Source organism: Streptomyces sp. NPDC008163 (assembly GCF_042956885.1).
GTDB classification, from domain to species: Bacteria; Actinomycetota; Actinomycetes; order Streptomycetales; family Streptomycetaceae; genus Streptomyces; species Streptomyces drozdowiczii_A.
Map to the genome: position 1 here is coordinate 458830 of NZ_JBIBHG010000004.1, position 57671 is coordinate 516500.

Genomic DNA, 57671 nt, shown 5'->3' on the forward strand with positions numbered 1-57671 from the left:
AACCGGGCCCATCTGGCGTGGAGCATCGGCCCGCACACCTGTCCGGCGCGCTCGCACGCGTACCTGATCGCGGAGACCGCGGTCACCTATCTGCTCGACGCCCTGCCCGAGATGGACCTCGCGGTCCCGGCCGTCGAACTGCGCTGGCGCCCGGGACCGTTCCACCGCGCGCTGGAATCCCTCCCCATCGTCTTCCACGCCTCCCACTGAAGGAGACCCCATGTCCGAGCAGCCGATCATCGTCCTCGACCCCGCGGGCACGGACCGCCACGCGGAGTACCGGGCGCTGCGCGAGCGCGGTCCAGCCACCCGCGTCGACGTCCTCGGGGTCACCGCCTGGTCCGTCAGCGACCCGGTCCTCCTGAAGGAGCTGCTGACCAGCCCCCAGGTCTCGAAGAACGCCCGGGCGCACTGGCCGGCCTTCGCCGAGACAGTGGCCACCTGGCCGCTCGCCCTGTGGGTGGCGGTGAACAACATGTTCACCGCGTACGGCGGTGACCACCGGCGGCTGCGCCGGATGATCGCCCCCGCGTTCAGCGCCCGCCGCATCCAGGACCTGCGCGTCTCGGTGGAGAAGGTCGTCTCCGAACTCCTCGACGGCATCGCCGCCCGGCCGGCCGGCGAACCGGTCGACCTCCGCACCGAGCTCGCCTACCCGCTCCCGATCGCGGTGATCGGCCGGCTCATGGGCGTCCCCGAGGACCAGATCGACGGCTTCCGCTCCAAGGTCGACGGCGTCTTCGACACCACGCTCACCGTCGAGGAGGCCACCGCCAACACGGCCGCCCTGTACGGTGCGCTCGACCAGCTCATCGCCGCCAAGCGGGCGCGGCCGGGCGACGACATGACCTCGCTGCTGCTCGCCACCCGCGACGAGGAGGGCGACGGCGGCCGGCTCAGCGACGAGGAACTGCGCGACACGCTGCTCCTGATGATCTCCGCCGGTTACGACACCACGGTCAACGTGATCGACCAGGCGATCACCGCCCTGCTGACCCAGCCGGAACAGCTCGCCCACCTCCGCGAGGGCCGCGCCGACTGGAACGACGTGGTCGAGGAGACCCTGCGCCACGAACCGGCGGTCAAGCACATCCCGATGCGCTTCGCCCTCTCCGACATCCCCCTGCCCGACGGGCAGAAGATCGCGCAGGGCGAGGCGATCCTCGTCTCGTTCGCCCCCGCCAACCGCCACCCCGACTGGCACGGCGAGACGGCCGACGCCTTCGACGTGACCCGCACCGCCAAGGACCACCTGGCCTTCGGCCACGGGGTGCACTTCTGCCTCGGCGCCCCGCTCGCCCGGCTGGAGATCGCCACGGCCCTGCGTCAGCTCTTCGACCGCTTCCCGGGCATCAGCCTCGCGGTCCCCGCCGAGGACCTGCTCCCGCTGCCGTCCCTGATCAGCAACGGCCACCAGGCCCTTCCGGTCCACCTTCACCCGACGGCGGGCTGACGGGCCGCCGGTGGCGGCGGTGGCTGGTGTCGCACCAGGGGTACATCCGGCTGCGGCGGCAGGTGCAGACCGCGACGACGAAGCGGTCGGAGGTGACGGTCGAGCCGTCCTCGCGGACGAGCTCGACCGGCCCCTCGATCAGCACCGGGCCGCCCGGCTCAATGCTCAGGCGGCGGGGTTCACGGGCGTTCGGCACGGATGACCACCAGTTCCTCGGTGTCGTCGCGGGGGCCGAGCAGCCCCCGCGCCCGGAGCCATGGCAGGCGCGTGGTCATGACCGGCCCGAAGGGTACGGACGCCCGGCCGGCCACCGCCGCGCGCAGGCCGCTCGCGGTCAGCCGGGCCAGGGTCTCCTCCGCCCCGCACAGCCCGGAGTGGACCAGGAGCAGCACGCCGTTCGGGTGCAGGGCGTCGTGGGCGTGGGCGCAGATGCGGTCCAGGGCCTGCCGGCCGCGGAGCCCGGCGTCCCAGGCGACCTGGGGGCCGTGAGCGCGGGGGGCCTGCGGGGCGGGGACGTACGGCGGGTTGCTCACGATCAGGTGGAAGCGCCGGCCGAGAACGGGGCCGGTGAGGTCGCCGCGCAGCACCCGGACGCGGTGGCCGGCGCGGGCGGCGTTCAGGCGGGTGGTCAGGACGGCCCGCCGCGAGATGTCGATCGCGGAGACCCGGGCCCCGCTGCGCGCCGCCAGGAGGGCCAGGGCGCCGCTGCCCGTGCAGACGTCGAGGACGTCCATGCCGGCGGCCGGGCCCTCTGCCTGGAGCGCCCGGGCCAGCAGGTGGGTGTCGGCCTGCGGGGCGTAGACGCCGGGCAGGGTCCAGAGCCGGCCCAGGTCGACGGGCGGTGCGGCGGTAGTCGTCATCCGAATCCTCCGTGAGGGGAAGGCGGTCCCCGTTCCCACCGGCGCGTCCTCATCCAGTCCAGGGTGGCCGGACCCGCCTCCCGCCGCGACCCGGGAGGCCGTCTCCCGGGACTCCCGACGCGCACATCCGGCACCCCCGGGTGACCATGGCCGGACAGGCCCTGGGCACCCCGGCCCTCCCGCCGCCGCGAAGGAGACCCGTGACTGACCGGAAGCACCTGCTGAGCGGGCGTACGGCCGTGGTGACGGGCGGGGCGCGCGGCCTCGGAAAGGCCGTGGCGCGGGAGCTGGCCGCGCGGGGCGCCCGGGTGGCCCTGCTCGGCCTGGAGGAGGAAGCGCTCGCCGGGGTGGCGGGCACGCTCCCCGCACCCTCCGGGCACTGGCACGTGGACGTCACCGACGACGCGGCGATGGCCCGCGTCGCCGAAGAGGTGCGGCGCCGGCTGGGCCCCGCCTCGGTGGTCGTCGCCAACGCGGGCGTGGCCGAGGGCGGGCCGTTCGCGGAGTCCGATCCGGTGAGCTGGCGGCGGGTGGTCGAGGTCAATCTGATCGGCAGCGCGGTCACCGCCCGGGTGTTCCTGCCGCAGCTCCTGGAGACCCGGGGGCACTACCTCCAGATCGCCTCGCTGGCGTCCATCGGGGCCGCGCCGATGATGAGCGCGTACTGCGCCTCCAAGGCGGGTGTGGAGGCGCTGTGCCACGCGCTGCGCGCGGAGCTGGCGCCGAACGGTGTCGGGGTCGGCATCGCGTATCTGAACTGGATCGACACCGACATGGTCCGGGACGCCGACCAGTACCCCGTGCTGCGTGAGCTGCGCGCCCACATGCCCCCGCCGGCCCGCAAGACTTACCCGGCTCCCCACGTGGCCCGGCGCCTGGTCGCCGCGATCGAGCGGCGCTCGCCGTCGGTGTACGTCCCCGGCTGGCTGCGGGGCGTCCAGGCGGTGCGGGCGGCGCTTCCGGGCGTGGTCGCCCTGGCGACCCGCAAGGAGCTGACCCGCTCGGAGTTCACGGCCACGGGCCTGCTCGGCGCCGGGGGCCGTGCGGCGGAGAACGCGTAGGGCGTACGTACGTCAGCGGCGCAGCCGCTTGCGGAGCGCCGCGCGTGCCGCGTTGGCGCCCGGTGCGCCGTGCACCCCGCCGCCCGGGTGCGCCGAGGCCGAGGCGAGGTAGAGGCCTCTGACCGGGGTCTCGGGGCGGCCGGTGCCGGGGGTCGGGCGGAACACCAGTTGCTGGTGGGCCGCCGTCGTACCGCCGTTGATCGCACCGCCGTGGAGGTTGGCGTCCACGGATTCGATGGTCGGGGGTGCCAGCAGGCGGCGGGCCGCGATGCGGGAGCGGAAGCCGGGGGCCCAGCGCTCCACCTCCCGCTCCATGCGGTCGGCCATGGCTTCCTGCTCGCCCCGGTCCCACCGCCCGGTCAGCCCGTCCTCGCCCGCGTCGCCCTTGATGCGGTGCGGGACGTGGGTGTAGGCCCAGGCGGACTCGGTGCCCGCCGGTGAGCGGGTGGCGTCGGCGGTGCTCATCTGGCCGAAGAGGAGGAACGGCCGGTCCGGCACCTGTCCCGTGGCGATCTGCGCCGCGAACCGGGTGAGGCCGTCGACGCCGTCCGCCAGGTGCACGGTGCCCGCCGTGGTCGCCGGGCGGGCGGTCCAGGGCACCGGGCCGTTGAGCGCCCAGTCCACCTTGAACGTCGCGAAGTCCCACTGGAAGCGGCGCAGGTCGTCCAGGAGCCGGCCGGGCAGATGGTGTGCGCCGACCAGCCCGCCGTAGAGCGCGGGCGCGGACACGTCGGCGAGCACGGCACGGGACGCGGGCACGGCCTCGCCGTTCGCGGTGCGTACGCCGACGGCGCGTCCGCCGCGTACGACGACCTCCGTGACCCGCTCACCGCAGCGGAGCACGCCGCCGTGCCGTTCGAGGCGCCGTACCAGGGCCGCCGTGAGCGCGCCCGCGCCGCCGAGCGGCACCGGGAAGCCGTAGGTCTGCCCGAGCATGGACATCAGCCAGCCGAAGCCGCCGCTCCCCGCCGCCTCCGGGCCGAGGTCCGCGTGCAGGGCGCTGCCGGCGAGCAGCAGCCGGGCCGCCTCGCCGCCGAACCGCTCCTCGCCCAGGCGGCGTACCGGCAGCAGCAGGGTCCGCGCCAGGCGGAGGCCGCCGGCGGCCCGGAGCCGGGCGGCGAGGCGGAGGCCCGGGCGCACCGGCGGGAAGGGCGTGAAGAGGGCGCCCAGCACATCGCGGCCGACCCGGTCCCAGGTGGCGCACAGCTCCAGCCACGCCGCCCCGTCGCCCTCGGCGAAGGCGTCGAGCCCCGCCGCGGTGTCCCGCGCGTCGCTCTCCAGCACCGCGCACCGCCCGTCGGGCAGCGGGTGCGCCAGGACCCGGGGCGCCCGCGACCAGCGCAGCCCCTCCGCCTGGAGGCCGAGCCCTTCGATGACCGGGGAGGCCGCCGCCAGCGGATAGAACGAGCTGAACAGGTCGGAGACGTAGTCGGGATGCACCCCGCGGTCGCTGCGCACGGCGCCGCCGGGGCCGGGCTGCGCCTCCAGGACCTCGACGCTCCACCCGGCGGCGGCGAGCAGGTTCGCCGCGACGAGTCCGTTGGGGCCCGCGCCGATGACCACGGCGTCCGGCATCGATGCCTCCAGGTGGGGTCGCGGGAAGGGCTTCAGACCGCTTCGCGGGCGCCCTTCGGGGCCGCCTCGACGGTCTGCGCCAGCCGGGCGAGGACGCTGCGGTGGCGGAGCTGGATCAGTGCGTCGACGGCGGTGTTGTGGAGCTTGCCCGCCGGTCCGCGCAGCGGGTGCTCGTCCAGCGTCACCAGGGCGTCGTCACCCCACCGCCGTACCTCCAGGGCGATCCGGGCGGTGCCGGTCCGCCCGCTGTCGGCCTCCAGCTCCAGGATGTGCGGGGCCTCGCACCGCCGGACGGTCGTCCGGCCCTGCACGGACCACGGGCCGATGCCCAGGGTGTACGTGAGGCTCGCGCCGACCTCCGGCCAGTTGCCCCGGCGGGGGCGCGAGTCGGAGGTCCCGACCACCCAGTCGCTGTAGCGCGAGGGGTCGGCGAGGACGCGCCAGACGTCCGCCACCGCGGCCTCGATCAGGCGATGCCGTACGGCCATCGGTCCTCCAGGTCTTCGTGGGTCGCGTCGGGCGTCAGGGGGTGACGATCGCGAAGTCGGATTCCGGGGCGTCGAGGTGGCCGAGCAGTTCGGCCAGCCGTCCGGCGTCACCGGTGACCTCGACGCCGGGGCGGGCCGCCAGGTCGCCGGGCCGCACCGCGCCCACCAGCACGTCCCGCAGGTCCGCCTCGGTCAGCGCGAAGGTGACGTCGGGCTCGCCCACGGCCGGTCCGGTGCCCATGACATGGGTGAGGACACCGTTGCGCAGCCGCATCGTGAGGGGACCGGTACCGGCGATCTCCCAGCGGACGGTGATGTCCGCGTCCCAGGCCCGGGGGCCGTTCACCCGGATGGCGACCGAGTCCGCCAGCTGGTCCAGGGTGAGGGCGGCCAGGACGTCGGGCGAGGCCGTGGTGGTGGGGGTGCCGAGGCTGCCGTGGCGCAGCTCCCGGGCGCCCATCAGGTAGACGCTGCGCCAGGTCCCGTTCTCGCTGCCGTAGCCGAGTTGTTCGAGCGCGTCCGCCTGGAGGGTGCGCGCCTCCGTGTTGTCCGGGTCCGCGAACACCACGTGGTTGACGACCTCCACCACCCAGCGGTAGTCGCCGTCCGCGAAGGACTGCCCCGCCCTGCGCAGGATCTCGTCCGCGCCGCCCATGAACTCGACGTAGCGCCGGGCCGCCGCCACCGGCGGGTGCTGCCAGAGGTGCGCGGGGTTCCCGTCGTACCAGCCCAGGTAGCGCTGGTAGACCGCCTTGGCGTTGTGGCTGACGGAGCCGTAATAGCCGTGGGTGTGCCAGACCCGCTCCAGGGCGGGCGGCATCACGATCTCCTCGGCGATCTCCGGTCCGGTGAGGCCCTGGTTGAGCATCCGCAGGACCTGGTCGTGGAGGTACGCGTAGAGGTCGCGCTGCTCCATGAGGAAGGCGATCACGCGCTCGCGGCCCCAGACCGGCCAGTGGTGCGAGGCGAAGGCGACATCCGACACGTCACCGAAGAGGCTGACCGACTCCGTGAGGTAGCGGGACCACACGTGCGGGTCGCGGACCTCGGCGCCGCGCAGCGTCAGCAGGTTGTGCAGGTTGTGCGTGGCGTTCTCCGCCATGCACAGAGCCGAGTGGTCCGGGAAGTGGATGTTCAGCTCGGCCGGGGCCTCGGTGCCCGGGGTGAGCTGGAAGACCATGCGGATGCCGTCGACGGTCTCCGTCTGGCCGGTGCGGGTGATGTCGAGGGTGGGCGGGATCAGCCCGGGGGCACCCGTCGAGACGGTCTGCCCGAGGCCCGCGCCGATCTGGCCCCGGGGCCCCTTCTCCAGGGCGGCGCCGTACATGTAGGCGGCGCGGCGGCTCATCGCCGCACCCGCGTAGACGTTCTCGCTGACGGCGTGCTCCAGGAAGCCCTGCGGGGCGAGGACCGGGACGCCCGCCGCGACGTCCTCGTCGGTCAGCACTCCGCGTACGCCGCCGAAGTGGTCGACGTGGCTGTGGGTGTAGAGCACGCCCGTCACGGGCCGCTCGCCCCGGTGGGCGCGGTACAGCGCGAGGCCGGCTGCGGCCGTGGCGGCGCACACCAGGGGGTCGATGACGAGGACGCCCCGGTCGCCCTCGACGATCGTCATGTTGGACAGGTCGAAGCCGCGTACCTGGTAGATGCCCTCGGTGACCTCGAAGAGCCCGTGTTCGGAGCAGAGCCGGCTCTGCCGCCACAGGCTCGGGTTGGCGGTGTCCGGGCACTCCTGGTCGAGGAACCCGTAGGCTTCCAGGTCCCATACGGCGCTGCCCGTGGCGTCGCGGATCAGAGGGTCCTCGGCGGTGCCCATGAATCCGCGCCGGGCGTCCTCCAGGTCCTGGGTGTCACCGAAGGGGTAGTCACGCCGTACGGCCTGGTTCGCCCGGGCCACCGTGGGCTCGGCGGGCTTGGCGTCGGTGTTCTGCGGCATGCGGGTCTCCCTCGCGGCGACGGCCGGGCCCGCGCGGACCCGGGCACCGCCACCCTCACCCGGCGTACGGGACCCCACAAGCGGGTGTACGCCGTACGGGGAGGCGAACAGGCAGGCGAACGGGGTAGGATATACCCCTAGGGGTATGACACCGTCACCGAGGCCCGTATCGGGGAGGAACAGTGGAGCTGGACATGGCGGCCGACGAGCTGAAGTCGGTGCTCAACCGGCTGAAGCGGGCCCAGGGCCAGATCGCCGGCATCGTCAGGATGATCGAGGAGGGCCGGGACTGCGAGGACGTGATCACGCAGCTGGCAGCCGTCTCCCGCGCCCTGGACCGGGCCGGTTTCGCCATCATCGCGACGGGCCTCCAGCAGTGCATGACCGACGGCGACCAGCCGGTGGTCGACCGGGACCAGATGCGGGCCCGCCTGGAGAAGCTGTTCCTCTCCCTGGCCTGAGGAGCGCCGGCCCGAGGGGCGCGCCGACGCCGCCCACGTCAGCGCGGCGGCCTCCCGGCCGCCCCGGCGACGGACACCCCCGCGCTACGCCTTGCGGGCGAGCAGGTGGACCTCCTGGAACTGGCGCCGGTCGTCCGGCCCGGGCTCGCGGATCATCCGGGCCGTCTCGGTCAGCCCGTGGGCGCGCAGCAGGCCGGCGAGATGGCCGGGCGACCACCGGTAGGCCGTCGCGACGGCGTGGTCGAAGGACTGCGTGGGGTGATCGGGTCCGTCGGTGGCGGAGAAGCCGATGAGGAGGTGGCCGCCGGGTGCGAGTACGCGGCCGAACTCGGCGAGTACGGGCGGGAGTTCCGCCGGCGGGGTGTGGATGACGGACCACCGCGAGAGGACACCGTCCAGCGTGCCGCCGGGGAGGTCGAGCGCGCCCATCTCCCCCACGTCGAACCGCAGTCCGGGGCAGGCCCGGCGGGCGATCTCGACCATCGCGGGTGAGGCGTCGACCCCGAACGCGTCGAGTCCCAGACCCGCGAGATGGCTGGTGACGTGTCCGGGCCCGCACCCGAGATCCGCCACCCGGCCGCCCGCGCCGACGGACTCCGCGAAGACGGCCAGCATCGCCCGGTCCAGCGGGCTGTCGCGCAGCGATTCGCCGAACAGCTGCGCGTACAGCTCGGCGGCGTCGTCGTAGGCGGCACGGGTGACGGAGAGGGTTTCGTTTTCGGCCATGGCGGCGAGGGTAGTGCCCGCTCCGGCCCGACGTCAGGACTCGCTGTCCAGCAGCTCCATCAAGGGTGCCGCATACCGCGTGCCCGCCACCGCGCCGGGCGGGACGGCCGCGTCGATCGCGGCCATGTCGCCCTCGGTCAGGGTGACTTCGGCCGCCTCCAGGGCCTCCGCGACGCGCTGCGGGCGGCGGGCGCCGAGGACGGCCACCACGGTGCCGGTGTCGCCGCCGCGGGCGACGACCCAGGCGGTGGCGAGCTGCGCGACGGTGATGCCGTGGGCGTCGGCGAGCGGGCGCAGGCGGTCGGCCAGGGCGAGGTTGGCGGGCAGGTTGTCGGGGTGGAAGCGGGGCAGCCACCCGGCGCGGCGGTCTCCCCCGGCGGGCTGCCGGTAGGCGCCGGTGAGCAGGCCGTGAGCGAGGACGCCGTAGGCGGTGACACCGATCCCCAGCTCGCGGCAGGTGTCCAGGATGCCGTTGGTCTCGGGGCCGCGGCTGAACAGCGAGTACTCGATCTGGACGTCGTGGACGGGGTGCACGGCGTGGGCGCGGCGGATGGTCTCCGCCCCCACCTCGGAGAGCCCGACATGGCGTACGTGACCGGCCTCGATCATCTCCGCGATGGCGCCGACGGTCTCCTCGACCGGGGTGGCGGGGTCGAGGCGGGAGGGGCGGTAGATGTCGATGTGATCGGTGCCGAGGCGGCGCAGCGAGTAGGCGAGCGCGTTCTTGACGTGGGCGGGCCGGCCCTCGATGCCGACGAAGGCCCCGTCCGGGGCGCGCAGTCCGCCGAACTTGACGCTGAGCACCGCCTCCTCCCGCCGCCCGCCGCGCAGCGCCCGGCCGATGAGGTCTTCGTTGTGGCCCATGCCGTAGAAGTCGGCGGTGTCGATGAGGGTGATGCCGGCGTCGAGCGCCGCGTGGACCGTGGCGACGGCGTCGGCCTCGTCGGCGGGTCCGGTGTGGTCGGACATGCCGGCGCAGCCCAGGGCGACCGGGGCGACCTGCGGGCCGCTGTTTCCGAGGGTGCGAGTGCGCATGGAGATCCTTGCGTGGGGAGTACCGGGGAGTGCCAGGGGGTGGCGGAGGCCGACCCCTGCTAGTGTTGATATCTCAACACTAGGAACAGGTGCGTTGATATGTCAACATCAGGCGGCACGGTCTCGGGCCCCGTGGACCTCTGGTCCGCCTTCAAGCGGGCCCACGAGGTGGTCAGGGCGCGCGTGATCGCCGACACCGCCGACGCGGCGGGCCTGTCCGAGCCGGACCTGACGATCCTGGTCAGCCTGAGCAAGGCGGACGGCTCACTGCGCCAGAGCGAGCTGGCCGCGTCCCTCGGCTGGGACCGCACCCGCATCTCGCACCAGCTCACCCGCATGAGCACGCGCGACCTCATCGCCCGCGAACGGTCCGGCGGCGCCACCGTCGTCGCCCTCACCGAAACGGGCCACCGCACCGTCGCCGCCGTACACCCCGGCCTGGAGGCCGCCGTGCGCCGCCACTTCACCGACAAGCTCACGGCCCAGGAGACCGAGACGCTGGCCGCGCTCCTCCGCCGGCTCTGAGAGCACAGGGCATGATCGTCGGAAGCAGCCGAACGCCTGGGGGCACCATGCCGTGGACCGAGCACACCGTCGTACGTGAAGGGACCCGGCTCGTCTGCCGGGACGGGGGCGGGTCCGGCCGGCCGGTCGTCCTGCTGCACGGCCTCGCCGGTCACGCGGGCGAGTGGGACGCGCTCGCGGAGCGGCTGGCGCCCCGGCACCGGGTCGTCGCGGTCGACCAGCGCGGGCACGGCGCGAGCGAGCGCCGCCCGGACGACGTCTCCCGCGCCGCGTACGTGGCGGACGCCGTCGCCGTCGTACGTCACCTGGGTCTTGAGCGGCCCGTCCTGGTGGGGCAGTCGCTGGGCGGCCACACCGCGATGCTGACGGCCGCCGCCCATCCGGACCTGCCGGGCGCGCTCGTCCTGGTGGAGGCGGGGTCCGGCGGGCCGAACCCGGGCCTGGACGAGCACATCGGCCAGTGGCTCGACTCGTGGCCGGTGCCGTTCACCGGCCCGGAGGCGGCTGCCGCGTTCTTCGGCGGTGGCGCGGCCGGTGCGGGCTGGGCGGCGGGACTTGAGGAACGCGACGACGGCTGGTGGCCGCGCTTCGACCGGGACGTGATGACCGGGTCCCTCGCGGAGAACACCCGGCGCTCCTTCCACGAGGAGTGGGACCGGGTCGCGTGTCCCACCCTGCTCGTCCTGGGCCACAAGAGCTTCATCCCGGCCGAGGAGGTGGCCGAGATGCTGCGCCGCCGCCCCGGCACGCACGCGGTGAGCGTCCCCGGCACGGGCCACGACCTGCATCTGGAGCGGCCGGACGCGCTGTACGGAGCGCTCTCGGCGTTCCTGGACGGGCTCGCCTGAGGGGCCGGGCGCCTCCGCCGGTGGGGAACGAACGGGCGGAGGCCCCGGGCGCGCTCTACGCCGAAGGCCGCCCACCCTTCGGCGGCGAGCCGGGGCACATCGAACAGCCGGGCGACCGCTGAGGCAGCCGCGCGGCCCGTTTCCGGCCATGGTTACGATCTCCCGGTGCCTCGGTTCCCCGACGAAGAAGGCAACGATGAGTGACCGCCCCGACGCCCCCAAGAGCTGCTGCACTCCCTCCCGGGACGGGGCCGTCGAAGCCGATCCGGTGCTGAGCATCGGTCCGGCCGCGCCGGGTGCGCCGGAGGCGGCGTACGCGGACCGGGTCGAGCTGCCCGGGGGCACGTTCCGGATGGGCAGCGAGGACGCCGACGTGAACGCGGGCGATGCGGAGGGCCCGGTGCGCGAGGTGAGCGTCGGACCGTTCGCGATCGACGCGTACGCCGTGACGAATGACCGGTTCGCCGCGTTCGTGGACGCCACGGGCCACCGCACCGAGGCGGAGGAGTTCGGCTGGAGCTACGTCTTCGCGAAGTTCCTCCCCGGCCACCTGCGCAAGGTGTCGCCGCGCCCGCGGCAGACGCCCTGGTGGTGCGGGGTGAGCGGCGCCCGCTGGGACGTCCCCGAGGGGCCGGGCAGCGACATACGCGACCGGGGCGACCACCCGGTCGTCCACGTCACCTGGCGCGACGCGCTCGCCTACTGCCAGTGGGCCGGTGCGCGGCTCCCCACGGAGGCCGAGTGGGAGTACGCCGCCCGGGGCGGCCTCGACCAGGCCCGCTATCCGTGGGGCGACGAGCTCACCCCGGGCGGCGAGCACCGCTGCAACATCTGGCAGGGCTCCTTCCCCACCCGCAACACGGAGGAGGACGGCTACGCGGGCACGGCGCCCGTCCACACGTACGCGCCCAACGGGTTCGGCCTGTACAACACGGCCGGGAACGTCTGGGAGTGGTCCGCCGACCCCTGGCAGCCCGGCGCCGACGACCGTCGCACGATGCGCGGCGGCTCGTACCTCTGCCACGACTCGTACTGCAACCGCTACCGCGTCGCGGCCCGCACCTCGAACACGGTGGACAGCTCGGCGGGGAACATCGGCTTCCGGGTGGTGTGGTGACGCATGCCGAGGGCCCCCGGGACGAGGATCGTCCCAGGGGCCCCGTGGCAGGCGTTCCGGGTCAGGACAGCTTGTACGTCGTGACCTGGTGGATGCCGTTGTCGGTGACGTAGTAGCCGCCGCCGAACTCGCCGGCGGCGCGGTCCCGGCCTTGGTCGTCGCCGTTCAGGGAGAGCACCTCGTCCACCCCGTCTCCATCGAGGTCACCCGCGAAGTAGTTGCGGGCCCCGAGGAGGGTGCCGATGCTGCCGACGGCGTCGGCCCAGGAGTCCTCGGAGTCGATGGCACTCGGGTCGAAGGCGTAGAGGCTGGACTCAGCGCCGGCGACCAGGAGTTCACGGCCGTCGGGGCCCGTCATGAAGCCGAGGCCGTACGTCTGCGGGAAGAAGAGCTGGGTGGTGTCGTCGCCGTCCGCCCGGAAGCGGCGGATCGACGCTGTGCCGGCCTGGTACAGCGCCCCGTCCTTGGCGAAGAAGCCGTTGTGCGTCCACAGACCGCCCGACATCAGGGAGTGCAGCACCTCGCCGGTGCGGCCGTCGCGGATCTCGAAGTAGTTCTGCGGGCTGATGGCTTGCGTGGCGTCGAAGTTGAGGGGCGCGTTGACGACCCACACGTAGGCCACGGCGTGGCCCCCCGCGTACGGGATCTCCTTGGAGGCGAAGACACCCTGGGTCGGGTCGAGTCCGCGGATACCGCCGATCGCGCCACTGGGCGCCTTGGGCGCGGCGGACCAGCGGGCCTTGCCGTTCTTGGCGTTGAGCGCGACGGCACCCGTGACCGGGGTGGTCTGCTGGAAGGCGTTCAGCGTGGCGTACGAGGTGTACACCCGGCCGTCGTTCACCGACGTGTCGCCGAAGCGCACGTCGCCCGCGTCCTTGGGCGCGTTGTACGTCCAGATGGCGTGGCCGTCGCCGTAGTAGGCACGTACGGCGTCCGTCGGGACGACGATGTCCTGCTCGCCGTCGCCGTTGAGGTCGGCCAGTTGCACCGAGCGGACGAACTGGCCCTCGCCGGCCTCGATGGTGGCGAGCGTCTTGCCGGTCTTCCCGTTGAGGACGACGGTCGCGGTGTCGGCCGCGACCACGATCTCGGGCTTGCCGTCGCCGTTGACGTCACCGGTCTCGATGTCGTGGACCGCGCCGGGGACCGTGGCCTGCCACAGCTTCTCCGGCTTCGAGCCGTTGACCAGCGACGGGCCGGAGTAGGCCCAGACGCCGTTGGACGAGCCGCCCATGACGACGTCCGTCCTGCCGTCCTTGTTCAGGTCGGCGCCCTTGGCGTACGCGATGTCGCCCTGGAGGGGCGTGACCTTCTCCGCCTTGCCGTTGCCCAGCTTGAACGTGCGGATGTTCTGGCCCTGGTCGATCACCCGGACGTGGGAGCCCGCGGCGTCGGTGTAGAGGTCCTGGAACATCGGGGAGGCCGCGACGCCCTTGGACTGCCAGGCGACCGTGCCCTTGCCGGAGAAGACCGTCAGCGACGCGTAACGCAGAGCGCCCCGGTTCTCCGGATCGTTCATCTTCCGGTCGTCCTGGGCGGAGGCGACCAGCTTGCCGTCGATCACGCCGAGCCCCCAGGTGCTGGGCGCGTCGTGGCCGTTCTCGGGATCGCGCTTGGTGGTGCTCGACCAGAGGACCTTGTCCGCGTTGTCACCGTTGACGACGCGGATGGTGCTGGCGTTGATGACGAGGTTCTCGTCGAACGAGGACTCCGAGACGGCGTACTCGTCGCCGGTCTTCGCCCCGAGGTCACCGACCGCCAGCGCGGTGGGCACCACGTTGTCGCGGGCGCTCAGGGTGGCGCGGTGACCGGTCTTCAGGTCGTACGCGGCGACCTCGTAGTGCACCGCGTCGTTGACGTCCGCCTGCTCGACGGCCACGAGACGCTTGCGGCCCGCGTCGAGGCGCATGATGCGGCTGTACAGCACGCTGTCGGTGCGCCAGGCGACCGAGCCGTCGGTGGTGTCGAGCACGGCGGTGTGGCCGCGTGCTTCGACACCGTCGGCCTTGGCGAGGTTCCAGGAGACGGCGGCCTTGCCCTTGCCGAGGTCCTGGATGTCGCCCCAGTTGGTGTACCGGGCTTCCTTTGTATCGAACGTCCAGGTCTTGGCCGGGGTCAGCTTCCCGTCCGTGGCCGCCGAGAAGCGGATGCCGGTCAGGGTGGCGGTCGCGCCGGCCGGGACCTTGGCGTCGCCGCTCATCCGGGGCGCGTCGGCGATCAGCAGGGTGCCGTCGACGATCTTGACCATGGAGGCGTAGTTGTACAGCTTCGACCAGACCGTGGCACCGGTCTTCCCGTCGAGGACCGTCACGAAGGTGCCGGTGCTCAGGTCGGAGCCCGGCGACGTGAACGGCCGCGGGTATGGGGTGCTGCCGACCCGCGCCGAGAACACGAGGTCCGGAACGCCGTCACCGGTCAGGTCACCGGCCGAGTACCCGGAGTCCGAGTTCGGCGAAAAGGGCGAGACCGCGTTGTACCCCATGAGAATCTGAGGCGGGTACGGCTCGACGCGCCACACCTGGAGCGGCTTCACCTGCCAGTCCGTGTAGAACGAGCTGCTGGTGCGGGCCCAGGTCTCGCTGCCGTCGGCGGCGTGGAGCTGGACGTTGCCCATGCTGTTGACGGAGTAGTAGTCGCCCTTCTTGCCTGCCGGCACCGTGGCACCCAGACCGCGCACGCCTTCCAGCGTGGACTTCGCGGTCATGGTGACCTTGGTGTTGGGGTCGGTGGCGGTGGCCGCGGCGTCCGTGTTCGCGGCGGGAGCGGTCGCGTCGTCCTTCTGCGTGCCGGTGGTGTCCTCGGCCTTGACGTACGGGTCGAGCGTGACGTTGGCGGCCAGCTTCTTCGCTTCGGTGCTGGTCAGCTTCATGGGCGAACCGCTGCCGCTGTCGGCGGCCAGGGCCTGCGGGGCGGCGGTCAGGCACAGGCCCGCCGCGACGAGGCCGGCGGCGATCTGAAGCGCCCGCCGGGAGTGCTGGGCTCTCATTACTTCGCTCCCTGGGTGAAGCTGACAGCGGTGCCGTCGGTGATCACGGACTGGTTGAAGGAGTACTGGAAGGCGTCGGTGCCGGACTGGTCGGCGATGCCCACCGTGGCACCGGCGCCGAGGTCCGCGACGGACTGGTACTGGAGGGTGACGGCGCCGGTGGCCTCGTCGAAGACCGCCTCGAAGGTGGCGCGGCCCGAGGTGCCGTTGGCGTAGGCGGCGTTGTTCCACACGATGGCGAACTTCCGGCTGCCCTTGGTGCCGGTGGTGGCCGTCTGCACGGACGACTTCCTGTCGAGCGTCAGGTCGTCCCAGAGCGGGGCGACGACGCCCTTCACACCGTTCACGCCGGCGGTCGGCAGGGCGGTGTTGTTGTAGTCGCCGACGCGCGAGGACAGGAAGTTGACCAGACCGTCGGTGGTGACCGAGGCGGTGGAGTACGAGACGCCGTAGTGCTTCACCGAGAACGGCAGCGACACCGTGGCGGAGTCCTCGTCACCGGTCAGGGCGACCTTCTTGGCGCCCGCGATCCAGGAGTAGGCGGCCGGGGTGCAGACGTTGCCGGAGTTGTCCGTGCGGTTGGGTACCTGCACGTTCTTCGTCAGGTCGGCGGTGACGGCGGTGGAACCGGAGTAGACGCCGTTGCACAGGACCGGCGCGGCGGGCTTCACGGCGAGGCTGTAGGAGCCCTCGGCGACCTTCTTGAAGGTGTACTTGCCCTTGGCGTCGGTGGTGGCGGCGGGCAGCGGCGTGCCGTTCAGCTCGACCGTGGCGCCGGGCAGCGGCTTGCCGGTGACATCGCGGACAGTGCCGGAGACCATGTGCGAGGGGACCGCGGTGAGCGCGATGTCCTGGGTGTACTCCTGGCTCTCGGCGAGGGTCACGTCCTTGGCCGAGCCGTTCGCGTAGCCGTAACCGCTGAACGCGAAGGAGTACGTGCCGGCGGCCAGCGGGAGGCGGTACGTGCCGTCCGCTCCGGTGGTGACCGTACGGACCGCGCCGGCCGCGTCGGTGGCCTTCACGGTGATGTTCGGGAGGGCCTTGCCGGTCGCCTTGTCGGTGGCCTTGCCGGTGGCGACGGCCGCGGTGTGCGGGGCCTTCTCGACGGAGGCGAGGATGTCGAGCTTGCCGTTGCCCCACACGTAGTTCATGCCGGCGGTGCCGCCGCAGTGGGTGTCGTCGACGTCCCGCGCGCCCTCGTTGAGGAGCTTGCGGGTCCCCTCGATGTCGCCGATCAGTGAGGGGGCCGCCGACCACAGGAGCGCGACCGCGCCCGCGACGTGCGGGGTCGCCATCGACGTGCCGTTGATGGTGTTGTAGTCGTTGCCCGGCCAGGTGGACGGGATCTGGACACCCGGGGCCGAGATGTTCGGCTTCTCGCTGCCGTCGGTCAGCGAGGGGCCGAAGCCGGAGAAGCTGGCGATCTTGCCGTTCGCGTCGTAGGCGCCGACGCCGTAGGAGTCGGCCTGCGAGCCCGGCGGGTGGGTCGTGGAACAGGTCACGCCGTCACCGTCGTTGCCGGCCGCGAACGCCTCGAAGATGCCCGCCGCGTCCCAGGCCGCCAGGATGTCCTGGTAGAACGCGTGGCTGACGTCCTCGTTGCCCCAGGAGTTGTTGACGATGTTCGGTGCCAGGTCCGGACGCGGGTTCTGCCCGTTGTGGTCGGTCGGCGCGAGAATCCACTGGCCGGCGGCGAGCAGCTCGTCGTCGTAACAGACGTCGGACGCGCAGCCCTTGGCGGCGATCCACTTGGCGTTCGGTGCGACACCGAGGCCGTTCTTGGCGACCATGGTGCCCATCGTGTGGGTGCCGTGGCCGTTGTTGTCGCACGGCGCGGTCGTGGGGCACTGCCCGCTCGCGTCGTAGAAGTTGTAGTCGTGCGAGAAGGTGCCGTCGCCGTTGTTGCCGCGGTAGTTCGCGACGAGGTCGGGGTGGTCGAACTGGACGCCCGAGTCGACGTTGGCGACGACGATGCCCTCGCCGCGGTCCTGGTACTGGTCCCAGACCTGGTCGGCCTTGATATCGGCGACGCCCCACGCCGGGGCGTCGGTGCCGTCGGCGGCCGAGTCGGTGTGCAGCGCGGCGGCGCGCGACGCGGTGACCTGCTTGTCGGAGGTCTCGATGTCGTCCAGCTTGAACGACTGCCGCTTGACGACCGAGGCCACGTCCGAGCGCTTGGCCAGCTCGTCGACGAGGTCCTGGTCACCGGTGACCTTGATCGCGTTGGCGATCCAGAAGTCCTGGTGGCCGACCTTCTTCTTGTCGAGGAAGGCGTTGAGCGACTTCTGGCTGGACTTGGCGTGCGCGCGCAGTTCGCTGTACGCGGCCGTGGCCTTCTTCGCGTGCGTCTTCTGCTTCTTGGCGCCGGACAGGTCGGCCCGGTCCTTCAGGACCACGAAGAAGGTGGCGTCCTTGCCGTCACGCACCGCGCTCGTGAGCGAGGAGTCGATCTTGGCCGAGGCGGCGGAGGAGGGGGACGGGGAGTCCGCCGCGAGGGCGGGCAGCGGGGTGGTGAGCAGGGCAGCCGCGGCGAGCGAGGCCACCGTCCACACGGCGTGTCTGCGCCTGGACGGTTGGAGCAGGGGCATCGAGCACTCCTCCGAGTGACGGTACATACGGGGTTCGCGCACCGTAGGAATCCGCCGTTACTCAGGCATTACAAGCCTGGTCACCGCCGGGCCGTCCCCGGCCCCCACGACGGCGTTGCAGAAACTGCACGGCCTTGTTGCGTTGATCGCACGACCTCGGGAGAGTGGCCGCCGGAAACCCGGACCGACCCGAGGAATGACCGTGATTCAGAAGGACACCGCGTTCTACAGCGAGGGCAGCCGCCTCGAAGCGACCCTCTACTACCCGGAGGACGCGGCGCGGGACGGCGCCCCGCGCCCGGCGCTCGTCGTCAACTCCGGCTACCAGGGCTTCAACGAGTTCTATCCGAAGATGTTCGCGGAGCGGATGACCGAGCGCGGCTTCGTCTGCCTGGGCTTCGACTACCGGGGCATGGCGGACAGCGAGGGCGAGAAGGGCCGCGTCCTCATCGAGGAGCAGGCCCAGGACGTGCGCAACGCGGTCACGTTCCTGCGCGCGCAGGAGGGCATCGACCCTCGCCGCATCGGTCTCGTCGGCTGGGGCATGGGCGCCGCCAACGTCATCCTCGCCGCCGAGAAGGGCGGCGACGTCGCCGGCGTCGCCTCGCTGAACGGGTTCTACGACGGGGAGCGGTGGCTCAAGTCCATCCACACCTACGACGAGTTCCAGAAGATCGTCGCCGAGGTCGCCGAGGACCGGACGAACCGGGTGCTGAACGGCGAGTCCCGGCTCGCGGACACCTTCGAGCACTACCCGCTCGACCCGGCGACCGGCGACTACGTCGAGAAGGAGCTGTCGCAGGTCTACGGCTTCGGGCACCCGACCCGGCTGCAGTTCACCGAGTCGATCCTCGACCTGAAGGTGCAGAACGTGGTGGCGAACCTCGCGCCGACCCCGCTGTTCCTGGCGCACGGCGAGCGCAACTCGCTGCACCCGTACGACGAGGCCGCGGCCCTGTACGAGGCGGCGGCGTCGCCCAAGACGCTGTACACGATCGACGGACGGCACAACGACTTCATGTTCGTGGACCACCCGGAGTTCGTGGCGCTCTGCGACCGCCTGCGGGACTTCTTCGACGTGGCGTTCACCGAGTCCGCCGCGCCCGCCCGGACCGTCTCGGCCTGACTCCTCGCGCCGCGCCGCCCCCGCACCGGGGGCGGCCGGGGCCGGGCGATGCAGAAAATGCAATCGCGCGTTGCATGTATCGTCGCGATCCGTCTATCTATTCATACCGCTACCAAGGATTCGGTATGGCCTCTGAGCAGAAGAACACTCCCGCCGCACGCAGTGGTGCCTCACGTGTGATGGCGGTGCTGGACGCGCTCGCGTCGGCGGACCCGGCCGCCTACCCGGACGGGATGAGCGTGGCCGACGTGGCCAGGGTGCTCGGGCGCGAGAAGTCCGTCGTGTCCCGGCAGCTCAAGAGCCTGCTGGAGACGGGCATGGTCGCCCGGCGCCCCTCGATGGGCTACGAGCTGAGCTGGCGGCTGTTCGCCCTCGCGGTGCGGGCCGGCGACCAGCGGCTGACCACGCTCGCGGCGCCCCTGCTGCTCAGGCTGACCGAGACCGTACGCGAGCGCACCTATCTGAGCGTCCTCAGCGACGGCGAGGTCCTCACCGTGCTCTCGGAGGGCTCCCGGCGGTCGATCGAGGCCGTGAACTGGGTGGGCCGGACGATCCCGGCGCACCGCAGCTCCAGCGGCATGGCCCTGCTGATGGATTACGAGGACGAGCACATCCTCGACCTGGTCCGGCGCGGCGAAGGGGGCTCGGAGCGCGAGGCCAAGGCGTTCCTGGCCCAGGTCGAGGAGGCCCGGGTGCGCGGCTACACGGTCGCGAACCGGATCTTCGACCCGGAGCTGGTGGGCATCGGGGCGCCCGTCCGGGACTTCACCGGCCGGATCAAGGCCGCGGTGAACATCTCGGGCCCCGCCTCCCGGATCGAGCCGCACATCCAGTCCCTCGCCGGGCATCTGCTCGCCACGACGCGGACCCTGCACTCCTCCCTCGGCTCGGACGTGCGCCCCGGCGCCGGCCCGAGCGCCCTCTGACGGCCGCCGCACCCGGCCGCCCCTTCCACGCCCGCGCCCCGGAGAACCGCAGAACCGGAGAACACCATGCGACACCCTGATCGCCCCCTGCCCAAGTCCGGTCCCGCCGGACCGCGGCCCCACGCGGCCGTGAGCCGTGCCGGCACGAGGGCGGCGGCGCCGTGAACCTCTTCTCCTATATGTCGGACAACACGGAGTACCTGCTGTTCCTGGCCCAGCAGCACATCGAGCTCGTGCTGATCAGCGTCGGGATCGCCTCGGTCATCGGTGTCGGGCTCGCCGTGCTCACCCATGCCGCGCCCGGTCCGCGCCAGGTCCTGCTGTCCTTCACGGGCTCCCTGCTGACGATCCCGTCCTTCGCGCTGTTCGCGCTGATGATCCCCGTCATGGGCCTCGGTGTCGCCCCGACGATCGTCGCCCTCACCGTGTACGGGGTCTTCCCGATCCTGCGCAACGCGGTCACCGCCATCGAGGAGGTCGACCCGGCCGTCGTGGAGGCGGCGCGCGGCCTCGGCATGGGGCCGGCCCGGCGGATGCGCACGGTGGTCCTGCCCATGGCCTGGCCGGTCATCCTCAACGGCATCCGCACGGCGACGATCATGCTCGTCGCGACGGCGGCGATCGGTGCCGTGGTCCGGGGCCCCGGCCTGGGCCAGCTGATCTTCCGGGGGCTCGACCGTATCGGCGGGGCCAACGCGCTGGAGGAAGCCCTGTCCGGAGTGATCGGAGTGGTGCTCGTCGCTCTGGTCCTCGACCTGCTGTTCATCGCGATAGCCAAGATCACTGCCCTGCGAGGATCCCATGTCTGACCGGCCCGCCCCGCACCCCGACGTCATGATCCGGCTGGACCGGGTCTCCGCCGGCTATCCGGGCCAGGACAAGGCCGTCGTCTCCGAGCTGTCGATGGAGATCCGGCGCGGCGAGTTCGTCGTCCTGGTCGGCCCGTCCGGCTGCGGCAAGACGACCACGCTGCGGATGATCAACCGCCTGGTGGAGCCGACGGACGGCCGGATCCTCATCGACGGCGCGGACGTCACGCACACCGACGTGGACGAACTGCGGCGCTCCATCGGCTACGTCATCCAGCAGATCGGCCTGCTCCCCCACCTGTCGATCGCCGACAACATCGCCCTGGTGCCCAAGATGCTCGGGGTGAAGAAGGCGGAGCGGCGCGAACGGGCGCGGGAACTCCTCGACATGGTGGGCCTCGATCCCGCCACCTACGCCGACCGCTATCCGAAGCAGCTGTCCGGCGGGCAGCAGCAGCGGGTGGGGGTTGCCCGCGCGCTGGCCGCCGATCCGCCGGTGATGCTGATGGACGAGCCGTTCGGCGCCGTGGACCCGATCGCGCGGGAGAAGCTCCAGGCCGAGTTCCTGCGGCTGCAGGAACGTATCCGCAAGACCATCGTGATGGTCACGCACGACATCGACGAGGCGCTGCGCCTGGGCGACCGGATCGCCGTCTTCGGGCCGGGCTGCCGGCTGGCGCAGTACGACACCCCGCTGGAGATCCTGTCCCACCCGGCCGACGACTTCGTACGCGATTTCATCGGCTCGGGCGCCCCGGTCCGCCGCCTCACCCTGCTCACGGTCGCCGACGTCCTGGCGTCCGCCCCGGCGCGGGCCGCCGGTGCGGCGAGGACCGTGGCGGTCGGCGCCGGGGACTCCGTGCACAAGGCGCTCGAACTCGTCCTGGCGGCGGGAGCGGAGGGCATCGAGGTCACCGGTGACGAGGGCCGCTTCCTGGACCTCCAGTCCCTGCTCACCGCGGCCGCCCGGCCCGCGAAGGTGCTCTCGTGAGCGCCGGGGCCGTGCAGGCGGCGGGGGCGGCCGGGACCGGGGCACGCCGGTCGAGGAGCTGGGTTCCGCCCCTGGTCGTCCTCGTCCTGCTCGGCGCGCTGTGGGCGTACATCGGGACGCGCGACCTGGACTCGGTGGAGAGCCGGAGCCTGACCTCGGAGGTCGTGCTGACCGCGCTGTGGCAGCACATCCAGCTCGTCGTCGCCTCGACGCTGCTGACCATCGTCATCGGGGTCCCGCTCGGCGTGCTGCTGACCAGGCCCGGGGTCAGCGGGGCCGGTGCGGTGGTGCTCGCGGCGGCCAACGCCAGCCAGGCGGTGCCGTCGATCGGGGTGCTGGTGATCCTGGCCATGGCCGTGGGCGTCGGCTTCTGGATGGCCGTGGTGGCGCTCGTCCTCTACGCCCTGCTGCCCGTGCTCCGCAACACCATGGTGGGCATCCGGCAGGTCAGCCCCGCGCTGATCGACGCGGGGCGGGGCATGGGGATGAGCCGCCGGCAGATCCTCCTCACCATCGAACTGCCCCTGGCGGTCCCGGTGATGGTGGCCGGAATCCGGGTGGCCCTGATCCTCAACGTGGGCGTCGCCACCCTCGCCGCGTTCACCAACGCCGGGGGGCTCGGCTCCGTCATCTCCTCCGGCATCTCCCTGGACCGGACTCCGGTGCTCGTGGTGGGCAGCGCGCTCACGATGGCCCTGGCCCTGACCGTCGACTGGCTGGCCGGTCTCGCCGAACGGGCCCTGCGCCCGCGCGGCATGTAGCGCACCGGCGATCCCCGTACACCTCTCAGGCACCACGAAAGGGCTTCAGCATGCGTACGTACAGGGCGGCGGTGGCGAGTGCGCTCGGCCTCGTGCTCACCAGCGGCTGCGCTCTCACCGCGAACCCGCCCGGGCAGGGCGACGGACCGGCGGCGGAGGGACCCCTCAAGGGGGCCACCGTGAATGTCGCGTCGAAGAGCTTCACCGAGCAGCTGCTGCTGTGCGAGATCACCGCCCAGCGGCTGGAGGCCCAGGCGGCGCACGTGAAGCGGACCTGCGGCATGAGCGGAAGCAATGCCGTGCGCTCGGCACTGACCGGCGGTTCCGTCGACATGTACTGGGAGTACACCGGCACCGGCTGGCTGGCCCTGAAGCAGCAGGGCAGCACCACCGATCCGAAGGCGGTGTACGAGAAGGTGCGCACCCTGGACGAGTCCCGCAACGGCGTGGTGTGGCTGCCTCCGGCGGCGGCGAACAACACGTACGCGCTCGCGATGCGGACCCGGACCGCGAAGAAGCTGGGCGTCTCGACCCTCTCCGACTACGCCGGACTGGCGACGAAGGACCCGGCGAAGGCGCGGTTCTGCGGCGCGTCGGAGTTCTTCGGCCGCGACGACGGCTGGGCCGGACTGCAGAAGGCGTACGGTTTCGGGCTGGCGAAGAACAAGGTGGCGGAGCTGGCCGAGGGGCCGATCTACAACGCGGTCGCCAAGGGGAACCCGTGCAGCGCGGGCGAGGTCTTCGCGACCGACGGCCGGATCGCCGCCCTCGGGCTGACCGTGCTGAAGGACGACAAGAAGTACTTCACGCCCTACAACCTGTCGCTGAACGTCCGGGGCGCGACCCTGAAGAAGCACCCGGAGATCCAGACCGCGATGGCCCCCGTCGCGAAACTCCTGACCACCTCCGAGATGCAGCGGCTCAACGCGCGGATCGACGTGGACGGCAAGCGCCCCGAGGAGGTGGCACACCAGTGGCTCAGCGCCAACAAGCTGGCCTGACGACGCTGCGCGTCGGACTGCTGCAGAACGCCCCCGAGTTCGGCGCGGTGGACGACAACCTCGCCGGAATCAGGGAGCTTCACGAGGACCTGAACGGCCCGGTCGACCTCGCACTCACGCCCGAACTCTCCGCCCACGGTTACGGTTTCACCCCGCACCGGGACGCGGACCTGCTGTCGGCCGAGGACCCGCGTCTGGAGGCCCTGGTCTCGGCGGGCGTGGGTGTGGGCTTCGCCCAGCGGAACCCGTCCGGGCTGCCCTGGAACAGCTACCTGCTGGCGGACCCGCTGACGGGGACCCGGCACCTCCAGCACAAGCTGCACCCCGTCTCGTACGCGCCGTGGAACGAGCACCTGTCGTTCCGGGCGGGCGACGGACTGCGTACCGCCGATTTCGGCGCCGCCACGGTCGCCACCGCCATCTGCAACGACATGTGGCACCCCGTCGTGCCGTGGCTGGCGGCGCAGGGCGGTGCCGAGGTCCTGTTCGTGCCCGTCGCCAGCATGGCCGGTGCGGACGGGGTCCGGATCCACCGGACCTGGGAAGTGATCCTGGAGCACGCCGCCGTGCTGCTCCAGTGTTACGTCGTCTTCGTCAACCGGTGCGGTACGGAGGGCGGTTCCCGGTTCTGGGGCGGCTCGCGCGTGCTCGGCCCGGACGGCGAGGTCCTCGCCGAGCTGGGCGACGAGCCGGGGTCGGCGGTCGCCGAACTCGACCTGGCGGCCCTGCGCCGGCTGCGCGCGGAGGTCCCGATGCGCGCGGAGGCGAGGACCGACCTCTTCCCCGCACCCGCCGGGCCGGTCCCGGCGCCGAAGCCCTTCGAGAGTGAGCCGCTCCATGTTTGACGTGCACGTCCACGCCGCCCCCGATGTCCTCGCCCGGATCGGGCACGACGACCAGATCGCGGCCGGCTACGCGGCCGCCGGCTACAGCGGCTTCGTCCTGAAGGCGCACCACGAGTCGACGGTGGGCCGGGCCAGCGCCCTCGCCCGCTCGACCGGCCTGGACGTCGTCGGCGGCATCACCCTGAACCGGGCCGTCGGCGGGATCAACCCGGCGGCGGTCCTGTCGGCCCTGTCCACGGGCGGACGCGTCGTCTGGTTCCCCACGGCGGACGCCCACACCCAGGAAAGCGCGGGACTCCCCCGGCTGGGCGACCTGGACGAGCGGCTGGGCCGCACCGCGCTGGCCGTCCCGCCCGTCCTGGCCGACGGCCACCCGGCCGCCCGGGACGCCGCGCTCGTCCTGGACCTGATCGCGGAGCACGACGCGGTGCTGTGCACGGGCCATGTCAGCGGTCCGGAGTGCCGGTGGCTGCTGGACCGGGCGGAGGCCCGGGGCATCGGCCGGTTCCTGCTCACGCACCCCTCGTACACGGTGCCCGGGATGGAGCCGCCGGAGATCGCGGAGCTGGCGGCGCGCGGGGCGTACGTCGAGATCACGGCGTACCAGCTCTTCCACCAGCCCGGGATGACCCCGGCCCGCCTCGCCGAGGTCGCGAGGGCGGCGGGGCCGCGCCTGGTGCTGGCCTCCGACGCCGGGCAGCCGGACAGCCCGGAGCCGGCCGCCGCCCTCGAACAGCTCATCGCCGCACTGGCCGGGGAGGGGCTGGACGCGGGATGGCTGCGGGACGCGGCGAGTGAGGTCCCCCGGAAGCTCGTGCTGCGATGAGGATGACGTAACCGCGCTTACGCCTGTGGCACGGCGGGACCGTGCCCGCACCACCAGAACCGACGCCCCCAGGAGCAGCACCCGATGGACGCGACCATGGCAGACGCCCCGACCCCCCTCACCGAGGCGTTTCTCGACGCCCTGCGCGGGAAGCTGGGCGATCTCGTCGACGCCTCGGCGACGACCCGGGCGGTCTACTCCACCGACGCGTCGAACTACCGGATCGTCCCGGGGGCCGTGCTCATGCCACGGACGAAGGAGGACGTGATCGCCGCGGCCGGGATCGCGCGCGCCCACGGGGTGCCGGTCACCGTCCGGGGTGGTGGGACCTCGTGCGCCGGGAACGCGGTGGGGCCGGGCCTGGTGATCGACTTCTCCCGCTCGATGAACCGCGTGCTGTCCGTCGACCCCGACACCTCGACGGCCGTGGTCGAGCCGGGCGCGGTCCTGAGCGGCCTTCAGAAGAAGGCCCTGCCGCACGGGTTGCGGTTCGGCCCGGACCCCTCGACGGCCACCCGCTGCACGATCGGCGGGATGATCGGCAACAACGCGTGCGGGCCGCACGGCCTTTCGTACGGGCGTACGGCCGACAACGTGGTGTCGATGACCTGGCTGACGGGCGGCGGCGAGGTGATCACGGCGGGCTCGGGCCCGGAGGCACTTGCGGCGGTGCCGGGGCTCGACGCGTTCGTCACGGAGCATCTGGCGGTGCTGCGCACCGAGTTCGGGCGCTTCGGGCGACAGATCTCCGGCTACTCGCTGGAGCACCTGCTGCCGGAGAACGGGCGCAACCTCGCGGCCGCGCTGACCGGCACGGAGGGCAGCTGCGGCATCCTCCTCGAAGCCACGGTCCGGCTCGTCCCGCAGGCCCCCGCCCCCGCGCTCGCCGTCCTCGGTTACGCGGACATGGCGACGGCCGCCGACGACGTGCCGCACCTGCTGCCGTTCCGCCCGCTCGCGCTGGAGGGCCTGGACGCGCAGCTCGTGGACGTGGTGCGCCGGGCGCACGGCGACGCTGCCGTCCCCACGCTGCCCGGGGGCGGTGGCTGGCTGATCGCCGAGGTCGGCGGGGCGACCTCCGCCGAGGCGGTCGGATCGGCGCGGGCGCTCGTCGCGGCCTCGCACGCCGCCGACAGCGTCGTCCTGCCGGCGGGCCCCGAGGCGACCCGGCTGTGGCAGATCCGCGCCGACGGGGCCGGGCTGGCGGGGCGCACCGCCGACGGCAAGCAGGCGTGGCCCGGCTGGGAGGACTCCGCCGTGCCGCCGGAACGGCTCGGCGGCTATCTGCGCGGGCTCCAGGCGCTGATGGCCGAGAAGGGGCTCTCCGGGCTGGCCTACGGTCACTTCGGCGACGGGTGCGTCCACGCCCGCATCGACTTCCCGCTCGACGCCGGGGGCGCGCCGATGCGCGACTTCCTCGAACGCGCCGCCGCCCTGGCCGCCGAGCACGGCGGGTCGCTCTCGGGCGAACACGGCGACGGCCGGGCCCGCTCGGAGCTGCTGCCGACGATGTACGGCCCCGAGGCGCTGCGCGCGATGGAGGCGTTCAAGGCGCTCCTGGACCCGGACGACGTCATGAACCCCGGTGTCGTCGTGCGCCCGGCGCCGCTGGACGCGGACCTCCGGCGGCCGGGGGCGCGCCGGCTGCGGGCGGGCGACGGCTTCGCCTTCGCGCACGACGGCGGGGACGTCACGGCCGCCGTGCACCGGTGTGTCGGCGTGGGCAAGTGCCGGGCGGACCTGCGCGGCCAGGGGGGCTTCATGTGCCCCTCGTACACGGCCACCCGCGACGAGAAGGACTCCACGCGGGGCCGGGCGAGGGCGCTCCAGGAGATGCTGAACGGCGGCTTCGTCACGGAGGGCTGGAGCTCCCCGGAGGTCCATGAGGCGCTGGACCTGTGTCTGAGCTGCAAGGCGTGCGCCAACGACTGCCCGACGGGGATCGACATGGCCACGTTCAAGTCGGAGGCCCTGCACCAGACGTACAAGGGCCGCCGCCGCCCGTTGAGCCACTACACCCTGGGCCGGCTCCCGCAGTGGCTGCACCTGCTCGCTCCGGTGGCCCCGCTGGTCAATCTGGCGGGCCGGGTGCCGGTGCTGCGGCGGACGATGATGGCCCTGATGGGCGCGGACCCCCGCCGCTCACTGCCGCCGCTGCCGGCGAGGCCGTTCCGGTGGGGCGGTGCGCGGAAGGGCGCTGCGGCGCGGGCGGACGGCCCGAAGGTGCTGCTCTGGGTCGATTCCTTCTCGGACGCGCTCGCGCCGGACATCGCCCGGGACGCCGTGGAGGTCCTGACGGCGGCCGGCTGCGACGTGGAGATCGCCGCCCCGGGTGCCTGCTGCGGGCTGACGCTGATCTCCACGGGCCAGCTGACCGCGGCCAGGGCGAGGCTCCGGTCCACGGTGGAGCTGCTGCTCCCGCACGTCCGGGCCGGCCGCACGGTGATCGGCATCGAGCCGAGCTGCACGGCGACGCTCCGCTCGGACCTGGTGGAGCTCCTGCCGGACGACCCCCGGGCAGCGGAACTCGCGGGCGCGGTCCGGACGGTGGCGGAATTCCTCACCTCGGTCGACTGGACACCCCCGCGGGCCGCGGAACACCTCCTGGTCCAGCCGCACTGCCACCACTACGCGGTGATGGGCTTCGAGGCGGACCGCTCGCTGCTCCGGTCGATGGGCTGCGACATCGAGGTCTCCTCGGGCTGCTGCGGCCTGGCGGGCAACTTCGGCATGGAGAAGGGCCACTACGAGGTCTCCGAGAAGATCGCCCGGGACGGCGTTCTCGCCAGGGCATCCGCCGCCCCGGACCGCCGCATCCTCGCCGACGGCTACTCCTGCCGTACGCAGGTCCGGGACCTGGCGGGCCTGGAGAGCCGGCATCTGGTGCAGGTGATCGCGGAGGCGTTGCGAGGGTGATCCGGGGCCGGGGCGGTCCGGTGCGACGGTGCCGGACCTCGCGGCGAAGGGACGGGCATCACGCCGCGCCGAGGCCGCCGGCCACCCCCTCACCGGGGATCTCGTCGCCGGCGTCCGCCGCGGGGGCGGTGGCGTCGGCACGGGTGAGCCACCAGGTGGCGACGCCGCCGGCCAGGACCACGACCGAGGCGGCGAGCCAGCCCCAGGAGCGGAACGTCATGACCAGCGCCGGCAGGACCGCCGGTCCGACGACCCGCTCCGCGGTGTTGCTGAGGTTGAACGTCGAGAGGTACTGCGACCGGTCCCGCTCGGGGGCGAGGTCCATCGAGATCTGCCAGGAGGAAGCCGCCTGCCACATCTCGGCCATCGTCAGCGCCAGCACCCCGATGACCAGGACGGGCACCGCGCCGGCCGAGTCGTTCCACCAGGCGGAGAACGCGAAGAAGGCACAGGCGGCGGTCAGCAGCACCGCGGACGCCAGCGCGGCCCGTCCCGCTCCCCGCAGGTCGGTGATGTGCCGGGTGGCCGGCAACTGGAACACCGAGACGAGCACGGTGTTGACGATCAGCGGCAGCGCCACGAGGGACTCCGGTATCCCGGGCGAAGCCAGGATCCACAGGGGCAGCAGCACGTTGAGCGTGGTGACGTGCAGCGTCAGGAGCGTGTTCAGTCCGGTGAAGACCAGGTATCGGCGGTCGCGGAACGCCCACCTGCGCTTCGTGCCGCGGGGCACGCGCACGGCGTCCGCGGTCTTCAGCCGCGCGAGCAGCGCCGCGCAGATCACGAAGAAGAGCGCGATGCCGAACAGCGTCCCCCTGAAGACCCAGGAGCTGCCGACCGCGATGGCGATGCCCGCGGCCAGCCCGCCGACCGCGTACCCGACGTTCCGTACGGAACGGACGACGGCCATGAGGCTGACGCGCCGGTCGTCCCCTGCCACGTCGGCGACGATGGCCTGGCTGACCCCGCCCGCGGTCCGGTCGGCGACGGCCGTCAGCAGGACGACGACCAGGTAGGCGGGGAAGGAGGTGACGAAGACGTAGCAGGCGAAGCCGACGGCCCGCCACAGATTGAGGACGATCAGCGTACGCCGGGCCCCGAAGCGGTCGCCGACCACGCCCATCGGGATCGTGAGCAGGAAGCCGACGGCCCCGGCGAGCGAGAGGCCCAGGGCGAACTGGGTGGCCGTCAGACCGCTGACCCGGGTGAAGAAGACCGCCGCCAGCGCGGCGAAGAGTCCCGTGCCCATGGAGTCGGACAGGGAACTGACGACCAGGGTGCGTTCCCCGGCCGAGCTGCTCCTGACGGCTGTGGCGAACCTGCTCAGCACCGAACCGCGGGCACCGGCCGTCATCCGAGGCCGCCCGGTATGCCGACGACGAACCGGAGGTCCGCCACGGCGCCGCGTACGGTCTCCAGGGCCGCCTCGGGGCTGTCCGCGACCGCCCACACGTGGGCGGGCCGGTCGGCGGAGCGGGCGACGGGCCCGAGACGGTCGCCGGGCGCGCTGCGGATCACGACGTCGCACACGCCCGAGCGGGTCCTGATCTCCTCGGCGCCCCGCACTTCCAGGAGTTCACCGGTGGCCTGCGGCACCGCGTACCAGATGGCGGCGGAACGCGGTTCGCCGGCGGCCTTCTCCAGGGCGCCGCGCACCTCGCCGAGGGAGGGCACGCCGATGCTCTGCCGGGCGAGGGCGGCCACGATGTCGGCACCACGGGCCTCCCGCAGCAGGTAGGGGATCCGGTCGCCGCCCTGCCGCAGATGGGTCTCGACGATCCTGACCGTGCTCTCCCCGACGATGACCTCCGTGTGGGTGGCCCCTTCCCTGATGCCCAGGGCGTCCAGCGCGGCCGTCACCGCCGCCACGATCCGCTCCTCCTCGGAGGCGGGAAGCGGAGCCGGGAGCACATGGCCCAGCTCCACGAACCGGCCCGGGACGAGGAACTTCTTGGTGACGCACAACGCGATGTGCTCACCGTTCTCGCTCAGGCATTCGACGCTGAACTCCTCGCCCTCGTGGAAGGGCTCCACCAGCACGGCGGAACGGGGCAGACCCGCGGCGGCCGTGAACGTGACCTCCAGCTTCTCGGCGACGTCCGCGGGGCCCTCGCAGCGCACCACGCCCTGGCTGCCGACGCCCCGGCCCGGCTTGCAGATGAGGGGATAGCCCACACGCTCGCCGAAGGCGGTGATCTCCTCCGCCGTCGTCGCCTCCAGGCAGGGTGTGTCGTCCACGCCCGCGGCCGCCAGGCGCTCGCGCATCAGGCGCTTGTCGTCCACGGCCCTCACCGTCTCCGGGGAGTGCCACGGCAGCCCCAGCTCCAGCGCGATGTGCGCGGCGGGCTCCTGGCCCTCTTCGCCGTAGCACACCACCCGGTCCACCGGCTCGGCCGCGTGGACGAACCGTGCGGCGGCGATCCACTCGTCGAGCGGGGCGCCGGCCTCCACGACGACCACCCTGCGGTGGCTGTCCGTGATCCCCGTCTTGCGGGCCTCCTGGTGCGTACACAGGACACTGGTCCTGAGCCCGGGACGGAGCTCCCTGGCACGGGCGACGATGTCCCGCTCGTCACCCACCACCAGCAGGTGACGGACGGGCTCGTGGGCCTGGTGGTTCACATGCATCTGCGCTGGACTCCAAAGTGAGGTAGGGCGCGGGACGTCAGGCCGAACGTCGGTACCGCATGGCGTTCACCCGGCGCCCGGCGGCGAAGAGTGGCAGCCCGGCCGCCAGCGACACCTGGAGGGCGCAGCCGGTCACCAGGAGCGCCTCGGCTCCCGCGAGGTTGGTGGCCCAGGCGGCCAGGCATCCGATGTTGACCGCCGCCCACGCGATGGTGGCGACCGCCAGCTTGCCCGTCGGCTTCGGGTACTGGACCCGGCTCACCATGAGCCAGGCGACACCCACGACGGCGAGCAGCGTGAGCGGGGCCGGCAGCTGGAGCAGCACGACCGAGACGACGGTCAGCGCCGCGAAGGGGATCGGCATGCCCTGGAACATGCCGTCCTGCATGGTGGTGCAGGAGAACCGGGCCAGCCGCAGCAGCCCGGCGAGCACGACCGCCACGGCCGCGCCGGCGACCAGAGCCTGGTCGTATTCGTTCACCAGCCCCCACACCACGACGAAGTAGGCGGGCGCCAGACCGAAGCTGATCAGGTCCGAGAGGTTGTCGAGCTCGGCCCCCATCCCGGAGCTGCGGAACCTGCGCGCGACAAGGCCGTCACAGACGTCGAACAGCGCGGCCATCAGCATGAGCAGCACCGCGGTGGCCGCCCCCTGCCGCACGGAGCCGGCGCTCTCGCCCTCCGTGAGGTACGGCACGAGAACGGCCACGGTGATGAAGTAGACGGAGGCGAAGCCGCATGCCGCGTTGCCGAGGGTCAGAACGTCCGCGACCGACAGCCGCGAAGGGGAAGGCTCCCGCCTGGTGCCCTCGACGGCGCCTGCGGTGTCTCCCGTCCATGGGGCGGTGGCTTCGGATTCGGTGACGGTCAACGGGCTCTCCTACGGGTCTGTCCGGCTGCCTGCCGGTCGGCACGAGCATCATCGCAGCAGGACCGGCGGCCTGCGGCCCAGGGGCCGCAGGGTCTTCGGCCGGTCAAGTCGAAGTCCAGACCGTACCGTTGACCCGCGTCCCGGCCCAACGCGGCCGTCAGAATGGGATTTCGGTGACCCAGTCCTTGTGCAGGTCCGACGTGCCGCGAACCACGGCGGCGTAGGCCGCGTCGAGTGCGCGCGTGACCTCCCCGGCGGTCCCGTCCCCGACCTGGAGTCCGTCCACCGAGGTCACCGGCAGGATCTCCCAGCCGGTGCCCATGAAGAAGACCTCATCGGCCAGGTACAGCTCGGTGCGGTCGACATCGCGTTCGACCACCGTACGGCCCATCTCGCGCAGCAGGGTCAGCGAGGTCGCCCGGGTGAGGCTTTCCAGGATCCCGCTGGTGGTCGACGGGGTGATGACCTCGCCGTCGCGGACGATCGCGATGCAGGCCCCGGGGCCCTCGCTCACCTTGCCGCGCTCGTTGAGGAGGATGGGCCAGTCATGGCCGTTCTCCCGTGCCTCGATCATCGCCAGACGGCCGTTGTGGTAGTTGGAGAACGCCTTGACCCGCGGGGGCATGGACGCCTCGTTGATGCGGGTCCAGGAGCTGACCGCCGCCCGGCAGCCGCGCTCGGTGCCCAGACCGCTCGTGAAGGTCCAGCTGTCGACGACCACTTCGCAGGTGACACCGGCCGGAACCATCTGTTCCTGGATGACGCCCGCCGGGAACGCCCAGGGCCGCAGGTACACGTCCTCGCGGTACCGGTTGGCGCGCAGGACGTCCAGGACGGCCTCGCGCAGCGTCGGGAGGTCGTAGGGGATGTGGATGCGGACGATGCGCGCCGAGTCGTACAGGCGCCTGAGGTGCTCGTCCAGCCGGAGGACCAGCAGGCTGTCGCCGTCGTGCGAGACGTACGCCTTGATGCCCTCGAAGACCGCCGCGACCGAGGCGTGGCCCACCGCGTTGACGTGCACGCTCGCCTCGGACCAGGGCACCAGGGAGCCGCTGCGCCAGAGCCATTCGGGGCGGTCGACGTCCGTGCGCACCAGCGAGTCCATGATGGACATGGGGGTGCCCGGCGATTCTGCTTCTGTCGTCATACGGATCTCACCTTTTTGGGCTTGGTGGTTGAGAGGTGCTCCAGGCTGTCGAGCACGAGATCGGCCGCGTCCAGCCCGGAACGGCTGCCACGGGCGCCGGGTACCGCGACGCAGCGCAGGCCCGCGGCCTTCGCCGCGGCGACGCCGGTGGCGGAGTCCTCCAGCGCCAGACAGCCGTCCGGGCCGGCGTCCAGCAGCTGCATCGCCCGCAGGTACAGATCGGGCGCGGGTTTGCGGGCCCGGACCTGTTCGCCCGTGACCACGTGGTCGAACCGCTCCCGGACCTGCAGGCGTTCGAGATGGCCGTGGACCCAGGTCCGCTCGGAGCTGGAGACGACCGCGCAGGCGATGCCCTGGCTGCCGGCGCTCTCCAGCAGGCGGGCCACGCCCGGCCTCAGCGGTTCCGCCGAGGCCAGGCGCTGCTTGTCCCGGCGCCGCTCCTGGAGTTCACTCGCGGTCAGGTCCCGGTCGAGCCGCCGGGAGAGGTCCTGGGCGGCGTACGACTCGCCGGTCGCCCGGCCCATCATGACGCTCCAGACCTCGTCCGGAAACGCGAGCCCGTACCGGCCGTAGAGGTTCTGCCAGGACTGGTGGGCGGCCCGTTCGGTGTCGCACAGGAGTCCGTCGAAGTCCATCAGGACGGCGACGGCCGTGACGGCACCGGCAGGAGTCACGTCCGGGGGCGTGTGCTTCCGAGCACACGCCTGAGGTAGTCGCTGGTGAACAACGCCTGCGGGTCGAGTTCGGCCCGGATGTCCTGGAAGGCTTTCCAGCCCGGGTAACGGTCGGCGATGACCTCGGCGGTGGCCGTGTGCGCCTTGCCCCAGTGCGGCCGGCCGTCGTGCTCCAGGAGCACCGCCTCGAAGGTGCGCAGCAGTTCGGTGTAGCCGACGGTGCGCGGGACGGTGATGTTGACGTAGGTCGTCGTACGTCCCTGGGCGGGGCTGAGCAGCAGCTCGTCGCCGGCGCTGAAGCGCACGGTGATGGAGTACGGGGTCCGCAGCCCGAAGCGCTTGACCTCCTCGTGCACCTGGCGCACCGTGTCGGCCGACGAGGTGAGCGGCAGGGCGTATTCCAGGGAGAGGAACTTCACCGGCTGCGGGAAGGTGAACGCGTTGTAGCTGACGTCCACGTAGTCCGCGGGGCCGGACCCCCCGCCGAGCTGGGCGGTCATGATGCGCCGCACGCTGCGCTGGTCGATGCGGCCCGCCAGCCCCGCCGTGGCGCAGCGCACCTCGCCGAGGGTGTTGGCGCGGCGGCGGCGGTCTGCTTCGGCGGACACCGGCGCGTCGGTCGGCTCCAGCTTGAGCGTGGAGGCGTTGTCGCTCCAGCCCTTCAGGGAGAACGTGGCGTGCTCGGCGCTGCCGGCGTACGCCTCGATGTCCTCCAGGACGCTCTCCAGCGGCAGGCTGCCTTCGGTGACCCGGAGGTTGTACTTCGGTACGCAGCGCAGGGTGACGGTGGAGATGACGCCGAGCGCGCCCAGCGAGGTGGCGGCGGCGGCGAAGAGTTCCGGGTCCTCCTCGGGGGAGCAGCTGCGGACGCTGCCGTCGGCGGTGACGAGGGTGAGGGCGAGGACCTGTCCGGAGAAGGGGCGGTGGGCGAGACCGCTGCCGTGGTTGCCGGTGGAGATGGCCCCGGCGATGGTCTGCTCTTCGAGGGTCCCCATGTTGGACAGCGCCAGACCGGCCTTGTCGAGCGCCCAGTTAAGCTCCCGCAGGAGGGTGCCGCCGCGCACGGTGACGGACGGGGCGGCGGGGTCGAGGGCGACGATGCCGGTGTAGCCGGTCATGTCCAGCACGACACCGCTGGTGGTGACCAGGGGGTTGAACGAGTGGCCCGTACCGGCGGCGCGCAGGGGCAGGCCCCGGTCGGCTGCGTAGCGCACGGCGTCGACGAGGTCGCTCTGGTGCGTGGCGCGAATGATGCGGTCGGGCGTGCAGCGGGCCGACCTGGCCCAGTTGCGCCAGGTGGTGGGGGCGGTGGTGGCCCGGTTCAACAGTTTCATGCGGTCACTTTCCGGGATTCGGCTTCGTCGCGGAGGTCGGCGCAGTGCCTGGCCACGGCGTCCTGCCAGGTCGGCATGGTCATACCGAGCCGCGCGAGCCGGTCGGTGTTGAGGACGGATACCTTGGGCCTGCCGCCGACGAAGGTGCAGTCGTCGAAGGAGACCGCGGTCGGCGGGTGCTCGGCGTGCAGCTCGGAGTCGTACTCGTGCAGGGCGTGGGCGCCCAGTTCGTAGCGGGTCGCCCGGTTCCGGTTGGCGACGTGCAGGATGCCGGTGGGGAATTCGTCCAGCGTGATCAGGTGGATGAGCGCCCGCGCCAGGTCGACGGTGTAGGTGGGGCGGCTGTACTGGTCGTCGATCAGCTCCTGGCCCTCGCCTCGCTCGGCGGAGCGGATGGTGGCGAGGACGTCGTCGTTGTTCTCCGCCGCACCGCCGAACAGCCAGGAGGTACGGACCACGAGGTGCTCGGGCACCCGCTCGGCGATCTGCTCGCCGGCGAGCTTGGTGAGCGCGTACAGGCTCAGCGGGTTGGGGACGTCCGTCTCCCGGTAGTCGTCCTCGGGGGCCGAGACGCCGTCGAAGACGTAGTCACTGGAGATGTACACCATGCGGCTGCCGGTTCTGCGGCACGCCTCGGCGACCTGGTGCACACCGGCGACGTTGACGCGCAGGGCGAGTTCGGTGTCCGTCTCGCAGGCGGCCACGATGGAGATGGCTGCCAGGTGGAGCACGACGTCCGGACGGAAGGACTCGATGGAGGCCGTCACGGCGTGCTCGTCGCCGATGTCGAAGTCCGTCACGGACACCCCGAGGACGGGCCAGTCGGCGGTACGCGGATCGTTGCTCAGCTCCCGGGTCAGGGCCTTGCCGAGGCTGCCGTCCGCTCCGGTGATGTAGAGGCGCATCGTTTCTCCTCAGAGGTTGCCGAACTCGGCCCGCAGGTCAGCCGCCGTAGCACCGGAGCTGATGCGGTCGCGGATCTCGTTCTCGCGCGCCGCCACTCCGCGGGCGCTCTCCAGCACGGTCTTGGCGCTGCCCGAAGGCACGGTGGCGACACCGTTCTCGTCGGCCACGATGATGTCGCCGGGGAAGATCACCTGGCCGCCGACCGAGACCGGCACATTGACCTGGACCGGCTCGATGCGGTCGTGGACGGCGCCGGGCGACTGCCGCGGCGAGGTGGTGCGGTACCAGACGGGGAAGCCGATGTCGCGGATCTCGTCGATGTCCCGGGCAGCGCCGTCGATGATGGACCCGGCTATGCCGAACTTGTGGGAGACCGTGGCGGTCAGGCCGCCCCACATCGCCGTGGTGGCCAGGCCGTGGCAGGCCATGACGATGACGTCACCGGGCTGCGCGCGGGAGAGGATGGGCAGCGTGTTGACCCAGTCGTCGATCGACAGGTCGATGGTGAACGCGGGCCCGGCGATCTTCTGGTCGTGACGGACGACCTGGAATCCCCCGATCGCTCCGGCTCGTCGCTGGGCGTCGGTGACCACGCAGCTCGGGCTGTACTCGGCCAGCAGTTCACGGAAGCCGTCGACGATGTCCTGCGACGGCCGGGAGAGGTCGTTGTAGACCGTGTCCATAAGGTGCTCCTCTTCGGATGGTGTGGATGGCTCGGGCCGGTGCGTCAGCTGTCCCGGGACGGCCGCAGCCCGGCGCGGATCCGGTGGGCGAGGGTGTGGGCGCTCAGGCCGTGGGCGTCGAGGACCTCGGCCTCGGTGCCGCACAGCGGCACCTCGGTCAGGCCGATGCCGGCGAACGACGGGACGTGGTCGGCGCCGAGCTCCAGCAGGGACCGGGCGATCAGGTCCGCCTGACCGCCGTGGGTGTAGTGGTTCTCGACCACGAACAACTCGTCGGCCTCTGCGGCCGTTTCGGACAGCCAGGCGGTGTCGACCCGGTTCAGCCAGGGCAACGCCACCACGGTGAGATCGACGCCCTCGGCCGCCAGCAGGTCCGCGGCGCGCAGCAGTTGGGTGAGCACGATGGGGCCGGAGCCGATGGCGACGGTGCGACCGCCCTGCCTGACGACGCGGCCTCGTCCGGTCGCCAGCGGCTGTGCGCCCAGCGACTCGGCCTCCTCGGACACCGGGGTGCTGACGAGCCGGAGGTAGACGCTGGTGTCGGTCTCGGCGCAGAACGCGACGGCGGCCTCGGTCTCGGCGGAGTTCGCCGGCTCCAGCAGGACCAGGCCCGGGATGGCGCCGAGTGCGCTGATGTCGCGCACCGCCTGGTGGGAGTGGCCCGGAGCGGCCGGGATGAGACCGGCGAGTGAGCCGACGTACACGACCTTCCGGCGCTCGGAGGCGTTGTTGTACATCTGCTCGTTGGGCCGGGCGTGCAGGAAGCAGGAGAAGGAGTGCGCGAAGGGCAGCAGGCCGCGCGAGGCGAGTCCTCCCGCCATCGACACCATGTCCTGTTCGGCGATGCCGCACTCGAAGAAGCGGTCCGGAAGGGCCTCGGAGAACGGGATGAGGCCGGTGTCGAGAACGAGGTCGGCGTCGAGCGCCACGATCCTCTCGTCCGTCCGGGCGCGTTCGACCAGAGCCCGGCCGTAGACCTCGGGGAGTTTCGGGCCGGTCGCCTTGGCGGGCAGTACCGCTTCCGCGGTCGTCGGGGCGAGCGGCGCCAGGCCATGGCGGCCGAGCAGTCCGTCGACGGACGCCACCAGTTCCCGGTGTGCGGCGAGGTAGTCCTCGACGGCGGGTGCCCCGCTGTGGAAGCGGTAGCGCCACTCCCCCTCGGGCATGGAGGTCGCCGCGAAGGTGGTGCAGCCGGCGCCCTTGACGGTGTCGGCGATGACGACCGCGGGCCGGCCGGCGCACTCCTTCTCGCGGAGGCGGAGGGTGGCGTCGAGGTCCTTGGCGGAGTTGCCGTCGCAGCGCAGCACGGCCCAGCCGAATGCGGCGAACTTGGCCTGGAGGTCACCGAGGTCGCTCACATCGGCGACCCAGGTGTCCGACTGGATCTTGTTGTGGTCCACGATGACGGTCAGTTCGCCCATGTCGCGGTGGACCGCCCCCGCCAGCGCCTCCCAGTTCTGGCCCTCCTGGAGCTCGCCGTCCCCGGTGAGGACGTAGACGCGGCGGTCGGCGCCGATGAGCCGGTCGGCCAGGATCATGCCCTTCGCCTTGGAGATGCCCATCCCGAGAGAGCCCGTGTTGGCGTGCATGTGCGGGAGGCTGACGTCGGGGTGGCCGGGCAGGCCGCCGAGCCTGCGCAGCTGGTGGAGCTTGTCCTCGGGCAGCGCGCCGAGGGCGATCAGTGCCGCGTAGAGTCCGGGCGCGTCGTGGCCCTTGGACGAGAAGTAGACGTCTCCGTCGGGCTCGAAGGGGGACCGCATCTCCTCCAGCAGCAGCCAGGCGACGGTGTCGGCCGCGCTGAAGCTGGACCCTAGGTGGCCGGATCCCGCCCGCATGATGCTGTAGAGGGTGTTGATCCGGGCGGCGTCCGCGAACGCCTTGCTCCGGTCGTGGCGATCGGGGATGCCGTTCAGGATGCGCGTGAACTCGTCGGCGGGCAGCCAGGCGAGAGTGGTGTTCATGGCTTCTCCAGGAGTAACGGGTGACGGCCTCCGCCTCACCAGCTGACGTAACCGCCGTCGACGAGCAGTTCGGTGCCGGTGACGTAGCTGCTCATGCCGGAAGCGAGGAACAGAAGCGGTCCGGTCAGGTCCGAGGTTTCGGCCATCCGCCGCAGCGGTACGCGTGCGCTGAACTTGGCCCGGAATTCGGGGTCCTGACCGCCGAGCACGCCACCCGGCGAGAGCGTGTTGACCCGCACACCGGCCGGTCCCCACAGGGCGGCGAGGTAACGGGTCAGGGCGGCGGCGGCAGCCTTGGACATGCCGTACGCCGGCGGCTTGAGGAACGGCGGGTCCTGCGGCAGGTGCTCGTACAGGCGCGGGTCGGGTGCCATCGAGCCGTACAGGGAGCCGATGTTGATGACGGACCCCGTGCCCGCCTCGGCCATCGCCGTGCCGAAGACCTGGCAGACCCGCAGCACCCCCAGCGCGTTGACGTCGAGGACGGCCGCGGACACCTCGGCCGGGATGTCGCCGAAGAGCCAGCTTTCGCCGGTGGCGGACGGCGGCTGGTCGATCCCCGCGTTGTTGACGAGGATCGTCGGCGTGCCGGCCTCGGCCCGGCACCGGGCCAGCGCGGCACGCAGGCTCCCCGTGTCCGTGACATCGGCCTCCAGCAGGTGGAAGCGGTCGGCGTCATGGCGTTCGAGCACGGCGGCGAAGGCGTCCGGCACGGACGGCACCCGGTCCAGACCCACGACCCGGGCGCCCGCGCCGAGCAGCGCGTCGGTCCAGATGGCACCCAGCTTGCCGAGAACACCCGTGACGACCGCGACCTGTCCCGTCAGGTCGGTGTGTGCACTCACGGCGCGGTCAGCCGAGGTCGCTGAGCTGAATGTCTTCGTCGGCGGCCAGCGGCGCCAGCAGCGGCCGGCCGACCAGCTCCTCCAGCAGGTACGGACGCAGACCGTCGCCGGGCGACTTGATGGCGATGTCATCGGCGGCGAGGATTTCGCCGGCGGCCAGGTCGCGGGCGGCGACGAGCTTCTTGGCCATCTTGTGCAGGGCGGGTGCCTCGACCGGCAGCAGCTCCTTGACCGGGCTGCCGAGGGACCGGCGGGTGCGTTCCAGGCTGTCGACGAGGTCTCGCAGATGGCCGGCTTCGAGCGAGAAGTGGTGGTCGCTGCCGGGCATGGAGCGGTCGAGCGTGACGTGCTTCTCGATGATGCGTGCGCCGAGGGTGTAGGCGATGACGCTCGACTCGGTCTCGACGTCGTGGCCGGACAGGCCGACGACGACGTCGGGGAACTCCTCGCGGTAGGTGTTGATGACCGAGAGGTTCAGCACGTCGGGTGTGGCGGGGTAGGCGGCGGTGCACTGGAGGACGGCGAGCTGGTCGTTGAGCGGCAGGATGGTCTCGACCGCGCGGCGAACGTCCGCCATGTCCGCTCCGCCGGTGCTGATGACCAGCGGGATGCCGGTCTTCGCCGCGTAGGCGAGCAGGGGCGTGTTGGTGAGGTCGCCCGAGGCGATCTTGATGGCGGGGACGCCCAGCTCCGCCAGGAAGTCGACGCTGTTGAAGTCGAAGGCGGTCGAGAAGAAGGCGATGCCGGCGTCGGCCGCGACCTGGGCGAGGTGGCGGTACTCCTGCTCTCCGAATTCCACGGCTTCGCGGTGCAATCCGTAGGTGGCGCCGTAGCTGTTACGCCCCGTGTACGGCTGGTCGTACATCGCCTTGGTGTACAGCGACTTGTTGTCACGCTTCTGAAGCTTGGCTGCGTCCGCTCCGGATTCCGCGGCCATGCGCACCAGTTCGGCGGCCAGCCCTATGTCCCCGCCGTGGTTGTGACCGATCTCGGCTATCACAAAGGCTTCAGTACTGTCGGTGATGCTCCTGTTGCCTATCGTGACACTGCGCGACATTTAACTACGCCCCCCGCATGCTGCTGATTCCCCTGGAATCCTCGACGGAACGGGTCGCGAAACGGCGCACAGCTCCCCCGAGGTGTTTGACCCGGCGAACGCTAGCATGGTCTGATCGCGCCGAAGCAACGGGTTTTCGGCCTCAATCTCCGCACTGTCGACTGTAGTTGACACTACGCGACGTGAGCTTGATCTCAACTGGCAACCTCCGGTGCGGACTAGAGGCTTCCGTTTCCCAACAGCCCATCCACACGCGGCATTTAAACGATTTGAGAGACACACAACTGTGAGCATCCTCCTACTGCACACGCGGAACCTCAGTCGGCGAAAGCACCTGGCCCGGGTGCGGGACTATGCGCGGGAGCACGGCGAGCGGCTCCTGATGGTGATGAAGGACGCGACGTGGGAGGCGGACTACGTCGACCGCGTGGTGGTGGCGGACACCGCCAGCATCGAGGACACGGTCGCGGCGGCCAGGCTGCTCGCCGCCGAGGAGACCGAGCCCATTCGCGGCGTCCTGACGTTCGTCGAGCAGAGCGTGCCGGCCGCCGCGGCCGTGGCGGCCGAGTTGGGCCTGCCGTCGGTGGGCGAGCGGGCCGCCCTCCTGGCGCGCGACAAGTACGCGATGCGCTCCGCGTTCGGTGCCGCCGGCCTGATCCAGCCGCGCTTCGCCCTCGCCCGTGACCTGGGGGAAGCACAGGAGGCGGCTGCCTCCGTCGGGTACCCGCTGGTGCTCAAGCCGCTCATCGGGGGTGGCAGCAAGTACGTGCGCCGGGTCGACGACGACGCCGAGCTGGCCGAGCACTTCGACACGATCAGGCACGGCGCCTGGACGGGTTTCACGCACGACCCGTTGCACGTACGCACCAAGGAGGAGTACGGCGAGGCCGTGCTGCTGGAGGCTTACGTCCCCGGCTCCGAGATCAGCGTCGAGTCGCTGGTCGTCGACGGGAACACGCACGTGGTGGCCGTGCACGACAAGCCGCTGCCCATGGAGGGGCCCTTCTTCGAAGAGGTCTACTACACCACTCCGACCCGGCTGCCGGGCGAGCTCGTCGAGCGCATCACGGCGGTGACCGCCGAGGCGCACCGGGCGCTCGGTATCGGCACCGGAGCCACGCACACGGAATTCCGGCTGACCGAGGAAGGCGAGCCGTACATTCTCGAGACGGCCGGACGGCTGGGCGGCGGCCCGGTTTATCAGTCGGTTCTCCTCAGCACGGGCATCGACATGGTGGAAGCTTTGCTCGATCTTTCCACTGGGCGCGAGGCGAAGCTGGTCCCGCCTCGGTCCCCGAAGCCCACGGGCTTCTACCTGTTCTTTGCCGAGCGGGCCGGTGAACTCGTCGGTGTACACGGCATGGAGAAGATCGAAAACGACGAGCGCGTCAGTGAGATCGTGCTGTACGGGCAGATCGGCGACCGGGTCCTTGTTCCGCCGCACGCGTCGGCGGCCCACGGGCACGTGCTGTTCTCGGACGATACCGCCGCGGCCGTGGATTCCGGATTCCTGGAGTTCCGTGACGCGATATCAGTGGAGGTCCGGTGAGGTTTCTGGTTCTGAACCGCACTCCGCTTTCGGGACGGCGGTTCCCGGAGTGGATCGGCGGTTCCCATGAAGCGGTGCTCCTCACCGATGAGGCGGCGGTTTCGGACGATCCGGAGACCAGGGCGGAACAACTCGCAGGATATGCGCATGTGGAAATCCTGCCCGATTTCCACTTCAATCCCCTGGTCGAGCTGCACGCACTGGAACTCCACCGGAAGATGGGCTTCGACCGGGTGGTCGCCCTGTCGGAGTTCGACATCCTGCGCGCCGCGCGCCTGCGGCAGCTGATGGATCTGCCCGGCCAGGACGTCGGCAGCGCCGTCGCCTTCCGGGACAAGCTGCGGATGAAGCGGCTGCTCGACGGGGCCGGCGTCCGCGTGGCGCCGTACGCCCCGGTGAGCCATCTGGACGACCTGCTGGGCTTCGTCGAGCAGCACGGATATCCGGTCGTGGTCAAGCCGCGAAGAGGCGGCGGCTCCATGGGAGTGCACGTCCTGCGGGACCGGGACGGTCTCACGGCACTGCTGGCCGCCCACCGTGACCTCGGCACGGACGACGGGGCCCAGCTGCTGGTCGAGAAGTACATCGAGCACGAGCTGTTCCACGTCGACGGCATCATCACCGACGGACAACCGCTGCTGATGTGGCCCTCGACCCAGGGCGACACCTCCTGCCTGGACATCATGCGCGGACGCGCGCTCCACAGTTGCCTGCTGGACGCGGACGATCCGCTGCTGGAACCGCTGCGGGAGATCACCCGCAGCGCCCTGGCGGCCCTTCCGGTACCCGGCACCTTCATGTTCCACGCCGAGGTCTTCCGCGACGCGGAGGGGCTTCTGGTGTTCAACGAGGTGGCGAGCCGCATGGGCGGCGGGATGATCGAGCACGTGCTGCAGCTCGGCTTCGGGATCACGCTGCCCGAGGTGTACGTGCGGTCGCTGGCCGCGAACGACGTCCCGTTGATCCCGGCCGCGCCCGAGCGAATCGCGGGGCTCTCGCTCTTCCCGCCGCGCCCGGGCACGCTGCTGGAGATCCCCGACACCTGTCCGGTGCCCGGCATCAGCGCCTATCACCGGCACGCCGAAGCGGGTACGGTCCTGAAGCCCGCCCTGATGAGCGTGGAGAAGATCGGCTCCGTGCTGGCCACCGGAGCCACGCGGGCCGACGTCGAGACGTCGCTGGCCGAGGCGCTGGACTGGTTCGAGCGCTCGACGGTGATCCGTGCGGACGGCGAGCCGACGGCCCGCGCTCACTGAGTCCGTGACGAGCGGCAGCGCCCGATCGCAAGGGCGGTCGGGCGCTGCGGCGCGGATGGGGGCGAGGGTCAGAGGCGAGGGCCGCCCAGCAGCTCGGACGTCTTGCGGGCCACCGCGGAGCTTCTGAGCACTTCGGCGTGCTGCTCCTCGAAGAGGATCTCCCGGCCGACGAGAGCGGCCTCGGGCAGCAGCATCGCGGTCCTGGTGCGGCTCAGGCCGCTGTCGGGGCTGGAGGAGCACAGTGCGGTGCCGGCCAGCCAGAGCGGGAGCACGTCGACCGATTCGGCGATGGCGAGCGAGGACAGCCGGGCCGCGGCCGTGTTCATGATGTCCAGGGCGAGGCCGGCGGTGGAACCCACCGCGTCCAGTTCGTCGTCGATGGCGTGGCTGAGCGCCGAGTACAGGCCCAGGGCCAGGGCCTTGGCGTCGTCCCGGTGCGTGTCCAGGGTGGCGGCACCGTCACGCTCCAGGCGCTCCAGCTTCCCGGTCGCAAGGCTCGGGGAGACCGTGGACACCAGTCGGCGGAACTCGTCCAGGACCATGTCGGTGTCGACCAGTTCGGGGTCGAACAGAAGGACTTCGGGGGCGACGCCCTGCGAGCGGCCGATCCCGTCGGCGATCACACCGGCGAAGATGCCGCCGAGGCTGTAGCCGAGCACCGCGCGTACCCGCAGCCCGCGGGAGCGGATCTCATCCGTCCACGGCGCGAGGTAGGCGTCGAGGGACGCGCCGCGCGGGGGTCCGCTGTGCGGGCGTTCCACGGCGCGCCACACGCTGTGCCGGGTCTCCAGAAGAGGCGTCAGCTCGCGGAAGTCGGCCGCCGCCGGACCGTGCGGCGGAGAGTCGACCGCCAGAACCACCTCTCCGGAATCCCCGGAGCGCAATTCCTCCCAGTGCATCAGTCCGCTCATGGCACCCTCCACGTGACGAGACATTCCGGGGTGCGTCCGATGGGGGACGCGGTTTCCCAGTGATACGGAAGGCCGGTCCGGAGGAGCGGGGTACGCGGGGGAACAATGACCCCACCGCTCCGGACCGGTCGTCCGGAGAGCCCGTGAACGGCATCCGGCGGATGCGTCCTCCGGGCTCTCGCCATGGCCGGCCGTCACCATCGACGAGCCGCACGGGGGTGTGCGCTCGGCGCGATATGGCGATCCTCGGCCGTTCCACTGTCCGTACGTTATGGAGAGGGGCTGTTCCCCGAATACCCCTAACAGCCCCTAGCGTGCCCGAAGGGCATTACATGGCCTGCAATTGTGGCAGCGGGAGAAGCGTGGGCAGGGCCCGTCGGCTGTTGACACCCAGCTTGCGGTAGACGCGCGTCAAGTGCTGTTCGACGGTGCTCACCGTGATGAACAGCTTGCGGCTGATCTCGCGATTGCTGAAGCCCCGCGCGGCCAGCTGGGCCACCCGGCCCTCGGCCTCGCTGAGCGTCACACCGTCGGCGCCGGTGCCGATGGCTGTGGCCGGGGTGTCGGTCTCGGTCTCCTGGGCCGGAACGACGGTCTCGACGCTGCGCTGCGCGGGCACTCGTTGCAGCGGGCGCGATCCCGACTGGCAGATCTTGGTCTCCTGAACGGCCCGCCAGGCGGTCGCCCGTGCTTCGTCGAACTCCCCCACGCCCTGGTACGCCTCGCTCAGGTCGGCCAGCGAGCGGGCCAGCTCCATGCGGTCGCCGGAGACCTGGAGCAGGTCGACGGACTTGCGCAGCAGGGCCGTGCGCTGCATCGGGTCGCCGGCGGCGGCGGCGAGCAGTCGCAAGGAGACACCCCGGGTGCACAGGTCCACGCCCTGGGGCCGGTTGAGCTGCTGCTTGACCAGGTCCTGCGCCACGTTGGTGCGACCGAGCCGCATGTTGGCCTCGGCGAGGCCGTTTCGCCAGGGCACGAGCTCGGCGACGTCGAGCTCCGCGTCGTAGGCCAGCCGGCCGCAGGTCTGGAAGTCCTTGACGGCGGCGAGCACCCGCTCGGTCGCCAGGTAGTAATGGCCCCGCGCGTGCAGGAAGCGCAGGCCCCACACGGTGGTCGGGGTCGCTTCCGAGGTGAACTGGCGAACCGATTCCTCTGCGGCGTCGTATTCGCCCATGGCGGTGTGGGCGCGCACCAGCGTACTGAGCGGGTAGCCGAGCATCACGCCCCAGCTCTGCGGAGGGAGCAGGGCGAGCGCGGACTGGGCGTGCGAGACGGCGGTGCTCAGGTCTCCCCGGCGCAGGGCGATGTCGGCGCGGACGCTTCCGAGGGCCGCCTGCCAGGTCAGCCCGCCGCGGCGCTCCGCCTCGGCGTACAGGGCATCGCACCGCTCGCCGGCCCGGTCCAGGAGGTTGCCGCACACCAGGGTCAGCAGGGCGGCGATGACGACCTCGAGGAGGGGCTCGCCGAGCCGGCAGCTCTCCAGGATGTGCTCCGCGCTGGCCACGGCGTTCTTGACGCCGGCCGAGAGGGGCCCGGCGGCCACGGAGTTGACCGCGCGGGTCCACGGGTCCTCCTCACGCGCCTCGCTGTCGCCCCGGCGGGCGGATTCGGGGTCCTCGCAGCTGTGTCCGGACATCGGGCCGTAGAACCAGCGGTAGGTGAGGACCAGTTCCGCCTCGGTGTACTTGTCGCGGGGACCGTCGAGGGTCATGTACGCCTGGTTCGCGGCCTTCGCGGTGGCCAGGTCGCCCTGCCAGAGGGACTGCTTGAGCAGCGCCGCGCAATCCTGCTTGGTCAGGGTGCCGTCCCGCATCGCCTGCCGGGCCTCGGTGTGGTGGCGGTCGGCCGCCGCCGGGTCGAGCCGCCACACGGAGCGAGCGAGGCCCCGGCGCAGCTCGCGGCGCTCCTCGTTGCTGGTGGCGGCGGCGACGGCCAGCTCCAGGCAGTCGACCACCCGGTCGACGTCGTCGTCGGCCTGGGCCCTGGCCGCGGCGGACTTGAGCACCGGGACGTTCCAGTTGTCCGGGGTGCCGCCCGCGGCGATGAGGTGGGCGGCGACGGTCTGGGCGTCGGCGCCCTGGTTCTGGAGGAGCCGGGCGGCCGCGCCGTGCCTGCGGGCCCGCGTGGTGGAGTCGAGGGTGCCCAGGACGGCGTCCTCGGCGACGGAGTGCCGGAAGCGGCTGCCCTTGAGCAGACCGGCCGCCGAGAGCACCTGCACCACCTGCTCCACGGATTCGACGGGGAGCGACACCAGCTGCCCGACGAGCTGGGGGGACGCCTCCTCGCCCAGCACGACCAGTCCCTGGGCCACTTCGAGGAGCCGGGTGTCCCAGCGGTAGAGGCAGTTGAGAACGGCCTGGGCGAAGGCGGGACCGGCGGCGCGCTCGGCGGGGTCGCCCTCACAGGCGGGCAGCGCCGCGCAGCGCTGGCCGTAGTCCTCCATGAGTGCTCTGGTCAGCAGGGGGTTGCCGGCTGTGAAGCGGTGGAAGGCGGGCGCGTACTCCTCGGCATGCCGCAAGTCCGTCTCCTGGGCGAGGAGTTCGGTGACCTCCGCGACCGACAGGGGGGCGACCTTCAGGTGCCGGTGGGGCTGCTGGGTGATCTCGGCGTGGAACCGCGACAGGGCGGGGTGGCCCCAGCTCCACTCGGTCATCACGATCATCACCTGGGCCGAAGCCATGCGGCGGCGCAGGTGCAGGAGGAGCTGGAGCGACAGGCCGTCGACGAACTGCATGTCGTCGATGCTGATGACCAGGGGACGGTTCCTGGACAGCTCCAGCAGTTCGACGCTGATGGCGTGGATGATCCTGGCGTCCTGCCGGCGCAGGTCCAGGTCGTCGGGGGCGTATTCGCGCGCCAGTGAGTCCGACTGCAGCAGCCCGGAGATACGGGTCGCCACCTCCGGCGGTATTTCGGCGTTGCGGCACAGCTGGTCTATGACACCGACCGGGAAGGTGGATTCCGCCCTGGAGCCGGTCGCGGTGAGATGAAGCGCGTCCTGCTGCTTCACATAGCTCGCGAAGTCATACAGCAGGCGGGTCTTCCCGCTGGCCAGTCCGCCTGTGACGAGGGCGAGTTGGCCGCTGCCGGCGACTGATTCGGTGTACTGATCGATAAGACTTTCGAGTGCTTCACGGTATATATGGTCACCCATATTTCGCTGCCCCCTATTTTCCCCGTAAATTAAGAATTAAAGGCAACCCGGCATGCGGAATCCACCCTTGGACCCGCACCGAGTCGGTGCGCTGGACAAACGGCGCCAACTGTCCGCCTGGAAAGAGCGGACGTTCACCCCACTGAGCACGATCCGAGCGATCCCGCGCAGGCGGCCCCGCGGCGATCCGGCGGTGTCCGTCCTGGGCCGGTGGCACAGGACGCCGACACGGATGCCGCGCGGAACCACGACGGTCCGGTGCGGCGGACCGATACGCCGGGTCGATCACCCCAGCCTTCCCCACTCGCCGGACCATCGGCGAGCGGCCGAGCCGTATATGACCTTTCGAGGGGCGGCCGAAGGGCCTACCCCGATGCCGCGATCTGGGCCGGGGCGCCGTCGCCCTCGGTCTCGCCGGCCGTTCCTGGAGACGGTCACAGGAACCTCCGCCGACGATCGCGGAGGCGAGTCCGCCTCGTACTCCGGGGGCCGGCAGATGCTGCCCAGCCCTTCCCACACTTCCGACACACTCATCGACTCCCCCGTGGGCCCAGTAGCGGCCCTCGTCGACCCTCGTTGCGGTGTTCGCGTGTTCACCAACGTGTTCGGCGTCCAACTTAGCCGCTCGTTCGCCAGTTCACCCTTCAAGCAAACGGGCGGTGACGTGCAACGGAAGAGCGGGCGCCCATCCAGTAGCCCTCGACAGGAGTTTCAGCCGATCAGCTTGCTGCGTACTTGATACGCGCCACGATACTCGGTACGCTACGCGTATGCGATACGCGTTAGCGTGCGACGTACGCAATGAGAGGGAGAGCGATGACTGAGATCAAAGCCAGGGCAGGCACGAAGGAGTGGGTGGGCCTGGCTGTGCTCACCCTGGGTTCGCTGCTGATCATGCTGGACATCGGGGTGCTGAACTTCGCCGTCCCGGCCATCAGCGCGGACCTCAAGCCGAGCGCGCCCCAGCTGCTGTGGATCATGGACGTCTATCCGTTCGTCCTGGCCGGACTGCTGATTCCGATGGGGTGGGTCGGCGACAAGATCGGCCGGCGCAAGCTGCTCATCATCGGGTCGCTGATGTTCGGCGTCGCCTCGGCGGGCGCGGCCATGGCGACCACGCCGGAGGCTCTCATCGCCTGCCGCGCCCTGCTCGGCCTGGCGGCGGCACCGATGACGCCGACCGTCCTCGGCCTGATCCGCGTCATGTTCAACGATCCGGATCAGCGCAAGACCGCCATCGCGGCCTGGACCGGCGTGCTCACCAGCAGCACGGCCTTCGGCCCCGTGATCGGCGGACTGCTGCTCGACCACTTCTGGTGGGGATCGGTCTTCCTCATCAACATCCCCATCATGCTTCTGCTGGTGCTGCTCGCGCCCTTCCTGCTGCCGGAGCACCGTGACCCCTCGCGCGGGAAGCTGGACGTGGTGGGCGCGCTGCTGTCCTTCGTGGCGATCCTGTCGGTCGTCTACGGCGTCAAGGAGCTGGCCGTCAACGGCTACAGCCCCGAGTCCGTAATCGTCATCGCCGTCGGCTTCGTGGTCGGGGTGTTCTTCGTGCAGCGCCAGCGCACCGCGGCGAGCCCCCTCCTCGACCTGGAGCTGTTCCGCCACCGGGGCTTCAGCGGCTCGGTCTGCATCACCCTGGTCGTGCACGGCACGCTCATCGGCATCAACCTGCTGGTCAACCAGTTCATGATGTCGGTCCTGGGCCTGCGGCCCTTCACCGCCGCCCTCTGGTCGCTGACCGCCTTCCCCGTGGTGGCCATGGCCGCTCCGATCACCGCGAAGTTCTCCCGGCGGGTGCGACCGGGCAACTTCCTCGCCGTCGGCATGATCGTCATGGCGGTCGGCTGCGGGCTGCTGACCTTCGTCGAGGTCAGCTCGCCGATCCTGTTCGTCATGGGCGGTGTCGCACTGATCGCGGCCGGTCTGCTCATGGTGAAGGCGTTGGTCGCCGACATCGTCCTGGCCTCCGCCCCGGCGGAGCGCGCCGGATCCTCGGCCGCCGTCTCGGAGACCGCCAACGAGCTGGGCAACGCGCTCGGCTTCGCCTCGTTCGGCACGATCGGTCTGGCCGTCTTCCACCACCAGATGGCGGACGTGCAGCCCAGCGGTGTGTCCTCGGCGGCCCTGGAGGGCGCGCGCGGCAGCATCGGCGGTACCAACGCGGTGGCCTCCCAGCTCCCCGGCGACGCCGGGGACCAGCTGCTGAAGGCGGGGCAGGAAGCCTTCACCAACGGCCTCAACCTGGCGGCGCTGACCGCCGTGGGGGTCCTCGGTGTGACCGCCGTGGTCAGCGCGTTCCTTCTGCGCAAGGTGCCCGTCGCCACCGCCTCGGAGCCGGCACCCCCGAAGAGCGACCTGCCGCAGGTGGTGGAACCCGCCCCGTGAGAGGCACCACAGCTTCCGCCGGCGACGGTGCCCCGCCCGTGCACCACGGGCGGGGCACCGTCGCACGCCGGGACCGGCCCTGCCCGGCCCGGCGGCCCCGGGCCACTAGACTCGGCGGCTACAGCCTGCCGCGCAGAGTTCCGGCACCGCCGCGTGGGCACCGGCACCGGTACGTTTCACTTACCCCCACGCGTCCCGTCCAGACTCCGTCGAGAGCGAGCATCAGGTGAGCACCAAAGACAAGGACGGAACCCTGCCTCCGAGCGTGGCGCGGGTGTGGGAGTCCCGGCAGCGTCCGCCGCGGGGATCCCAGCTGGAGCTGAGCCAGGAGCGGATCGTCGCCGAGGCGATCAAGTACGCGGACTCCGAGGGGCTCCCCCAGCTGTCCATGGCGCGCCTGGCGGAACGGCTGGGCTGCGCGACCATGTCCCTGTACCGCCACGTGGCGACCAAGGACGACCTGCTGGCGCTCATGCTGGACACCGCGTACGGCGCCCCGCCGTTTCCGGGGACGCGGGTCAAGGACTGGCGGGCCGGTCTCGAGCGCTGGACCACGGAGCTGCTGGGCGTCTACCAGCGCCACCCGTGGATGCTGCAGATCCCGACGAGCGGGCCGCCGCTGGAGCCGGGCCAGCTGTCATGGATGGAGTGCGGTCTGCAGATGCTGGCCGGCACCCGGCTCAGCGCGACCGAACAGTTCTCCGTGGTGCTGCTGATGAACGGCTACGTGCACGCGGGGACCAAGCTGTCCCCCAACGCGCTGCAGATGCCCGGCGAGACCCAGGACTCCATGCCCCAGTACGGGCACATCCTCGCCCACCTCATCGACGAGGCGAGCTTCCCCGTGCTGAGCGGTCTCGTCGCCGCCGGTGTCATCGACGCGCCCACCAACGAGTTCACCTTCGGACTGCAGCGGGTGCTCGACGGTGTCGAGGTCCTGGTACGCACCCGGCAGGGGGAACACACGGCCTGACCGCACGCACCGGCCCGCCCCACACGAACGCGCACGGCAGGAGGAACCGCCTCCCGCCGTGCGCGTCGCCGCGAACGGGGCCGGCTCAGCCGGACGCCCCCAGGCCGTCCAGGATGTCGAAGAGCTCGTCCGCGGTGGCCGAACTCAGTTCGTCCGCCGCGTCCGGCTCCGCACCGCCGAAGAACTCCTCGCACAGGTGCGCCGCGAGAACCGCCGCCGTCGGGTGGTCGAACAGCAGGCTCGGCGGAAGGGGGTGCCCCACCGCGGTGATGAGCCGGTTGCGCAGCTCCAGCGCGCTGAGCGAGTCGAAGCCGATGTCGAGGAAGCCGCGCTCCGGGTCGATCGCCGTCGGACGGTCGTGCCCGAGGACCAGCGCCGCGTTCGTACGGACCACGTCCAGCACGATCCGTTCACGCTCCGGGCCCCCCGCCCCGGCCAGCCGCCGCTCCAGCTCCGCCCCGGCCGCCGCACCGGCATCGTCCGCCGCCTTCCGCGCGGGAACGCGCACCAGACCGCGCAGCATGGGCGGCACCGGACCGGCCGACGCAGCGCTCAGTGCCGCGATGTCCAGCCGGACGACCGCCAGCTGGGCCACGTCCACCTCCAGAGCGCTGTCGAACAGCGCGAGGCCCTCCTCGACGGCCATGGGCGGGAAGCCCTGGCGGCGAAGGCGCAGCACATCGCTCTCGCTCAGCTGCTCGCCCATGCCCGCTCCGGTCCACAGCCCCCACGCGAGCGACGTGGCCGCGAGGCCCGCGGCCCTGCGGCGCTGCGCCAACGCGTCGAGGTAGGCGTTGGCGGCGGCGTAGTTGCTCTGGCCGGAACTGCCCAGCGTTCCCGCGACCGACGAGAACAGCACGAACATCGCGAGGTCCCGGTCCGCGGTGAGCTCGTGCAGGTGCAGCGCGGCCACCGCCTTGGGGCGCAGCACCCGCTCCAGGCGCTCGGGCGTGAGGGAGGCCAGCACGCCGTCCTCCAGCACGCCGGCCGCGTGCACGACGCCGGTCAGCGGGTGCGCCTGCGGTATGCCGGCCAGCAGCCCTTCCAACGCGGTCCGGTCGGCGACGTCACACGCGGCCACGGTCACGTCGGCGCCGAGCGCGGTGAGTTCGGCGGCCAGCTCCCCGGCCCCCGGGGCATCCGGGCCGCGCCGGCTCGTGAGCAGCAGCCGCCGCACACCGTGCGCGCTCACCAGGTGCCGGGCGACGGCCGCGCCGATGCCACTGGTTCCGCCGGTGACCAGGACCGTGCCCTCCGGGTCGGGCCGCCGAGCGCCGTCGCCGGGCTGCGCCCGCTCCAGACGGGGTACCAGCAGCACGTCCTCCCGTACGGCGATCTCGGGCTCGTCGGCCGCCAGCGCGGCCGGCAGGAGCCTGGCCGGCTCGTCCCCGGGCGCGAGGTCGACGAGGCGCAGCCGGCCCGGGTACTCGGCCTGCGCGGAGCGGACGAGACCGGTGACGGCGGCGAGTTCGGGACGCGGTGATTCGCCGTCGGTGGCGGCGACCGCGCCGCGCGTCACCACGGCGAGGTCGCAGGCGGCGAAGCGGTCGTCGCCGAGCCATTCCCGTACCACGCACAGCGCCTCGTGCACGGCGGTGGCGGCGCCCGCGCCGTCGGGCGCGGTTCCGGTGTCGTACACCACGGTCCCCGTGACGGACCCCGATCCGGGCACCTCGTCCCACGGTGTGCAGGCGGCGCCGGGGGGCGGGGGCGTCGGGACGGGTGACCAGCGCACCTGGAACAGCGCGTCGTGGGCGAGGGGGCCCCGGGCGGTCAGTTGATCCGCCCGCACCGGTCGGCCCATGAGGGAGTCGACGCGCAGCACCGCCCCGCCCGTGGCGTCGTCCATGGCGAGGGCGACCCGGTCCGGGCCCGGGCGGGAGATCCGTACCCGGACCTTCGAGGCGCCCGTGGCGTGCAGCCGCACCCCGGTCCAAGCGAACGGCAGCATCGTGCCGCCCTCCCCCGCGTCCTCGGCCGCCACCAGATCGGCGTGCAGGGCGGCGTCCATGAGGGCGGGGTGGATGCCGAACCGGGTGGCCTCCGCGGCGTGCGGCTCGGGCAGCGCCAGTTCGGCGAACACCTCGTCGTCACGCCGCCACAGCGCGCGCAGGCCCTGGAACGCGGGCCCGTAGTCGTAGCCGCGTTCGCGCAGCCTGTCGTACACACCGGCGAGTCCGACGGCCTCGGCGCCCGGTGGCGGCCACTCGGCCGCGACCGCCGCCGGTGTCCCGTCGGGTCCCGCCTCCGCAGGCGCGAGCACGCCCTCGGCGTGCAGGACGGCGGTGGCCGGGTCCGTCTCGTCGTACGAGTGGACTCGCACGGTACGCCGTCCCGACGCCTCCGGCTCGCCCACCGCCACCTGGATCGCGGCGCCCGCACCGTCCGCGAGGGTCAGTGGCGCGAGGAGGGTCAGCTCCTCCAGGGACGCGCAGCCGACCTCCTCACCGGCGCGCAGCGCCAGTTCGACGAAGGCGGTGCCGGGCAGCAGCACGGTGCCGAGCACCCGGTGGTCGGACACCCACGTCTGCACCGGCGTGGCCAGCCGGCCGGTGAGCAGCACGCCACCGGAGTCCGGCAGCCGTACGACCGCTCCCAGCAGGGGGTGGCCCGCCGCCTTCTGCCCCAGCGCGGAGGCGTCCGAGGCCGTGGGCGACTCCATCCAGTGACGCCGGTGCTGGAAGGCGTAGGTCGGGAGCTCGGTGACGCGTCCGCCGCGTCCCTCGAAGACCGCCGCCCAGTCCACCGCCCCGCCACTCACGTCGAGTCGGCCCAGGGCCGGCATCAGGGTGCCCTCCTCGGGCCTGCCCTTGCGCAGCAGCGCCAGCGCGTGGATGCGCTCCGACCGGACGGTCGCGCGGACCATGCCGGTGAGCACCCCATCGGGCCCCAGCTCGACGAAACGCGTGACCCCCGCGTCCTCCAGGGCGCGCACGCCGTCCATGAAGCGGACCGCCTCGCGGACATGGCGCACCCAGTACGCGGGATCGGTGATCTCGGCGGCCGTGGCCGGGGCGCCCGTCACGTTCGACACCACGGGAATGGCCGGGGCGCTGTACGTCAGGCCGCGCGCGACCTTCTCGAAGTCCGCCAGCATGGGCTCCATCAGCGGCGAGTGGAACGCGTGGCTGACGCGCAGACGGTTGGTCCTGCGGCCCTGCGCCGCGAAGTGCTCGGCGATCCGCAGGACCTCGTCGGTCTCCCCGGAGACGACCACCGCGTCGGGGCCGTTGACCGCCGCGATGCTCACGCCTGGCGTCAGCAGCGGGAGTACGTCGCCCTCAGCGGCCTCCACGGCCACCATGGCGCCTCCCGGGGGCAGTTGCTGCATCAGTCGGCCGCGTGCCGCGACCAGCGTCGCGGCGTCGGCGAGCGTGAGGACCCCGGCGACGTGTGCGGCCGCCAGCTCGCCGATCGAGTGCCCGGCGACGTGGTCGGGCCGCACGCCCCACGACTCCAGGAGCCGGAACAGCGCCACCTCCACGGCGAACAGCCCGGCCTGGGCGTACACGGTCTGGTTCAGCACGTCGGCCGCGGACGGGTCCTGCGACCACAGCACCTCGCGCAGCGAGACGCCCAGGCGCTCGTCCAGCGCGGCGACGGCGGCGTCGAAGGCCTGGGCGAAGACGGGGTGGGCGGCGTGCAGTTCCCGGCCCATCCCGGGCCGCTGGGCCCCCTGCCCGGTGAACAGGAAGGCGGTGCGGCCCTTGACGCGTGCCCGGCCGCGGGCCACGCCCGCCGCCTCCTCGCCGGCCGCCAGCGCCCGCAGGCCACCGATCAGCTGCTCCCGGTCCGCGCCGGTGATCACGGCGCGGTGGTCGAGCCGGGACCGGGTCAGGGCCAGCGAGTGGCCGAGGTCCAGGGGCGAGAGCTCCGGGTGGGACTCCAGATGGGTCAGCAGGCGGCGCCCCTGGTCCAGGAGGGCCCGCTCCGTGCCGCCGGACACCACCAGCGGAACCAGGCCCCCGCCACCGGACGGGCGGGGTTCGGGCGCCTCCTCGGCCGGCGCCTGCTCGATGATGACGTGCGCGTTGGTGCCGCTGATGCCGAAGGACGACACACCGGCCCGGCGCGCCCCCTCCCGCTCCGGCCAGGGCCGGGACTCGTCCAGCAGTCGCACCGCGCCCGCGTCCCAGTCCACCTTGGGGCTGGGCTCCGCGGAGTGCAGTGACTTCGGCAGGACGCCGTGCCGGATCGCCTGGACCATTTTGATGATTCCGGCGACCCCGGCCGCGGCCTGGGTGTGGCCCAGGTTCGACTTGACGGAGCCCAGCCACAGTGGGCTGTCCTCCGGCCGCCCCTTGCCGTACGTGGCCAGCAATGCCTGGGCCTCGATGGGGTCGCCCAGGACGGTCCCGGTGCCGTGCGCCTCGACCGCGTCGATGTCGGCGGTGGTCAGGCCAGCGCCCGCGAGGGCCTGGTGGATGACCCGCTGCTGGGCGGGGCCGTTGGGGGTGGTGATCCCGCTGGACGCTCCGTCCTGGTTGACCGCGCTGCCGCGTACCACCGCCAGCACGCGGTGTCCCAGGCGTCGCGCGTCCGAGAGCCGCTCCAGCACCAGGGTGCCGACGCCCTCCCCCCAGCCGGTGCCGTCGGCCGCCGCGGAGAAGGACTTGCAGCGGCCGTCACGGGCCAGTCCGCGCTGGCGGTTGAACTCGAAGAAGGTGTCCGGCTCCACCATGACGGTGACACCGCCCGCCAGCACCAGGGAGCACTCGCCCGTACGCAGGGCCTGGGCGGCCCAGTGCAGCGCGACCAGCGACGACGAGCAGGCGGTGTCCACGGTGACGGCGGGACCCTCCAGCCCCAGGGTGTAGGCGACCCGGCCGGACACCAGGCTGCCGTCGCTGCTGCCGGCCCCGTAGTCGTGGTACATCAGACCGGCGAAGACGCCGGTCCGGCTGCCCTGGAGGGACTTGGGGTCGATGCCCGCGTTCTCCAGGGCCTCCCACGACACCTCCAGCAGCAGCCGCTGCTGGGGGTCGAGACGCATGGCCTCATTCGGGCTGATCCCGAAGAAGTCGGCGTCGAAGTCGGCCGCATCGTGCAGGAAGCCGCCCTCACGGGCGATGCTCCGGTCCGGTTTGCCGGGCTCCGGGTCGTACATGCCCTCCAGGTCCCAGCCGCGGTCGGCGGGGAAGGGCCCGACGGCGTCACGGCCGTCGGCGACCAGCTGCCACAGGTCGTCGGGGCTGTTCACGCCGCCGGGGTAGCGGCAGGCCATCCCGACGATCGCGATCGGCTCCGTCGCCGCGGCGGTCAGTCTGCCGTTCTCCGAACGCAGCCGTTCGTTCTCCAGCATGGACGCCCGCAGCGCCTCGACGATCTGCTCGACGGATGTCTCCACAGAAAACTCAGCCCTTCAGTCAGTTGGATTCGCCGGCCGCGAGCGCCGCTCGCACCAGATCGTCGACGGACATCGTCGTGATGTCCTGCTCCTGCCCGGCGTCCTGGCCGGTCTGCTGTTCCGTGCCGTTGTCCGCCAGCGCGAGCAGGGCGTCGAGCAGTCCCGCGTCGCGTATCGCGGTGAGCGGGATGGCGTCCAGGGTCCGCCGCACGGCCTCCTCGTCGAGGTCCGGGTGCGACGCGTCGGGAAGCTCGGGAGCCAGTTCGTCCAGCAGGAACTTCGCCAGGCCGAGCGGGTTGGCGTAGTCGAACATCAGCGTCGCCGGCAGGCGCAGGCCCGTGGCGGTGCTGAGCCGGTTGCGCAGTTCGATCGCGGCCAGCGAGTCGAGCCCCAGGTCGGTGAAACCCTTGCCCATGTCGATGCCGTCCGGTTCGTCGTGGCGCACCTCCGCGACCTGTACGCGGACGAGGTCGATGACGGCCCGCTCGCGCTCGGCCGCGCTCAGCGGGGCCAGGCGGTCCAGCAGGGTGGCCTCCTCCGGTTCCGGAGCGGTCACCGCGCCGGCCGGGCCGGACGCCCTGCGGACGGGAAGCGGCACGAGCTCGCGCAGCAGCGGCGGCAGCGTGCCCGAGGCGGCCTGGCCGCGCAGCACCTCCAGGTCCAGATGGAGGAGTCCGGGGACGGTCTCGTCCGTGGCCAGCGCCGCGTCGAACATGGCCAGGCCCTCGTCGACGGAGAACGCGGGCAACCCCTGCTGCCGCATACGCTCCAGGTCGATCTCCGACAGGGTGCTGCCCATGCCGAGCCCGCCCCACAGGCCCCACATCATCGACTGGGCGGGCAGGCCCCGTTCGCGGCGGTGGGCGGCCAGGCCGTCCAGGAACGCGTTGGCGGCGGCGTAGTTCGCCTGTCCCGGCGCGCCCATGGTGCCCGCGACCGACGAGAACGTCACGAACAGGGTGACCGGCCGAGCGGCCGTCAGCTCGTGCAGGTGCCAGGCCGCCTCCGCCTTGGGCCGCAGAACGGCGTCCATGCGCTCGGGTGTCAGGGCGCCGATCACACCGTCGTCGAGGACGCCCGCGGCGTGCACGACACCGGTCAGCGGGTGCGCGTCCGGGATCGCGGCGAGCAGCTTCTCCAGCGCCGCGCGGTCGCCCGCGTCGCACGCCTCGACGGTGGCCCGCGCCCCGTATTCGGCGAGGTCCGCGACCAGCTCGTCGACGCCCGCGGCCGCCGGTCCCCTGCGGCTCACCAGCAGGAGCCTGCGGGCCCCGTGCTCCGCCGCGAGGTGGCGGGCGAACGCCGCACCCAGACCGCTCGTCCCTCCGGTGATCAGCACCGTGCCTTCCGGGTCGATCGGAGTGGGCCGGTCGTCGCTCTCCGGGCGCCGGGCCGCCACCAGGCGGGGGGCCAGGAGGGCACCGTCCCGCACAGCGACCTCCGGCTCACCGGAAGCCACGACCGCGGCGAGCCCGGCCGCGCTCAGGGCGTCCGTGCCGCCATCGACATCGACCAGCACGAAGCGCCCGGCGTTCTCCGCCTCGGCGGACCGTACGACCCCCCATACCGCCGCTGCGGCGGGATCGGTCGTCGTCGAAGCGACGGCGTTGCTGGTCACCACGGCCAGGCGGGAGTCCGCGAAGCGCTCGTCCGCCAGCCAGGACTGCACGTCCTCAAGGATGCCGTGGACCGCGGACCGAACAGCGCTGCCCGGGTCGGTCCCGGCGGGCACCCGGGCGTGGACGACCACCTGCGGGACCGTCTCGGTGTCGCCGCGCGACTCCCAGCCGACCGACGTCACCGGCGGCGCGGCGCCGGTCGGCACCGGCACCCACTCGGTCCGGTACAGCGAGGTACCGCGCCCGGCGCTCAACTGCTGCGCCGATACCGGTCGGTCCACCAGCGAGCCCACCGTCGCGACGGGGCTGCCCGCCCCGTCGGCCACCTGCAGGGCGATCCCGCCGGCCTCCAGAGGCGCGACCCGCACGCGCAGGGCGGTCGGCGCCGAGGCGTGCAGAGACACGTCGGACCAGGAGAAGGGCAGCATGGTCGCGCCGCTCTCGGGCTCGTCGATCAGATCGACGTGGAGTGCCGCGTCCAGGAGCGCGGGGTGGACGCCGAAGC

The 57671-nt window shown here is 72.0% G+C and carries 44 protein-coding genes (2 of these 44 only partly in view); 20 read left to right on the forward strand and 24 right to left on the reverse strand.

Annotated features, from left to right (window positions below; translation table 11 throughout):
* A protein-coding gene (locus ACFZAT_RS12490; protein ID WP_391263484.1) for a cytochrome P450 crosses the window boundary here: on the forward strand, positions 1-210 show its 3' portion. 1002 nt of this gene lie to the left of the window's left edge; only the last 210 of its 1212 coding nucleotides appear in the window; its start codon lies beyond the left edge, outside the window; its stop codon occupies positions 208-210.
* Between the two features lie 10 nt (positions 211-220).
* Positions 221-1453 (forward strand): cytochrome P450, encoded by a 1233-nt coding sequence (locus ACFZAT_RS12495; RefSeq protein ID WP_391263485.1) that lies wholly within the window; start codon positions 221-223, stop codon positions 1451-1453.
* Here ACFZAT_RS12495 and ACFZAT_RS12500 read toward each other — a convergent pair.
* Together ACFZAT_RS12500 and ACFZAT_RS12505 are read right to left on the reverse strand one after the other, a co-directional pair.
* Positions 1401-1649, reverse strand: a complete 249-nt coding sequence (locus ACFZAT_RS12500) for a CDGSH iron-sulfur domain-containing protein (protein ID WP_391263486.1) — start codon at positions 1647-1649, stop codon at positions 1401-1403. The two genes, ACFZAT_RS12495 and ACFZAT_RS12500, sit on opposite strands and share 53 nt — an antisense overlap.
* Positions 1633-2313, reverse strand: a complete 681-nt coding sequence (locus ACFZAT_RS12505) for a HemK2/MTQ2 family protein methyltransferase (protein ID WP_391263488.1) — start codon at positions 2311-2313, stop codon at positions 1633-1635. Before ACFZAT_RS12505 ends, ACFZAT_RS12500 begins: the two co-directional genes overlap by 17 nt.
* 200 nt (positions 2314-2513) lie before the next feature.
* Here ACFZAT_RS12505 and ACFZAT_RS12510 point away from each other — a divergent pair, with 200 nt between their 5' ends.
* The gene (locus ACFZAT_RS12510) at positions 2514-3374 is read left to right on the forward strand and encodes a short-chain dehydrogenase/reductase (protein WP_391263490.1); all 861 of its coding nucleotides are present in this window, start codon (positions 2514-2516) and stop codon (positions 3372-3374) included.
* 12 nt (positions 3375-3386) lie between these two features.
* On the opposite strand, the gene ACFZAT_RS12515 is transcribed toward ACFZAT_RS12510, so the two are convergent.
* From ACFZAT_RS12515 to ACFZAT_RS12525, 3 genes are read right to left on the reverse strand one after another with little or no spacing between them, the layout of a single operon-like run.
* Entirely contained in the window at positions 3387-4949 is a 1563-nt protein-coding gene (locus ACFZAT_RS12515; protein ID WP_391263492.1) for an FAD-dependent oxidoreductase, read from the reverse strand.
* Positions 4950-4981: 32 nt separating this feature from the next.
* Positions 4982-5437 (reverse strand): SRPBCC family protein, encoded by a 456-nt coding sequence (locus tag ACFZAT_RS12520; protein ID WP_391263494.1) that lies wholly within the window; start codon positions 5435-5437, stop codon positions 4982-4984.
* Positions 5438-5471: 34 nt separating this feature from the next.
* Entirely contained in the window at positions 5472-7373 is a 1902-nt protein-coding gene (locus tag ACFZAT_RS12525) for an alkyl sulfatase dimerization domain-containing protein (protein ID WP_391263496.1), read from the reverse strand.
* A 182-nt stretch (positions 7374-7555) separates the two neighbouring features.
* On the opposite strand from ACFZAT_RS12525, the gene ACFZAT_RS12530 reads away from it, so the two are divergent.
* A complete protein-coding gene (locus ACFZAT_RS12530; protein ID WP_391263498.1) occupies positions 7556-7834 on the forward strand; it encodes a metal-sensing transcriptional repressor in 279 nt (92 codons plus the stop codon).
* An 84-nt stretch (positions 7835-7918) separates the two neighbouring features.
* Here the strand turns inward: ACFZAT_RS12530 and ACFZAT_RS12535 are convergent, their stop codons facing one another.
* Both ACFZAT_RS12535 and ACFZAT_RS12540 read right to left on the reverse strand, forming a co-directional pair.
* Positions 7919-8560, reverse strand: a complete 642-nt coding sequence (locus ACFZAT_RS12535; RefSeq protein ID WP_391263500.1) for a methyltransferase domain-containing protein — start codon at positions 8558-8560, stop codon at positions 7919-7921.
* A 33-nt stretch (positions 8561-8593) separates the two neighbouring features.
* Complete coding sequence (locus ACFZAT_RS12540; RefSeq protein WP_391263502.1) at positions 8594-9595, reverse strand: aldo/keto reductase; 1002 nt, start codon at positions 9593-9595, stop codon at positions 8594-8596.
* Positions 9596-9727: 132 nt separating this feature from the next.
* Between ACFZAT_RS12540 and ACFZAT_RS12545 the strand changes: the two genes are divergently transcribed.
* The 3 genes from ACFZAT_RS12545 to ACFZAT_RS12555 all read left to right on the forward strand — a co-directional run bounded on the left by ACFZAT_RS12545 (position 9728) and on the right by ACFZAT_RS12555 (position 12085).
* Positions 9728-10120 (forward strand): MarR family transcriptional regulator, encoded by a 393-nt coding sequence (locus ACFZAT_RS12545; RefSeq protein ID WP_391263585.1) that lies wholly within the window; start codon positions 9728-9730, stop codon positions 10118-10120.
* 47 nt (positions 10121-10167) lie between these two features.
* Positions 10168-10968, forward strand: a complete 801-nt coding sequence (locus ACFZAT_RS12550; protein WP_391263504.1) for an alpha/beta fold hydrolase — start codon at positions 10168-10170, stop codon at positions 10966-10968.
* Positions 10969-11164: 196 nt separating this feature from the next.
* Positions 11165-12085: an SUMF1/EgtB/PvdO family nonheme iron enzyme gene (locus ACFZAT_RS12555; RefSeq protein WP_391263507.1), complete on the forward strand. Its 921-nt coding sequence runs from the start codon at positions 11165-11167 to the stop codon at positions 12083-12085.
* Positions 12086-12146: 61 nt separating this feature from the next.
* Here ACFZAT_RS12555 and ACFZAT_RS12560 read toward each other — a convergent pair whose 3' ends face one another.
* Positions 12147-15071 carry an FG-GAP-like repeat-containing protein gene (locus tag ACFZAT_RS12560; RefSeq protein WP_391263509.1) on the reverse strand — a complete coding sequence of 975 codons (2925 nt, stop codon included), beginning with the start codon at positions 15069-15071 and terminating at the stop codon, positions 12147-12149.
* Positions 15071-17659 carry a S8 family serine peptidase gene (locus ACFZAT_RS12565; protein WP_391263511.1) on the reverse strand — a complete coding sequence of 863 codons (2589 nt, stop codon included), beginning with the start codon at positions 17657-17659 and terminating at the stop codon, positions 15071-15073. Before ACFZAT_RS12565 ends, ACFZAT_RS12560 begins: the two co-directional genes overlap by 1 nt.
* Positions 17660-17861: 202 nt before the next feature.
* Between ACFZAT_RS12565 and ACFZAT_RS12570 the strand changes: the two genes are divergently transcribed.
* The 9 genes from ACFZAT_RS12570 to ACFZAT_RS12610 all read left to right on the forward strand — a co-directional run bounded on the left by ACFZAT_RS12570 (position 17862) and on the right by ACFZAT_RS12610 (position 27860).
* Positions 17862-18785 carry an alpha/beta hydrolase gene (locus ACFZAT_RS12570; protein WP_265540062.1) on the forward strand — a complete coding sequence of 308 codons (924 nt, stop codon included), beginning with the start codon at positions 17862-17864 and terminating at the stop codon, positions 18783-18785.
* A 125-nt stretch (positions 18786-18910) separates the two neighbouring features.
* Positions 18911-19711 (forward strand): IclR family transcriptional regulator C-terminal domain-containing protein, encoded by an 801-nt coding sequence (locus ACFZAT_RS12575; RefSeq protein WP_391263514.1) that lies wholly within the window; start codon positions 18911-18913, stop codon positions 19709-19711.
* 161 nt (positions 19712-19872) lie between these two features.
* Positions 19873-20520 (forward strand): ABC transporter permease, encoded by a 648-nt coding sequence (locus ACFZAT_RS12580; RefSeq protein ID WP_265540065.1) that lies wholly within the window; start codon positions 19873-19875, stop codon positions 20518-20520.
* A complete protein-coding gene (locus ACFZAT_RS12585) occupies positions 20513-21511 on the forward strand; it encodes an ATP-binding cassette domain-containing protein (RefSeq protein ID WP_391263517.1) in 999 nt (332 codons plus the stop codon). The genes ACFZAT_RS12580 and ACFZAT_RS12585 overlap by 8 nt, the downstream gene beginning before the upstream one ends.
* Complete coding sequence (locus tag ACFZAT_RS12590; RefSeq protein WP_391263519.1) at positions 21508-22272, forward strand: ABC transporter permease subunit; 765 nt, start codon at positions 21508-21510, stop codon at positions 22270-22272. Before ACFZAT_RS12585 ends, ACFZAT_RS12590 begins: the two co-directional genes overlap by 4 nt.
* Positions 22273-22322: 50 nt before the next feature.
* On the forward strand, positions 22323-23273 hold the full coding sequence (locus tag ACFZAT_RS12595) for a glycine betaine ABC transporter substrate-binding protein (RefSeq protein ID WP_391263520.1): 951 nt from the start codon (positions 22323-22325) through the stop codon (positions 23271-23273).
* Entirely contained in the window at positions 23246-24118 is an 873-nt protein-coding gene (locus ACFZAT_RS12600) for a nitrilase-related carbon-nitrogen hydrolase (RefSeq protein ID WP_391263521.1), read from the forward strand. Before ACFZAT_RS12595 ends, ACFZAT_RS12600 begins: the two co-directional genes overlap by 28 nt.
* Entirely contained in the window at positions 24111-24944 is an 834-nt protein-coding gene (locus ACFZAT_RS12605; RefSeq protein WP_391263523.1) for a DUF6282 family protein, read from the forward strand. The genes ACFZAT_RS12600 and ACFZAT_RS12605 overlap by 8 nt, the downstream gene beginning before the upstream one ends.
* 84 nt (positions 24945-25028) lie before the next feature.
* Positions 25029-27860: an FAD-linked oxidase C-terminal domain-containing protein gene (locus tag ACFZAT_RS12610; protein ID WP_391263525.1), complete on the forward strand. Its 2832-nt coding sequence runs from the start codon at positions 25029-25031 to the stop codon at positions 27858-27860.
* Between the two features lie 58 nt (positions 27861-27918).
* Here ACFZAT_RS12610 and ACFZAT_RS12615 read toward each other — a convergent pair whose 3' ends face one another.
* The 11 genes from ACFZAT_RS12615 to ACFZAT_RS12665 all read right to left on the reverse strand — a co-directional run bounded on the left by ACFZAT_RS12615 (position 27919) and on the right by ACFZAT_RS12665 (position 39909).
* Positions 27919-29214 (reverse strand): MFS transporter, encoded by a 1296-nt coding sequence (locus ACFZAT_RS12615; protein WP_391263527.1) that lies wholly within the window; start codon positions 29212-29214, stop codon positions 27919-27921.
* Positions 29211-30488, reverse strand: a complete 1278-nt coding sequence (locus ACFZAT_RS12620) for an ATP-grasp domain-containing protein (protein WP_391263529.1) — start codon at positions 30486-30488, stop codon at positions 29211-29213. The genes ACFZAT_RS12615 and ACFZAT_RS12620 overlap by 4 nt, the downstream gene beginning before the upstream one ends.
* Positions 30489-30525: 37 nt before the next feature.
* Entirely contained in the window at positions 30526-31359 is an 834-nt protein-coding gene (gene pssA, locus ACFZAT_RS12625) for a CDP-diacylglycerol--serine O-phosphatidyltransferase (RefSeq protein WP_391263531.1), read from the reverse strand.
* Positions 31360-31516: 157 nt separating this feature from the next.
* A complete protein-coding gene (locus ACFZAT_RS12630) occupies positions 31517-32506 on the reverse strand; it encodes a branched-chain amino acid transaminase (protein ID WP_391263533.1) in 990 nt (329 codons plus the stop codon).
* Positions 32503-33180, reverse strand: a complete 678-nt coding sequence (locus tag ACFZAT_RS12635; RefSeq protein WP_391263535.1) for an HAD-IA family hydrolase — start codon at positions 33178-33180, stop codon at positions 32503-32505. Before ACFZAT_RS12635 ends, ACFZAT_RS12630 begins: the two co-directional genes overlap by 4 nt.
* On the reverse strand, positions 33177-34514 hold the full coding sequence (locus ACFZAT_RS12640; protein ID WP_391263537.1) for a D-arabinono-1,4-lactone oxidase: 1338 nt from the start codon (positions 34512-34514) through the stop codon (positions 33177-33179). Before ACFZAT_RS12640 ends, ACFZAT_RS12635 begins: the two co-directional genes overlap by 4 nt.
* Positions 34511-35419 (reverse strand): sugar nucleotide-binding protein, encoded by a 909-nt coding sequence (locus tag ACFZAT_RS12645; protein ID WP_391263539.1) that lies wholly within the window; start codon positions 35417-35419, stop codon positions 34511-34513. Before ACFZAT_RS12645 ends, ACFZAT_RS12640 begins: the two co-directional genes overlap by 4 nt.
* Positions 35420-35428: 9 nt before the next feature.
* Complete coding sequence (locus ACFZAT_RS12650) at positions 35429-36103, reverse strand: RraA family protein (RefSeq protein ID WP_391263540.1); 675 nt, start codon at positions 36101-36103, stop codon at positions 35429-35431.
* A 44-nt stretch (positions 36104-36147) separates the two neighbouring features.
* Positions 36148-38064 carry a transketolase C-terminal domain-containing protein gene (locus ACFZAT_RS12655; protein ID WP_391263542.1) on the reverse strand — a complete coding sequence of 639 codons (1917 nt, stop codon included), beginning with the start codon at positions 38062-38064 and terminating at the stop codon, positions 36148-36150.
* Between the two features lie 35 nt (positions 38065-38099).
* Entirely contained in the window at positions 38100-38909 is an 810-nt protein-coding gene (locus tag ACFZAT_RS12660) for an SDR family oxidoreductase (RefSeq protein WP_391263544.1), read from the reverse strand.
* A gap of 7 nt (positions 38910-38916) precedes the next feature.
* A complete protein-coding gene (locus ACFZAT_RS12665; protein WP_391263545.1) occupies positions 38917-39909 on the reverse strand; it encodes an N-acetylneuraminate synthase family protein in 993 nt (330 codons plus the stop codon).
* A gap of 343 nt (positions 39910-40252) precedes the next feature.
* Between ACFZAT_RS12665 and ACFZAT_RS12670 the strand changes: the two genes are divergently transcribed.
* Positions 40253-41515, forward strand: a complete 1263-nt coding sequence (locus ACFZAT_RS12670; RefSeq protein WP_391263547.1) for an ATP-grasp domain-containing protein — start codon at positions 40253-40255, stop codon at positions 41513-41515.
* Between the two features lie 149 nt (positions 41516-41664).
* A complete protein-coding gene (locus ACFZAT_RS12675; RefSeq protein ID WP_391263549.1) occupies positions 41665-42771 on the forward strand; it encodes an ATP-grasp domain-containing protein in 1107 nt (368 codons plus the stop codon).
* Between the two features lie 68 nt (positions 42772-42839).
* Here ACFZAT_RS12675 and ACFZAT_RS12680 read toward each other — a convergent pair whose 3' ends face one another.
* Both ACFZAT_RS12680 and ACFZAT_RS12685 read right to left on the reverse strand, forming a co-directional pair.
* Complete coding sequence (locus ACFZAT_RS12680) at positions 42840-43682, reverse strand: alpha/beta hydrolase (RefSeq protein ID WP_391263551.1); 843 nt, start codon at positions 43680-43682, stop codon at positions 42840-42842.
* Positions 43683-44010: 328 nt separating this feature from the next.
* The gene (locus ACFZAT_RS12685; protein WP_391263553.1) at positions 44011-46836 is read right to left on the reverse strand and encodes a LuxR C-terminal-related transcriptional regulator; all 2826 of its coding nucleotides are present in this window, start codon (positions 46834-46836) and stop codon (positions 44011-44013) included.
* 816 nt (positions 46837-47652) lie between these two features.
* Between ACFZAT_RS12685 and ACFZAT_RS12690 the strand changes: the two genes are divergently transcribed.
* Together ACFZAT_RS12690 and ACFZAT_RS12695 are read left to right on the forward strand one after the other, a co-directional pair.
* The gene (locus ACFZAT_RS12690; protein WP_391263555.1) at positions 47653-49227 is read left to right on the forward strand and encodes an MFS transporter; all 1575 of its coding nucleotides are present in this window, start codon (positions 47653-47655) and stop codon (positions 49225-49227) included.
* A gap of 226 nt (positions 49228-49453) precedes the next feature.
* A complete protein-coding gene (locus ACFZAT_RS12695; RefSeq protein ID WP_391263557.1) occupies positions 49454-50200 on the forward strand; it encodes a TetR/AcrR family transcriptional regulator C-terminal domain-containing protein in 747 nt (248 codons plus the stop codon).
* Positions 50201-50285: 85 nt separating this feature from the next.
* Here the strand turns inward: ACFZAT_RS12695 and ACFZAT_RS12700 are convergent, their stop codons facing one another.
* Positions 50286-55547: an SDR family NAD(P)-dependent oxidoreductase gene (locus ACFZAT_RS12700; protein ID WP_391263559.1), complete on the reverse strand. Its 5262-nt coding sequence runs from the start codon at positions 55545-55547 to the stop codon at positions 50286-50288.
* Between the two features lie 19 nt (positions 55548-55566).
* Positions 55567-57671, reverse strand: partial view of an SDR family NAD(P)-dependent oxidoreductase gene (locus ACFZAT_RS12705; RefSeq protein WP_391263560.1) — the 3' portion only. 721 nt of this gene lie beyond the right edge of the window; the window shows 2105 of its 2826 coding nt (coding positions 722-2826); its start codon lies off the right edge, out of view; the stop codon is at positions 55567-55569.

Coding starts and splice junctions, on each gene's coding strand:
- ACFZAT_RS12520 (WP_391263494.1), bottom strand. CDS start 5,437: ATGGCCGTACGGCATCGCCTGATCGAGGCCGCGGTGGCGGACGTCTGG.
- ACFZAT_RS12595 (WP_391263520.1), top strand. CDS start 22,323: ATGCGTACGTACAGGGCGGCGGTGGCGAGTGCGCTCGGCCTCGTGCTC.
- ACFZAT_RS12540 (WP_391263502.1), bottom strand. CDS start 9,595: ATGCGCACTCGCACCCTCGGAAACAGCGGCCCGCAGGTCGCCCCGGTC.
- ACFZAT_RS12685 (WP_391263553.1), bottom strand. CDS start 46,836: ATGGGTGACCATATATACCGTGAAGCACTCGAAAGTCTTATCGATCAG.
- ACFZAT_RS12515 (WP_391263492.1), bottom strand. CDS start 4,949: ATGCCGGACGCCGTGGTCATCGGCGCGGGCCCCAACGGACTCGTCGCG.
- ACFZAT_RS12505 (WP_391263488.1), bottom strand. CDS start 2,313: ATGACGACTACCGCCGCACCGCCCGTCGACCTGGGCCGGCTCTGGACC.
- ACFZAT_RS12560 (WP_391263509.1), bottom strand. CDS start 15,071: ATGAGAGCCCAGCACTCCCGGCGGGCGCTTCAGATCGCCGCCGGCCTC.
- ACFZAT_RS12565 (WP_391263511.1), bottom strand. CDS start 17,659: ATGCCCCTGCTCCAACCGTCCAGGCGCAGACACGCCGTGTGGACGGTG.
- ACFZAT_RS12640 (WP_391263537.1), bottom strand. CDS start 34,514: ATGAAACTGTTGAACCGGGCCACCACCGCCCCCACCACCTGGCGCAAC.
- ACFZAT_RS12585 (WP_391263517.1), top strand. CDS start 20,513: ATGTCTGACCGGCCCGCCCCGCACCCCGACGTCATGATCCGGCTGGAC.
- ACFZAT_RS12610 (WP_391263525.1), top strand. CDS start 25,029: ATGGACGCGACCATGGCAGACGCCCCGACCCCCCTCACCGAGGCGTTT.
- ACFZAT_RS12630 (WP_391263533.1), bottom strand. CDS start 32,506: ATGACGACAGAAGCAGAATCGCCGGGCACCCCCATGTCCATCATGGAC.
- ACFZAT_RS12550 (WP_391263504.1), top strand. CDS start 10,168: ATGCCGTGGACCGAGCACACCGTCGTACGTGAAGGGACCCGGCTCGTC.
- ACFZAT_RS12525 (WP_391263496.1), bottom strand. CDS start 7,373: ATGCCGCAGAACACCGACGCCAAGCCCGCCGAGCCCACGGTGGCCCGG.
- ACFZAT_RS12555 (WP_391263507.1), top strand. CDS start 11,165: ATGAGTGACCGCCCCGACGCCCCCAAGAGCTGCTGCACTCCCTCCCGG.
- ACFZAT_RS12535 (WP_391263500.1), bottom strand. CDS start 8,560: ATGGCCGAAAACGAAACCCTCTCCGTCACCCGTGCCGCCTACGACGAC.
- ACFZAT_RS12650 (WP_391263540.1), bottom strand. CDS start 36,103: ATGGACACGGTCTACAACGACCTCTCCCGGCCGTCGCAGGACATCGTC.
- ACFZAT_RS12575 (WP_391263514.1), top strand. CDS start 18,911: ATGGCCTCTGAGCAGAAGAACACTCCCGCCGCACGCAGTGGTGCCTCA.
- ACFZAT_RS12495 (WP_391263485.1), top strand. CDS start 221: ATGTCCGAGCAGCCGATCATCGTCCTCGACCCCGCGGGCACGGACCGC.
- ACFZAT_RS12655 (WP_391263542.1), bottom strand. CDS start 38,064: ATGAACACCACTCTCGCCTGGCTGCCCGCCGACGAGTTCACGCGCATC.
- ACFZAT_RS12615 (WP_391263527.1), bottom strand. CDS start 29,214: ATGACGGCCGGTGCCCGCGGTTCGGTGCTGAGCAGGTTCGCCACAGCC.
- ACFZAT_RS12605 (WP_391263523.1), top strand. CDS start 24,111: ATGTTTGACGTGCACGTCCACGCCGCCCCCGATGTCCTCGCCCGGATC.
- ACFZAT_RS12690 (WP_391263555.1), top strand. CDS start 47,653: ATGACTGAGATCAAAGCCAGGGCAGGCACGAAGGAGTGGGTGGGCCTG.
- ACFZAT_RS12680 (WP_391263551.1), bottom strand. CDS start 43,682: ATGAGCGGACTGATGCACTGGGAGGAATTGCGCTCCGGGGATTCCGGA.
- ACFZAT_RS12620 (WP_391263529.1), bottom strand. CDS start 30,488: ATGCATGTGAACCACCAGGCCCACGAGCCCGTCCGTCACCTGCTGGTG.
- ACFZAT_RS12645 (WP_391263539.1), bottom strand. CDS start 35,419: ATGCGCCTCTACATCACCGGAGCGGACGGCAGCCTCGGCAAGGCCCTG.